Source organism: Pedobacter sp. B4-66 (genome assembly GCF_018492665.1).
In the GTDB taxonomy this organism is placed as follows: domain Bacteria; phylum Bacteroidota; class Bacteroidia; order Sphingobacteriales; family Sphingobacteriaceae; genus Pedobacter.
The window spans coordinates 57,672-115,342 of sequence record NZ_JAFVME010000002.1; the positions used below are offsets into that span (position 1 = coordinate 57,672).

Annotated in this window: 42 protein-coding genes and 2 tRNA genes (2 of these 44 cut by a window edge); 16 read left to right on the forward strand and 28 right to left on the reverse strand. The window is 36.5% G+C overall.

What is annotated here, in order from left to right; genetic code table 11:
- The 8 genes from J1905_RS04110 to J1905_RS04145 all read right to left on the reverse strand — a co-directional run.
- On the reverse strand, positions 1-2,336 hold the 5' portion of the coding sequence (locus tag J1905_RS04110; protein ID WP_214225979.1) for a VCBS repeat-containing protein. It extends 1,015 nt beyond the left edge of the window; 2,336 of the gene's 3,351 nt are visible here — the first part of the coding sequence; the start codon lies at positions 2,334-2,336; its stop codon lies beyond the left edge, outside the window.
- Positions 2,337-2,392: 56 nt separating this feature from the next.
- Positions 2,393-3,727, reverse strand: a complete 1,335-nt coding sequence (locus J1905_RS04115; RefSeq protein ID WP_214225980.1) for a cytochrome c — start codon at positions 3,725-3,727, stop codon at positions 2,393-2,395.
- Positions 3,727-4,311, reverse strand: coding sequence for a redoxin domain-containing protein (locus J1905_RS04120; protein WP_214225981.1), 585 nt, complete (start codon positions 4,309-4,311; stop codon positions 3,727-3,729). The genes J1905_RS04115 and J1905_RS04120 overlap by 1 nt, the downstream gene beginning before the upstream one ends.
- A gap of 57 nt (positions 4,312-4,368) precedes the next feature.
- Positions 4,369-5,970 (reverse strand): SusD/RagB family nutrient-binding outer membrane lipoprotein, encoded by a 1,602-nt coding sequence (locus J1905_RS04125; RefSeq protein WP_214225982.1) that lies wholly within the window; start codon positions 5,968-5,970, stop codon positions 4,369-4,371.
- A gap of 19 nt (positions 5,971-5,989) precedes the next feature.
- Complete coding sequence (locus J1905_RS04130) at positions 5,990-9,346, reverse strand: SusC/RagA family TonB-linked outer membrane protein (protein ID WP_214225983.1); 3,357 nt, start codon at positions 9,344-9,346, stop codon at positions 5,990-5,992.
- Between the two features lie 117 nt (positions 9,347-9,463).
- A complete protein-coding gene (locus tag J1905_RS04135) occupies positions 9,464-10,651 on the reverse strand; it encodes an ROK family protein (RefSeq protein ID WP_214225984.1) in 1,188 nt (395 codons plus the stop codon).
- Positions 10,652-10,875: 224 nt separating this feature from the next.
- A tRNA-Tyr gene (locus tag J1905_RS04140) sits at positions 10,876-10,958 on the reverse strand.
- A 94-nt stretch (positions 10,959-11,052) separates the two neighbouring features.
- Positions 11,053-11,126 (reverse strand) — tRNA-Ala (locus J1905_RS04145).
- A gap of 215 nt (positions 11,127-11,341) precedes the next feature.
- Here J1905_RS04145 and J1905_RS04150 point away from each other — a divergent pair.
- From J1905_RS04150 to J1905_RS04170, 5 genes are read left to right on the forward strand one after another with little or no spacing between them, the layout of a single operon-like run.
- Positions 11,342-12,034, forward strand: a complete 693-nt coding sequence (locus tag J1905_RS04150) for a hypothetical protein (protein WP_214225985.1) — start codon at positions 11,342-11,344, stop codon at positions 12,032-12,034.
- Positions 12,035-12,078: 44 nt separating this feature from the next.
- Positions 12,079-12,786 carry a DUF2490 domain-containing protein gene (locus J1905_RS04155; RefSeq protein ID WP_214225986.1) on the forward strand — a complete coding sequence of 236 codons (708 nt, stop codon included), beginning with the start codon at positions 12,079-12,081 and terminating at the stop codon, positions 12,784-12,786.
- A 45-nt stretch (positions 12,787-12,831) separates the two neighbouring features.
- Positions 12,832-13,572: a head GIN domain-containing protein gene (locus tag J1905_RS04160; protein WP_214225987.1), complete on the forward strand. Its 741-nt coding sequence runs from the start codon at positions 12,832-12,834 to the stop codon at positions 13,570-13,572.
- On the forward strand, positions 13,572-14,669 hold the full coding sequence (locus J1905_RS04165; protein WP_214225988.1) for a serine hydrolase domain-containing protein: 1,098 nt from the start codon (positions 13,572-13,574) through the stop codon (positions 14,667-14,669). The genes J1905_RS04160 and J1905_RS04165 overlap by 1 nt, the downstream gene beginning before the upstream one ends.
- Before the next feature lie 30 nt (positions 14,670-14,699).
- Positions 14,700-17,114, forward strand: a complete 2,415-nt coding sequence (locus tag J1905_RS04170; RefSeq protein WP_214225989.1) for an outer membrane beta-barrel family protein — start codon at positions 14,700-14,702, stop codon at positions 17,112-17,114.
- 8 nt (positions 17,115-17,122) lie between these two features.
- On the opposite strand, the gene J1905_RS04175 is transcribed toward J1905_RS04170, so the two are convergent.
- The gene (locus tag J1905_RS04175; RefSeq protein WP_214225990.1) at positions 17,123-18,238 is read right to left on the reverse strand and encodes a twin-arginine translocation signal domain-containing protein; all 1,116 of its coding nucleotides are present in this window, start codon (positions 18,236-18,238) and stop codon (positions 17,123-17,125) included.
- 266 nt (positions 18,239-18,504) lie between these two features.
- Between J1905_RS04175 and J1905_RS04180 the strand changes: the two genes are divergently transcribed.
- Positions 18,505-19,695 (forward strand): ROK family protein, encoded by a 1,191-nt coding sequence (locus tag J1905_RS04180; RefSeq protein WP_214225991.1) that lies wholly within the window; start codon positions 18,505-18,507, stop codon positions 19,693-19,695.
- A gap of 297 nt (positions 19,696-19,992) precedes the next feature.
- On the opposite strand, the gene J1905_RS04185 is transcribed toward J1905_RS04180, so the two are convergent.
- From J1905_RS04185 to surE, 7 genes are all read right to left on the reverse strand, one after another.
- Positions 19,993-21,408 carry a glycoside hydrolase family 125 protein gene (locus J1905_RS04185; protein WP_214225992.1) on the reverse strand — a complete coding sequence of 472 codons (1,416 nt, stop codon included), beginning with the start codon at positions 21,406-21,408 and terminating at the stop codon, positions 19,993-19,995.
- Between the two features lie 4 nt (positions 21,409-21,412).
- Entirely contained in the window at positions 21,413-23,674 is a 2,262-nt protein-coding gene (locus tag J1905_RS04190) for a GH92 family glycosyl hydrolase (protein WP_214225993.1), read from the reverse strand.
- A gap of 166 nt (positions 23,675-23,840) precedes the next feature.
- Positions 23,841-25,481, reverse strand: coding sequence for a RagB/SusD family nutrient uptake outer membrane protein (locus J1905_RS04195; protein WP_250317993.1), 1,641 nt, complete (start codon positions 25,479-25,481; stop codon positions 23,841-23,843).
- An 11-nt stretch (positions 25,482-25,492) separates the two neighbouring features.
- Positions 25,493-28,534, reverse strand: coding sequence for a SusC/RagA family TonB-linked outer membrane protein (locus tag J1905_RS04200; RefSeq protein WP_250317994.1), 3,042 nt, complete (start codon positions 28,532-28,534; stop codon positions 25,493-25,495).
- 607 nt (positions 28,535-29,141) lie between these two features.
- Positions 29,142-30,254 carry a lipid-A-disaccharide synthase gene (gene lpxB, locus J1905_RS04205; protein ID WP_214225995.1) on the reverse strand — a complete coding sequence of 371 codons (1,113 nt, stop codon included), beginning with the start codon at positions 30,252-30,254 and terminating at the stop codon, positions 29,142-29,144.
- The gene (locus J1905_RS04210; RefSeq protein WP_214225996.1) at positions 30,254-30,520 is read right to left on the reverse strand and encodes a stationary phase survival protein SurE; all 267 of its coding nucleotides are present in this window, start codon (positions 30,518-30,520) and stop codon (positions 30,254-30,256) included. The genes lpxB and J1905_RS04210 overlap by 1 nt, the downstream gene beginning before the upstream one ends.
- Entirely contained in the window at positions 30,513-31,292 is a 780-nt protein-coding gene (gene surE, locus J1905_RS04215) for a 5'/3'-nucleotidase SurE (RefSeq protein WP_173091857.1), read from the reverse strand. The genes J1905_RS04210 and surE overlap by 8 nt, the downstream gene beginning before the upstream one ends.
- 251 nt (positions 31,293-31,543) lie before the next feature.
- Here surE and J1905_RS04220 point away from each other — a divergent pair, with 251 nt between their 5' ends.
- Positions 31,544-34,477 carry a M16 family metallopeptidase gene (locus tag J1905_RS04220; protein ID WP_214225997.1) on the forward strand — a complete coding sequence of 978 codons (2,934 nt, stop codon included), beginning with the start codon at positions 31,544-31,546 and terminating at the stop codon, positions 34,475-34,477.
- A 69-nt stretch (positions 34,478-34,546) separates the two neighbouring features.
- On the opposite strand, the gene J1905_RS04225 is transcribed toward J1905_RS04220, so the two are convergent.
- The gene (locus tag J1905_RS04225) at positions 34,547-34,732 is read right to left on the reverse strand and encodes a CsbD family protein (protein WP_048903769.1); all 186 of its coding nucleotides are present in this window, start codon (positions 34,730-34,732) and stop codon (positions 34,547-34,549) included.
- Between the two features lie 67 nt (positions 34,733-34,799).
- Entirely contained in the window at positions 34,800-36,692 is a 1,893-nt protein-coding gene (gene acs / locus J1905_RS04230; RefSeq protein ID WP_214225998.1) for an acetate--CoA ligase, read from the reverse strand.
- A gap of 374 nt (positions 36,693-37,066) precedes the next feature.
- On the opposite strand from acs, the gene rpmB reads away from it, so the two are divergent.
- The 7 genes from rpmB to J1905_RS04265 all read left to right on the forward strand — a co-directional run bounded on the left by rpmB (position 37,067) and on the right by J1905_RS04265 (position 42,851).
- Positions 37,067-37,300 carry a 50S ribosomal protein L28 gene (rpmB, locus tag J1905_RS04235; RefSeq protein WP_039866682.1) on the forward strand — a complete coding sequence of 78 codons (234 nt, stop codon included), beginning with the start codon at positions 37,067-37,069 and terminating at the stop codon, positions 37,298-37,300.
- A gap of 40 nt (positions 37,301-37,340) precedes the next feature.
- On the forward strand, positions 37,341-37,523 hold the full coding sequence (gene rpmG, locus J1905_RS04240) for a 50S ribosomal protein L33 (protein WP_108207548.1): 183 nt from the start codon (positions 37,341-37,343) through the stop codon (positions 37,521-37,523).
- Between the two features lie 38 nt (positions 37,524-37,561).
- On the forward strand, positions 37,562-37,720 hold the full coding sequence (locus J1905_RS04245; protein WP_108207550.1) for a DUF4295 domain-containing protein: 159 nt from the start codon (positions 37,562-37,564) through the stop codon (positions 37,718-37,720).
- Positions 37,721-37,792: 72 nt separating this feature from the next.
- Positions 37,793-38,755: a signal recognition particle-docking protein FtsY gene (ftsY, locus tag J1905_RS04250; RefSeq protein WP_214225999.1), complete on the forward strand. Its 963-nt coding sequence runs from the start codon at positions 37,793-37,795 to the stop codon at positions 38,753-38,755.
- A 37-nt stretch (positions 38,756-38,792) separates the two neighbouring features.
- Positions 38,793-40,127 carry a 30S ribosomal protein S12 methylthiotransferase RimO gene (rimO, locus tag J1905_RS04255; RefSeq protein ID WP_214226000.1) on the forward strand — a complete coding sequence of 445 codons (1,335 nt, stop codon included), beginning with the start codon at positions 38,793-38,795 and terminating at the stop codon, positions 40,125-40,127.
- Between the two features lie 46 nt (positions 40,128-40,173).
- Positions 40,174-41,760, forward strand: coding sequence for a bacillithiol biosynthesis cysteine-adding enzyme BshC (bshC, locus tag J1905_RS04260; RefSeq protein WP_214226001.1), 1,587 nt, complete (start codon positions 40,174-40,176; stop codon positions 41,758-41,760).
- 8 nt (positions 41,761-41,768) lie between these two features.
- Positions 41,769-42,851 (forward strand): Ldh family oxidoreductase, encoded by a 1,083-nt coding sequence (locus J1905_RS04265; RefSeq protein WP_214226002.1) that lies wholly within the window; start codon positions 41,769-41,771, stop codon positions 42,849-42,851.
- Here J1905_RS04265 and J1905_RS04270 read toward each other — a convergent pair.
- The 9 genes from J1905_RS04270 to J1905_RS04310 all read right to left on the reverse strand — a co-directional run bounded on the left by J1905_RS04270 (position 42,846) and on the right by J1905_RS04310 (position 55,434).
- On the reverse strand, positions 42,846-44,270 hold the full coding sequence (locus J1905_RS04270; RefSeq protein ID WP_214226003.1) for an alpha-L-fucosidase: 1,425 nt from the start codon (positions 44,268-44,270) through the stop codon (positions 42,846-42,848). The two genes, J1905_RS04265 and J1905_RS04270, sit on opposite strands and share 6 nt — an antisense overlap.
- A gap of 62 nt (positions 44,271-44,332) precedes the next feature.
- A complete protein-coding gene (locus tag J1905_RS04275) occupies positions 44,333-45,454 on the reverse strand; it encodes an ROK family protein (protein WP_214226004.1) in 1,122 nt (373 codons plus the stop codon).
- Between the two features lie 128 nt (positions 45,455-45,582).
- A complete protein-coding gene (locus J1905_RS04280; protein WP_214226005.1) occupies positions 45,583-47,283 on the reverse strand; it encodes a SusD/RagB family nutrient-binding outer membrane lipoprotein in 1,701 nt (566 codons plus the stop codon).
- A 28-nt stretch (positions 47,284-47,311) separates the two neighbouring features.
- Complete coding sequence (locus J1905_RS04285; protein WP_214226006.1) at positions 47,312-50,716, reverse strand: SusC/RagA family TonB-linked outer membrane protein; 3,405 nt, start codon at positions 50,714-50,716, stop codon at positions 47,312-47,314.
- A 263-nt stretch (positions 50,717-50,979) separates the two neighbouring features.
- A complete protein-coding gene (lepB, locus tag J1905_RS04290; protein WP_214226007.1) occupies positions 50,980-52,179 on the reverse strand; it encodes a signal peptidase I in 1,200 nt (399 codons plus the stop codon).
- A 9-nt stretch (positions 52,180-52,188) separates the two neighbouring features.
- Positions 52,189-52,929: a 4-hydroxy-tetrahydrodipicolinate reductase gene (gene dapB / locus J1905_RS04295; protein ID WP_214226008.1), complete on the reverse strand. Its 741-nt coding sequence runs from the start codon at positions 52,927-52,929 to the stop codon at positions 52,189-52,191.
- Between the two features lie 113 nt (positions 52,930-53,042).
- Positions 53,043-53,699: a DUF5683 domain-containing protein gene (locus tag J1905_RS04300; protein ID WP_214226009.1), complete on the reverse strand. Its 657-nt coding sequence runs from the start codon at positions 53,697-53,699 to the stop codon at positions 53,043-53,045.
- The gene (locus J1905_RS04305; RefSeq protein WP_173091877.1) at positions 53,699-54,619 is read right to left on the reverse strand and encodes a ParB/RepB/Spo0J family partition protein; all 921 of its coding nucleotides are present in this window, start codon (positions 54,617-54,619) and stop codon (positions 53,699-53,701) included. Before J1905_RS04305 ends, J1905_RS04300 begins: the two co-directional genes overlap by 1 nt.
- 11 nt (positions 54,620-54,630) lie before the next feature.
- The gene (locus tag J1905_RS04310) at positions 54,631-55,434 is read right to left on the reverse strand and encodes a ParA family protein (RefSeq protein ID WP_048906375.1); all 804 of its coding nucleotides are present in this window, start codon (positions 55,432-55,434) and stop codon (positions 54,631-54,633) included.
- Between the two features lie 181 nt (positions 55,435-55,615).
- Here J1905_RS04310 and J1905_RS04315 point away from each other — a divergent pair, with 181 nt between their 5' ends.
- Complete coding sequence (locus J1905_RS04315) at positions 55,616-56,137, forward strand: NADPH-dependent FMN reductase (protein ID WP_214226010.1); 522 nt, start codon at positions 55,616-55,618, stop codon at positions 56,135-56,137.
- Here J1905_RS04315 and J1905_RS04320 read toward each other — a convergent pair.
- Positions 56,124-56,582, reverse strand: a complete 459-nt coding sequence (locus J1905_RS04320) for a hypothetical protein (protein WP_214226011.1) — start codon at positions 56,580-56,582, stop codon at positions 56,124-56,126. The two genes, J1905_RS04315 and J1905_RS04320, sit on opposite strands and share 14 nt — an antisense overlap.
- A gap of 45 nt (positions 56,583-56,627) precedes the next feature.
- On the opposite strand from J1905_RS04320, the gene J1905_RS04325 reads away from it, so the two are divergent.
- A protein-coding gene (locus J1905_RS04325; RefSeq protein ID WP_214226012.1) for an ABC transporter substrate-binding protein crosses the window boundary here: on the forward strand, positions 56,628-57,671 show its 5' portion. The gene runs 588 nt beyond the window's last position; the window shows 1,044 of its 1,632 coding nt (coding positions 1-1,044); its start codon is at positions 56,628-56,630; its stop codon lies beyond the right edge, outside the window.

Here is a 57,671-nt window from a genome sequence, read left to right on the forward strand (position 1 = left end):
AAGTCACCAACGCTAATGGCCTGTTTACTACCCCACATTTTTGGCAATGCATCTTTAGCCTTACTAAAAACGCCCTTTCCATCATTTATATACAGTCGATCCTGATATTCAGGGGCGTTTTCATCGTATTCATTTCCACCACTTACAACCCATAGATCTGGAGCCCCATCTCCATTTGCGTCAAAAAAAACTGCATTTACATCTTCACTGACCTTATCTTCATCCCAAGGCTGACTTGATGAAGGGTTAAAGTTTCCTTCTTTATTACCTAAGAATAACTGACCCGTTTGACCAATTGCTCCTCCAATAAAAACATCTTCTATTCCATCTTTGTTAACATCGGCCTTGGCTAGGGCCGGACCGAATTTTGATAGTTGATAAGGCAAAAGGGTTTCGACTTTAAAATCTATAAAGTCGTTTTCGTTATGTTTAAATTTCAATCCCGATTCTAGCGTATTATCTACAAATAGGGGCTTTGCTTTAGCAATATTCTCTTTTCTGATTACTGCCTCTTTTTGATTAAATGTTAGTATCTGATTCGATTGTACATTTTCAATAAAACTCTCTTTTCCATCTGGCCAAATTACTTTAACATAATTTATTTTAGTGTTTTTACCTACACCAAAACAATTGATTTGACTTATGCTAGATTGATAGCCACGCACCACATATTTCTCCTGATACTGTAGGTTTTCGTTTGTTTTAACGTAAATTTTAGCGCCTATTGCCGCCGTGTTTAACCCCACCCCAATAAGCTCGATTTTTAAATAGTTTGATTTTAGTAATTCTGAATTATTCTTATACACCATTACAGGTGAGTTTATGTTACAAACAATTAAATCCAGATCACCATCATTATCTAAATCGGCATAAGCAGCACCATTAGAAACGGAAGGTGCCGAAACTCCCCACTCTACCGTTTTATTAGTAAAAGTTAAATCATGGTTGTTGGAAAAAATATAATTTGAGATTTTGTTTGAGGGCATTTTTTTCACCAAATCGAAGGTTTGAAAGTTTAAATGTCCCTGTTTAAGTGATTCCTTTTGTGCATTGGCAACAGTATATTTCAGGAAATCCATATCGGTAAAATCCCTTAAATAACCATTAGATATAAATAAATCTTTCCAGCCATCGTTGTCAAAATCAGCAAATAAAGAAGCCCAACTCCAATCTGTATTAGAAATGCCCGCTAACTGACCTATTTCACTAAAACGCAGACTACCATCCTCAGCTACACCTTGATTTAAGTGTAACATATTTCTCATTTGCTGATTATAATATCCACTGTCTATTAGTAAGTGATACTGATCATATTCATCCGGTCCTTTTAGCAGTTTCTGTCTATGGTTATCCTCTGGCAGCATATCAAGAGTGATAATGTCAGGCCGACCATCGTTATTGTAATCGGCAATATCCGAACCCATTGAATATTTTGAAATGTGCTTAATTGATTTCCGGATACTTTCGGAAAAAGTCCCATTCTTATTGTTAATGTAGAGACAATCTTGTTCGGTATAATCACTAGAGGTATAAATATCAGGCCAGCCATCATTATTTAAATCGCTTACCGCTACGCTTAGACCAAAATTTAAAGCATTGTTTATAATCCCAGAGGTTAAGGTAACATCTACAAAATGAGGTTGATTGTTTTTAAAATCATTTCTAAATAAACGATTCCCATATTTCATATTTGGGGTAGATCGTACTTTTTTAGTGTTTAAAAAAGGTTTATAAGTTTGGTTTGAATGATTTAGCAAAAACATATCTAAATCACCATCATTGTCATAATCAAAAAAAACTGCCTGTGTAGATTGAGTCCCTATTGCATCAAGACCATAAACTTCGGCCATATTTTTAAAAGTAGGTATCCCTCCTTTTATTCCCTGATTAATAAACAATTCATTTTTGAGTTTATCATCTGGAAATTTTCCTGAATGACAAACATATATATCAGGCAATCCATCTCCGTTTACATCGGCTATACTAACTCCTGTCCCCCAAGTACCATTCCCTCTCACACCTGCTTTATTTGTAATGTCTTCAAATTTTAAACCATCCTTATTAAGGTATAATTTATGGTCCGCTCCATTTGCCGAAAAAAAAATATCAGGCAAACCATCGCCATTAAAATCGGCTACTCCAACTCCTGATCCATTATACAAATATTCGTAGTTCATAACATGTAATGAATCCGTTTCAATTACTCTATTTACAAAACTGATATTTGTTTCTTTAGCAGGCAGCAAGGTAAACAAAGGCTGTTGCCCATTAGCATTGTTAACAAAAGCAGTTAGCATTGAGAAAAAAAGTGCAAATAGCCATATTCTTATTTTCATGGTACTTTCTATTAAATCAAGCCAAAATTGAATTACGTAGGTAGAGTGGTAAGCCTTTATTTCAATACTATTTTTTCATCATTTTCTTTATAAGGTAAAAACACAAGCAACATGGTCATCATCTCATCGGTAGACTTCATATCATTGGCCGAATAAACATTTCTAGGCGGACTACTGGGATTGTTGGAATTACTCTTTGTATTGTCGTAAGTACCCTCTATTGTTAACACAGAGCCCTTAGGGATTTTCACTAAACTTTTAAATTGATAAATTTCTTGCCATCTAAAATCCCAGGAGGGGATTGAGACAAGCTGTATTGTATCTTTCTGAGGTGTTACTGCATATGATTTGAATATTTTACCCAAGTAATGCATATGTGGCCAAATGTATAATAAAGATTGATCTTGTGGTGTCGTGATTTTTAGTTCGAACTTTCTTACTGAATCAGCGGGAATGAAAAAATAAGGCTCGATAGAATTTTCGCCTACGCCAGCAGAACCTAAGCTAATGACCTCAACTTTTCGCTCTATTGGTGTTTTTTTGAAAAAGAAATTTATTCCAGAAATACATTCTTCATCTTTTGAAACCGGAGCATAATGTATAGTTAATAAAATGACACCCCTTTTAGGCATAACCCATCCAAAATTATTGGGATAAGATTCATAAGATGTTCCTGGAATCCATCCTCCATAATAGGTCATTGTTTTTTTAAAAGGAAAATACTGCGAGTATTTGGTCCTGTCATCCTCTGTTAAGTTTAAATAATCGGCACCCTGGTTAATTTCAATATCATCTGCTACAGGGTGAATGGCAAAATTGGCGTGATGTATTACCTTTTTATTGGATGAAAAAAACTCCATTGCTTCCACGTTGTTTTCAGCACCAATATCAAAAGGAATTTTAAAAACAATAAACCGTTCCTTATTATCACCTATAACTTTAAATGGTTTAATTGTTTGTAAAACAAGATCAGGCTTCCTGGAATACTGGGTACCTTCTATAAATGTTTTAACTGCTGTTTTTGGCATTTCGCTGATATCACCCATCGGCATTTTTGCGTCAACCCATTTGGCTATAGTTAGCTTTTCTTCATTCGTTAATGATCTATCATTCTTAAATAATCTGTAATGGTTATCTGGTTTCCATGGAGGCATATAACCAGATTGTGTTACCTTTTTAATAAAAGAGCCTCTTTTCGCAACGTCTTCATAAGTTAATAAAGAAAATGGAGCAGATTCACCAGGCCTATGGCAGGACTGACACTTATTTTGAATAATGGCTGCAACATCTTTATAGTAAGTTATTTTTTGGGCATTTACACTACTTGTATAAATGAATAGCCCAATTACAATGGTAATAATTCTTGATAGTAGTAAAGATTTTGAGCTCATTATATATCGTTAATTAGACAGCCGACAGGAATAGTTTTTTTAAATGTTTGTTTACCATCTAAGAGGTCTTTTATAGCTTGTTCAAGATATTTCTCGGTAATTACCAAGCGTTTTTGCCCTAGCGCCGAAGACCAATTATCAATTAGTCCGCTGTAAGTTATTGCCCCCATTTTATTGATTAAAAAAACTTCAGGTGTAGTAGTTGCACCTAAATATTTTGACAATCGTTTTTCCTTATCAGTTAATAAATCGAAGTTGATACCATATTCATTTTTAAGTTCATTTATTTCTTTTAATGAATAACTGGTACCTGGGATTATGCCATAAAAATTGATGTCTTTATTAGAGTTTTTAAGTTTTACCAAACCAGGTAAATAATTTTTACATAATGGGCATTCGGGACTTAAAAACACAAAGACTACTGCTTTACTTAAATTGATTCGACTTTCTTTACCAGCTAAATCAATTAATTTAATCGAATTCATTTTTGCAGGAGATATCATTTTTTCCTGAGCTTTTATAAAAACAGGGAAAACAGCTATGGAGAGCAATAAACTTAATCGAATAACAATAAACAATCTCATGGTTTTTGATTCAAAAAAGCCCTTAATAAAATTATTAAGGGCTTTTTAATTTAACAATTATTTTTTATCCCACCAAACACGACCGAAAGCATCATTTGGACCACTGCCAAAATCTGGATTCTTAGCCATTTCTGCTAATGCAGTTTGCTGATTTGCATAATTTAAGTTAGTAGTGCTTAACAAGTCTATACCTGCTCTACGCGCTAAAACAAGTGGTGTTCCATTGGCCTTTAGTTCAGACCATGCCAAAACTGACGTAGTATTAGGGAAACCAGTTCTTTTCCACCAAGCCCAAGCTTCTAATGGTTGTCTGTAAAGATCCAAATAAGCCTGACAAGCAATTTGATCAGTAGCTTTAGCGGCATCAAATTTAACTCCAACTTTATCATAATAAGCATCAATTGCTGGAATAGTTACTGCGTTAAAACCTGTTACATTCGCGTCAACTGCTCTATCACTGTAAAATTGAACAGATGCATACACACCTTTTTTATACCATGTTTCAGCAACATCTGTAGTAACATTACGAGCTGCAAGATCGGCACGAAGGAAGCAATATTCTGCATAAGTTAGTACAGGGAAAAATCCTTTACCTTTACCAGCGCCCTGACCATCATTTTCATTATAATTAGGCGTAAACAACCTGTGTTGCAATTGCGATAAATTATCTAATGAAGCATATAATGGTGCATTAGCTGGTAATTTTGCTTCGTCAGGACTGGTAAAACTTCCCACATAATTCCCTGCTGCATTTGGACGATAATATATAGCTAATCTAGGATCGCCTTTTGCAACAAAAAAATCTAAAACAGGTTTACCTGCTGCAAAATTTCCAGGGTTGAAGTTTCCACCTCCATCTGCATAGGATGGCCCAACCTTAAGCATCCACGAATCGTTAACGGTTGACATTTGCACTGGATCTGCTACTACTTCAGTTGCAATTGTTTTCATTTTAGCCGGGTCAACTTTCATTAAGCGAATAGCTATTTTCAAACGCAAAGCATTTGCTGCTTTAGCCCATTGTGTTACATCACCATTGAAATATGGATCATTTCCACCAAGACTAATTTGACCTCCAGGAGTGGTTTTCAGCGTAGCTACAGCTGCCTTCAGCTCTTCATCCACTTTTGCAAATACTTGCTGTTGGGTGTCATAAGCTGGGGTTACAGTACCGCCATACCTTGCTTGAAAAGCTTGGGTATATGGTATACTTCCATTGATATCACTCACATAAAATGCATAATAAGATAAGAGTATTTGCGAAATTGCTTTCATATGCACCCTTGCATTTTTATCTGCATCAGGCATTGATTCTATGTTTTTTATCCCATCAACTAAAGCTGGGCCTAATCTGCCATAAAATATTTTACCGTAACGTGTATTAAATTGTGAACCAACATTATTAAAATTTAATCCATTCCCTGTGCTTAGTGTGCTGTACTGCATCCAAAGATTTGCAGCACGGTACACGTCAGCAAAGTACTCGAAATCATCTTGAGACCCTACTGCAGCTCTAAGAAATTGATCTTCGGGCTTAACTTCGTATAGGGTATTAGGGTTTAAATTTGCCTTTACAAAGCTTTCCTTTTTACAACCGCTCATCGCAAGCAAGGTTGAACCCATCAGGAAAAAATATTTTGCTTTATTTATAATTTTCATATCTGTATTATTTAAATAATTAAAACGACGCCCTGATATTAAAACCTAAGCTTCTTACCAAAGGGAAACCACCATACTCAGCAAAAGCACCTGCCCTATTGCTAAAAATACTTTCAGGATTTACACCATCCTTAGCTGTTTTATATAGATAAGCTATATTTCTACCGGTTAAATTCAGGCTTAAAGTATTTATTTTTAATTTAGTTAAATATTTACTTGGTACTGTGTAGCCTACCGTTACTTCGCGAAGTGCTACCCAAGAATTTTCAAATACAGAATATTCTCTAATACCACTAGACCATTGACTTAAATTTTCATAATAAGCATAAGCTGGTATTGGTTTTAACAAACCTTGTTTAACCGCATCAGCATAGGTCATCCCACCTAAATCTACTCCATTAGCTTTTAATCCATCGTTTAATACGCCGTCCGGAATGATACCATCGTGTTGTACTACACCATTTGCATCGGTATAGCTTACCCCTCCTGAACCTTCATCTCTACCAAAAAGTGAATTTGCAAATGAACCATTGGCTGATCCATATTGATGGGTTCCTGAAGCTATCAAACCGCCAATTTTGGCATCAATTTGAAAACCTAAAGAAAAGTTTTTATAGGATAGCTCTTGTCTTGTACTGGCAAGATAATTTTCCATCATGGTTCCTAAATTTTTCTTAGTACCATCATAATCCTGCAATCTAACAAAAGTATAATAACCACCGGTAGTTCCGTAACCTGTGTTACCTAATACTTTTTTGCCATTACTCGGGCTGGCAATTGGATTACCGCTTGCGTCTTTCTTTTGATAATATGAAAAAGCAGAACCTGTAATCAATGATCCATATTGTTCACCTGCTCTGGCAACAGAAGTAATATCGTTACCAAAAGCTAAATCTAAGTCATAATTATCAACTCCAGGAGCCAATTTTATTATTTTGTTTCTGTTACGCGTAAAGGTAACCGATGCATTCCAATTAAAATCCTTTGATTCGATAGGCTTACCAGTTATCAACACCTCAACCCCTTGATTTTGGATGTCTCCGGCATTTAAAGCTTGTGAACTAACTCCTGATTCCTGTGGTAAAGAGAAGCTTAAGATTTGATTATAAGAGTTTTTCTTGTAGTAAGCAACATCAAAATTTAAACGATTTTTGAAGAATCCTAAATTTGTACCAATTTCGAGTTCCTTGGTTAGCTCATTTTTTAAATCGTTATTTTTAAGAATATTATCACTAAATCCATAAACGGATTGATTACCGCCGCCAGCATTATTAAAAGTACCATCTAATAGTCTAAAGTAGCCATCACGATTAGTCTGCTGTGGTTTTGCTGATAATCCTGTATAAGAGTATGACGCTCTTAACTTACCAAAAGATAATATTGAATTATTTTGGAATGCCGGTAACTCGGTAAATATCCAAGACAAACCTACACTTGGGTAAAAGTATGTATAATTACCGTGACCATCTCTGTATGTAAGCGACGATGACCAGTCATTTCTTCCACTAACATTTAAAGTTAACATGTTTTTCCAGGTAATATCTCCATATGCATAAACTGCGTCGGTACGTTCTCCTTCATTCGGATTAGCAGTTGTTGATGCTGGGTTAAGGGAATTTGGAATGGAATAAACATCAGGAATTTTAAGTCCGCCATTGGTAACTGACCTGTTATAAAATGCAGAGTTATTAAGGTTTTTTTGATAAGTTTCCCCTCCTATTGAAGCATTCAATTCAAAATCGCTGGAAAGTTGTTTGGTTGCATTTAACAATCCTTGAACACGATAGGATTTATTGGTATTTTGCGATATTTCGTAATCGCCACCTGCAAAGGCAATACCAGATCCTCTATTTTTCCTTTCGTAAGCAATATTGTAAAAATTAGTATTTGTTCTTACCAAAGCCGAAAGCCAAGGAAGAATTTTAATATTTACATCAATATTTGCCAATAAATTATTTTCCCTTTGCATCCTATTATCATTGTCAAGTGCAAAAGCAAATGATCCTATCCCGTAAGGATCGTAACGATTTCGATCACTTGAGCCAAGCGCTCCCCCGGTTACAGGATTGATATTGTTATTTAAATAGGTATTTAAATCAACGTTTCTAGGCTTATAGTATGTCATTGCAAACAAGGGGTTATTGGAACTTCCTTGTCTTGCCGGATTGAATGAATTCGACATCGTGTAGTTTACACTTGCATCAACAGAAATTGATTTTGAAATTTCTCTAGTTACCCTAAGTGCAAATACATCTCTTTTTAACTTATTTCCAGGTGAAACACTCGAATTATTTAAATTGGTATAGGCTAAACGATAGGTTGTGTTTTCAGTAGCACCTTCAACTGATAAGTTTGTATTTATAAACTTTCCAGTATTAAAATAATCTAATGGATTATTGGCAACCCATGGCCTCATTACTCCATCTAAATCCTTTACCATTCTACCGTCTAACTTAGGACCGAAAGAATAACCACCTACATAATAGCCTGCCGACTGATCGACAACATCTACACCATTAGCATCTTTAGCAAATACTGGAGAAATTCCACCTCCATATTGATTCTGAAGGTCAACAAATTTATAGGCTTTATCAAAAGAACTAGTTTGGGATACGGTTACACCTACACCTTTGCTAGTTTTACCCTTTTTTGAAGTAATTAACAAAACTCCACCTGCGGCTCTAGAACCATACAATGATGATGCAGCAGCTCCTTTTAATACAGTAATACTCTCTATATCATCAGAGTTAATGTTCTTCATAATATTTCCGAAATCTGCAGCATCACCCCATGAGTCTGCCCCGGAAGTACCTTGATCCAGTAATATCCCGTCATAAACAATTAAAGGCTGTGTATTTGTACTTAGCGAAGAATTACCCCTTATTCTAATTCTAGAAGAAGAAGTAGGTCCACTAGCACCTTGATTAATCATAACACCGGCTACTTTACCTTGCAAAGCATTTACCACATTAGCGTTATTTGCTTCTGCTAATTCGGCACCACTTACAGCTGTTGCTGAATAACTTAGTCTTTTCACTTCTTTTTTAACACCAAAACCAGTAACAATAACCTCAGAAAGTGATTCGGTATCATCAACCATCACAATAGTTTGATTGGATGTCGCGGCAACTTCCCGGCTAACTAAACCGATAGATTTAAAGATCAATTTAGCGCCATCTTTTACCGATAGCACAAATTTACCTTCTGCGTTGGTTGAAGTTCCATTTTGAGTTCCCTTTTCGAGAACACTTACCCCAGGAATGGGATTACCAGCCGAGTCTTTTACTGTGCCAGTAATATTCTTTTGTGCAAAAGCTGTTATTGTTAAAAAGCATAACAACAACAGACTAAAGCACTTTAAGTACATTTTTTTCATAATTTTAATTTGTTTAGTTTAACATTAGTTTAGGATAATTAGGGACAGTTAATGAATCTTCTTTTATTTCTGCATATACAATTGGTTTTGGTTAAACATTTATATTAATTAGATTTTTTAATTGAATAAACTATTTTCAACCATTAAACTGGCAGCTGCTAATAACTCAGCCTCATCATTTAAGGTAGAGAAGATTATTTCGGTTTGCTCAGCTATTCGAGGGATACAAAATTCATTAAGTGCTTGTTGTATAGGAGGAAGCAGCATTTTTCCTGCTTTGGCGCCTCTCCCACTTAACACAATTCGTTCAGGATTTAAAATATGAATTAGAGTGGCCAAACCTTTACCAATCTGAAATGCGGCATCAGCTAAAATAGAAATGGCAAGAGGGTCTTGTTTTATAACTGCATTTAAGAAATGATCAGCATGGCTTTTACTTTTATCTTCAAAAAGAGTTTTTAAGCTAGTTTCTTCACCATTTTTTACTGCTAACTCCGCTTTCTGAACCATTATCAAAAGAGATGTTTCAACTTCAAGACATCCTCGCTTGCCGCAGGAACACAAAGTATTAGAATTTGACAAGGGTATATGGCTAAATTCTCCGGCGTAACCGCTGCTGCCACGGTATAGTTTACCATTAACAATCATCCCCAAGCCTGTACCCCAACCAATATTAACCACAAGCACATCTTTCAAATTTCTTGCTTCTCCAAAATTTAATTCGGCAAGGGCTATCAAACTTGAATCGTTATCTATATAAACCGGTAAACCTATTTTCTTAGAAAGGTAATCTTGCAGGCTTATATCCTTTTCAACTTGCAAAAAAGAATAATTCATTCCTTTTTCTGCATTAATAAAACCAGGCATTCCAATTCCGATACCTAAAAAATATTCTTTATCAATTGTTGATTTCTTTATACACTCTTCAATAAATGCGATCAAAGTATCTGCGCTTTTACTCATGGTCATATCCAAATCGATCACCTGAGTTGGCAAAACCTGGTGGTTCGACAAATCATATATTGTTAACTGAGTAGTTAATTGATCCATGGCTACAGCTATTATGTACCGCTTATAATTGGGGTTTAATAAAAAAATTAAAGGACGCCGTCCCCCCGTAGATGGCGCTAATCCCTGCTCGATAATTAAACCCTCCCCCATCAAAGCATTTACAGCTGATGTTATTAAAGGCAGGCTTTTTTTAGTGCGTTTACTTAAATCAATGAGCGACGATTTCTTTTTATAATAAAGCTGCTTGATGATGTCAGCTCGTAATTGCTGGGCTTTCTTAATAGTTGCTGACATTTTTTAGTTTAGTTTCCATAAAACTATAAATAAAATAAAAGAAATGCAAACTTTTTAAAAAAATTAATTACATAGCCTATTTTAAATAAATAATTAACCAAAATCCATGATTACATCACTTAACTAGGAAACTTACAGTCAAAAAAAAGAAAGAAAGGAAAAAATAAAAGCAACTAAAAATAGAAAAGCCTTCCAGTTTTCACTGAAAGGCTTTTCTATTTGAGTGGGGGGAGAAGGATTCGAACCTTCGAAGTCTTGCGACAACAGAGTTACAGTCTGTCCCATTTGGCCACTCTGGTATCCCCCCAACTTATCTTTTCATTCTCAGCTGAGGATGTTTTTCAGCCAAGTTGAGCTGGTTAAAAAAGAAAGCTTCAGGTCTTTCTGAAGCTTTCAGTGGGTGGAGAATAGCGGAGTCGAACCGCTGACCTCTTGCCTGCCAGGCAAGCGCTCTAGCCAGCTGAGCTAATCCCCCTTGGCTAACGGTAATATAAAATTACCCGAGTGGGGCAAAAGTAATTAAATTTAGAAACCCTGCAAATTAAATATGTAAATAGATATCAGAAGGCTCTTAACGAGTCAACACAAGCATTGTAGGCACTCCATAGTTTTAAATAGTGAATAATTGATTATTAGGAACATCCAATCAGAAAAACAGTATATTGTAATTACAAAACCAATATTTTAAGTATGAAACATCTTTTCGCTCTTTCCATAGTTCTATGTTTATTTATTAATGTTCGGGCACAACAACCTACGTCTACCCTATCCGGGACATGGGAAATCAAAAATTTCATTTATGGCAACAATCCGAACAATAATGAGCAAAATACAAAGTTTAAAAAATACAAATCCTTTACCCCCACACATTTCACAGTAATTGAGGTTGACCCCAAAACCAACATCACAACAACAAGCATTTTTGGCACTTACACAATTGTAAGTGGCGTGTACACTGAGAAAATATTAAATGTGAACAGGGAATCTTCAGTCATGATTGGTCAGACTTTTTCATTTACAATCGCTTTTGAGGGCGATGACAAAATGATACAGACAGGGGCATTCAACGGAATGAAAACATCTGAATTGTGGGTAAGAGTAAAGGCCACTGATGGCAGTATTGAGCAAACTCAGAAAAAAACTCCACTATTTGTTATTAATACCCCAGGCATAAAAATACCGCTTAAAATCGACAGTGCTATGGGCAGTCCGTTTAAGACAATTTTGCAGGACCAGATTTCTTCAATCGAAGTTATTAAAAACGAAACTGCCATACAATTATACGGTGAGAAGGCCAAGGACGGTGTAGTTATAATTACAATAAAGGAGCAGGATCTAGATAAGGTTCTTAAAAAACTAAAAGAAGACCACATTATAGAATAAAATTGTTCTTACTTTAGCAACACACACAAACAGAACAATAATTTATGCGTCTTTCAATATTCCTGGTAACGGCATTATGTTTCTTTTGCACTTCAGGCTTTGCCCAAACTATAAAACAAAATAGCGCATGGCTATTCTTAATGAATACCACCAAAATAAACGATAAATGGGGTGCCCACCTTGATGTCCAATTAAGATCGATTAACTATATGGATAAGCTAAGGAATTTTATGTTCAGACCCGGAGTAACCTATTACATAAATAATAAAAATGAAGTAACATTAGGATACTTATTAAACGAAACGTTTACCGAAAGAACTGAAAGTGGTGATAATACATTAACTGAGCATAGAATATGGCAGCAATACATTTATAAACATAAAATAAGTACCATACTTACCAGTCATCGGTTTAGAACAGAACAGCGCTTTATAGAAAGACGTGGTACAGATGAGTTATTTTCACAACGCTTCAGATATTTCTTAAGGTTTATTGTTCCACTAAAAAAAGGACAGCAGGACTTTCAAAAGGGCGCATTTGTTGCCTTACAAAATGAGGTATTCTTGAACCTTCAAAACAAAGAAGAACTTAACGGTCATGTATTTGATCAAAATCGTGCCTATGGTGCAGCTGGATATAGATTCAGTAAAAAATTAGATTTAGAAGCTGGATATTTAAACCAAACTTCCAAAGGGCTCAATAATTCTACAATGAATCATGCTATTCAGCTTGCTGTTTACACAAGGTTTTAGATATTAATTCGTTATTAAGAAAAATAAAAATTATTAAAGATAAAGATGAAGAAGACATTTCTGTTTACCGCCTTACTATGTACAGTTGGGTTCAATGCAATTTCTAAAAATACTGTTTCAACCATACCTCATATTGCTAAAATTATTAACCCTTCTTCTGATGACAGAGATGTAAAAAACTTTACCGGCGTTGTTGCAGGTGGGCCAATTCATGTAATCATTAAAATGGGCAATACCGAAAGCTTAAAATTTGAAGGTGATGCAGAAGCTATTTCTACTTTAGTAAGTGAAGTTAAAGGTAATGTCCTTGTAATCCGCCCGAAAACAAGCTGGACAAGCTGGGCAAAAAAATATGAAGGCAAAACCATTACTGCCTACGTAACAGCAAAAGACATCACCAGTTTAACCATGAGTGGAAATGGCAGCATAACTGTAACAGGCGCATTAACCAGTGGTGAATTTACAACTACCCTAAGTGGCTCAGGAAGCATAAAAGCGAGTATTAATGCCGATAAGCTAACCGGTGTTATTAGTGGTTCAGGCGATCTAAACATAACTGGTAAAACAGATGTTGTCCAAATTACCATCAGCGGATCAGGACATCTAAATGGGAAAGAATTAGTTACCAACAGATTGTCGACAAGAATTAGTGGTTCAGGCACCGTTAGCATCAAAACAGATGGCACAATTAAAGCATTCATCAGTGGGTCGGGCAATGTTTATTACAAAGGAAATCCAACTATCGAAAAAACTGTGATAGGCTCTGGAGGAGTAAGCGAACTATAATGAAACAGGCTTTATTCCTTTTAACTTTTCTGCTTGTTTTTTCTTCTGCCAAAAGTCAGGATTTGGCTCATTTTGCAGATAGCATTAGAGTTAAAAGCGAAATACCGGAGCTCAGTTACGCTGCACTTACCGCCGATAGTGTGTTGATAAAAACCACTTTAGGCTTTAGGAGATCAGATCTTCAAAATGCAGAAACAAAAGCTAATGCCAATGACTACTTTCACCTAGGTTCAAATACAAAAGCAATAACCGGCTTTATTGCCGGTTACTTGGTTGAAAACAAAAAAATTAGCTGGACAACAAAGTTTTTTACTCTATTTCCCGAGTGGAAAAAAGATGCCAACCCTGCCTTTTATGAAATTACACTGCTCGACTTATTGTCGCACCGGGCATATATTAAGCCGTACACCAGTGGTGTAGAGTTTCAATCATTACCTAAATTTAACGGCACCAAGGCTGAGCAACGTAAGTTGTTTGTAAAATACCTGATCGACAATGATGCATTGGAAAAGAACAATGAAAGCTACAACTATTCAAACGCAGGATACAGTATTGCGACTGCTATGCTCGAAAAAGCAAGTGGAAAAACCTGGGAGCAATTATTAGATGAGGTTCTTTCAAAAAAACTTCATCTCAATTATAAATTAGGATGGCCCAACCGAACTGATGTGAACCAGCCATGGGGCCATTGGATTGAGAATGGAAAATTAACACCTCTCCCCTCTACCACTGATTACAATTTAAATCTTATTGAGCCCGCTGGAGATATCAGCATGCCAATAGCCGATTACATTAAATTTGTTCAGATGAACTTAGCCGGTTTAAGAGGTAAAAGCAATCTTATAAAACCAGAAACCTATAATTTCCTCCATTATGGATTAAAGGACTATGCTATAGGTTGGCTTAATGTAAATAAACCGGACAACCACTCATCTGAACATGCAGGTTCTGCAGGCACTTTTTATTGCTATACATTAATTAACAAGGATAAGAATGTTGCCTACATCATTATGGCTAACTCTGCAACTGAGGATGCCTTGAAAGGAATATTTAAGCTCCTTGAAAAACTGATAAAAACCGTTGAAACAAAAATATAACTATATAACCTAACCCTTAACCGCTCTAACTTGAAACTTTTTGCTACTGCCATTTTCCTCTTAGTTATTAATACAACCCTTTCGGCTCAAATCAAATTAATAGGAACCGTAAATGACGTCGCCCAACTTCCACTACCACAATCCGGGGTAACCATTATAAATTTAAATACCAACCAAAAGCAATCTTTAACTACAGATAACACTGGATCTTTTACTTTCAGTAACCTAACTAGCGGCAATTATTTAGTAAGTGCATCTTTTACCGGTTACAGTAAAAACGAAGTAAACATTAAAATATCAAGAGACACTACATTAAAGATTGTTTTAAAACAGACTAACACTTCATTGAATGAGGTTAATGTTGTTGCTAACAAATCGACTTTGGAAAACAATGCTGAAAAGCTAACCTATAACCTTTCGAATAGTATTACTGCAACAGGAGCTGATGGACTTACAGCTGTAAGTCAAATACCTGGTGTGAAGGTTAATAATGATGAGATATCGAGCGCAGGAAAAGGCCTGCTTAAAGTAATGGTTAATGGTCAATTGATTCAATTGACCGGATTAGATTTAATGAGGTATTTAAAGTCTATGTCGGCAAACCAGATTTCTAAAATTGAACTTATAAAAAATCCTTCAGCCAGTTTTGATGCTGATGGAAATGCCGGCATCATAAATATTGTAACCAAGCAAAGTAAAAAGCAAGGCTACTCAGGCAATATACAAGCGAGTGGCAAACATTGGATTCACGACCAAAGAACCATTTATGGAATCAGCAATTTTTATGCACTTAATGGCAGTGCAAACCTAAACTATAACTCAGAAAAAGTATCTGTTTATGGGAACTTAAACCTTGATCAGGACCATCACCTTGAAGGATTTCAAACCGACCTTTATTATCCAAAGCAAACGTGGATGCAAACTGACACAGGAGTTTATTATTATCGCAACATTAACCTAATTGCCGGAGCAGATTTTATTGTAAGTAAAAAAGCATCATTAGGCTTTTCTTATCAGGGAGGCAGAAATGTTTATGATGGATATGATCGTGTAAATAACCCAATTTATAATAATTCAACGGGAGGTTTAGATTCAACACTAAAGACCTATGCTACTTATCATCCAATTGCACGAAGCAATTCGATTAACATGCATACCGTTATCAACTTCGATACTACAGGAAAAAAGCTCTTACTTAATGCCGATTATTACAATTACTACCGCACAGATGTATCTGATTTTGATAGCAAAAGCTTTTTACCAAATTCAGCTGTCCCAGTTGGAAATACGCGTTATTACGACACCAATAAACAAAACATAAATGTTTATACTTTTAAAGCTGATGCCGAAATACCTACTACTATAGGAACATGGGCATTTGGTGGTAAGCTAAGTTTTATTGACAATTACAGTAATGCATTTTACTATAAAAAAATCAGCGATGAACTTGTTTACGATACCAATTTGAGCAATGAATTTGATTACAAAGAGAACACTCAGGCATTGTATACAAATTTTAATGGTGAAAAGGGAAAATGGAAATATCAAGCTGGTTTAAGAGCAGAAATCACACAAACCAAAGGGTATTCTTACACTGCTAAACAAACAACCGAAGTAAACTACATTAAGCTTTTTCCTTCACTATTGGTTTCTTACCAGTCGGACGCAGACAATAGCCTTTCCTTTTCTTTTGGCCGACGCATCAACAGGCCTTCTTTCTGGAACCTGAATCCTTTTAAATCGTTGTACACGGCATATACTTACGGTCAGGGCAATCCTTATCTGCAACCTGAGTACAATAGTAATTTCGAGTTGACTCATGCTTATAAAAGTGTACTCACCTCTTCTGTTTTCTTAAATATTACCAACAATGGGTTTAATTATGTTACAATAGCCAGACCTGATACCAACCTCGTTTATACCACACCTATAAATTTCCTAAAAACGTATAGATATGGTGTATCTGAAAGTTTCTCCTTAACTACATTTAGCTGGCTACAAAACAACAATCAGTTTACATTTTACCGTACAAACTCCTACTCAAACAATAGCAGTTTTGTAGATATTAAAGGATTTGGCGCATACCTGGCTACCAACAATACAATTTACTTTAATGCAGACAAAACCTTTGCAGCAGCCGCTAATTTCTGGTATCAATTCCCAGAAATTAATCACATTGGAAGGTCTGATGCCTACTATAAATTAGACTTAGGGCTAACTGCTTTAGCTTTTAAAAAGGATCTGAACATTACTTTAAATGTAAATGATGTGTTTAGAAGCAGCGCTATGGCAACAACAACTATTGTAAATGGCATTAAACAAAAATTCACCAACTTTCAGATCAATAGATTTGCACAGTTGAGCCTTAGCTATCGTTTTGGCAATAAAGAGTCGAAAAGCAAAGGCCGTCAGACAGGGAATGAGGATGAAAGGAAAAGAAATTAGGTTACCCGCTATTTAAGTGGGATAACCATATTCCAAGATCTTTCTAATTGATAAGGTCTGCTTCCTGCTCCTGTAGCCGCAAATAAATGTGTTGGTTTTCCATCTTCAAACAGCAGGAACGGTCTTTCGAAATTACCTTGTTTGGTTGTTGTACCGTCCTCCCATTTAACAGTTCTAGAATAGGCTTTTACAGGGCTGGCAAGATCCCATTTTATCCCATCTTTAGATAAAGCATGGATACCTCCACCCTCTTCGCCACAAATATGGCCAAAACGATCTTTCATGATTAGCTCAAAATGATCCTTGGCCCACCATACAAATGGATCTTCTACATCATTTTCCATTTGTCCGGCAGTATGAAATTCAAAGAGAGGTTTGTCTGATAAGCGCTCATAGGGACCTCGAAATGATTTAGCTCCTGCAGCTCCAAGCAACAAAGGTGGATCATAATTCTTAGGAGAAGATTTGTACATTAAATAAACTTTCCCTCCCGGCAGTACCACTGGTGACGGATTAGAAGTTATAGATGCATCCCAATGTCCTGGTCTTGGTTCGATGATGGGCTTTTCGCTTCTGGTCCATGGCCCGTAAACTGATTTAGACCATGCCATCCCTACACGTTTATTCATCCACGACCTCTTGGCTACCCCATTATCCCATACATCATCCCCCGGTTTCGGAGCGGGATCAGAATAATGAGTACCAAAATAATATAGTACAAAGTACTTCCCATTTTTCACTATACGCGCATTATGTGTTGCGCAGCCATCAAAAAACTGCTTGCCTCTTGCAGGTAAAACAACTTCTGCAAATTGATAAGGCCCAGCTGGGGTTTTAGATACGGCTCTAACAATTTGCGAATTGGTTACCCAATTACCAAAACCATATTCTTTACTCCACCTTGATGCAAACATATGATAAAGACCATCCTCTCCCTTTACCACCGAGGGATCCCATACCCAATAATCATCCATAGCAAAACCACCATTTAAGGGGGCTGGCAACATTCTGTTGGGGAAAGAGAGCTCGGTATTTTCCTGACCAAGTAAATTATCGCTAAGTAATAGGCCTGCAGTTAACCCAGCAGCTCCTTTAAGAAAGGTTCGTCTTGAAAAATGGTTCATTTTGTTGATATCGTATTGCGTTCAGGCGTCTAATTTTTAGGTAATGCTATAAATATACTAACAATAATCCTATGAGATAATAATTTTAAGTAAATTAGACACGCAAAGTGCTTGAACGATTGAGCAGTTCCAAAAGGCGCAATGCTTGTTCTCTTTTGAACAAAAACAACCCAATTATAAATTAAACGACTATCCGTAGTCTTTATGTATATTAATATTTAAACTGGCTTACTCTAGGCCTTACCAGCCTATGGAAAACACTCACAATGACTGCAACAATTAGAAAGTATCAACTCTTAAGAAAAGAGGTGATAAAACAGCTGTACTACAGCAAAATGCTCACTTTAACTGAATTGAGCGCTCTTAGTCATAAAAGCTTACCATTAATCACCAGTGCGGTTAATGATTTGGTAAACGATGGTTATGTTCTTGAGCATGGTCTTGCTCCATCAAGTGGAGGACGCAGGCCTTTAACCTTTTCTTTAAACCCTCAAAAACAGATGTACATCGTTGCTGTCGCGATGGATCAGTTGGTAACCCGAATGGTTATTTACGATTTATTAAACAGGCCACAGAACATAACATATACACTCTCTCTCAATTTGACTGAAGATACCGACGCTTTAGCCAAATTAATTGAATTTATTAAATCAAATGTAACCAAGTCAGGAATTGCTGCCCAACAGATTCTTGGTGTGGGAATTGGGATGCCCGGCTTTGTAAATACAGAACAGGGAGTTAACCATTCTTTCCTTAAATCACCTAGTGATAAAGGTTTAAAAGACTATCTAAAAAAATCAATTGGCCTACCTGTATTTATAGAAAACGACTCCAGTCTGGTTGCTTTTGCCGAATTGAAATTTGGAATCGGTAAAGGCTATAATGATATTATGGTTGTAAATATAGGCTGGGGTACTGGCTTAGGTATGATTATTAATGGTAGTTTATTTAAAGGCCACAATGGCTATGCTGGTGAATTTAGCCACATCCCTTTATCCCAAAGCAACAAACTGTGTTCCTGCGGAAAAAGAGGTTGCCTGGAAGTAGATACCTCTTTATTGGTTTTAGTTGAAAAGGCACGTGTTCAAATGGCTGAAGGCATCAGCTCAAGCCTCGAAAATTTATTTAAAGACGAATCAAAGCTACCTGGAGATCATTTCCTTGATGCTGCAAAAGCGGGAGATCCTTTAGCGATTTCTATACTTTCTGATGCATCATTTGTAATGGGGAAAGGCCTTGCCACATTGATCCATATTATGAATCCGGAACTTATAGTTTTAAGTGGAAGAGGAGCCATTGCAGGTAAATTTTTAATGGCTCCGATACAACACGCAATCAATGAATTTTGCATTCCAAGATTGGCTGAACACACTGAAATAAAAGTTTCAGGTCTTGCCTCAGAATCAGAGCTTCTGGGCGCAGCTACACTAGTTGTAGAAAACTGCGATTTTGCTTAATCAATTATTTTATCTAAATTTAATTATTGACAGCTATAGAGCCCAATTGAGGTTGCAATTAAATCGGAATTAGATCTGATTTTCAACCTAAAATATATTCGTCTCTGGCACCACATTTAAAGGGACCTCGTTCGTACCTCGTTCGACCACAGTCGAACAAAGCCCGAATGAGATACGTTCCAATACCGACTCATCTTTCGAACCAAAAAAAATTCATAAAAAAAAGTGGTAATGAAAATTTCACTACCACTTTTTGTATTTTTTCTAAGATTATGTTCTCAGGATCCTGACTATACTCTACACCAAAAGGTGTGGCTTTTCTTTGTAAATTTTCCAAAGTAACTCTCCAAAAATTGTGTTCGACCAAGCGAACCATGATCTTGTAAAGTCTTTAGCATTGTCTTTATTGAAAGATTCATGCATAAAACCTGTTCCGCCATGACAGCTTTGCAATGTTTGTAAACACTGCTTAATTTCTGCATCGTTGTTACTGGTTAAACCTCTCATTACAACACTGATTGGCCAAATTTTATCTAAGCCTGTGTGTGGACTACCTATTCCTTTTCCGGCCTTACCTTCAAAATAGAAAGGATTTTCTAATGATAGGATCAGTTTTCGAGTATTGATGTATACCGGATCATTTGGTTTTACCGCACCTAAATAAGGTAGGGCAAGCAAGCTTGGTACGTTAGCATCATCCATAATATTGAAACTACCGTAACCATTTACCTCAAACGCATACACTTTGCCGAACTGAGGATGTGTTACGATCGCATATTTCTGTAATGCATTCTCTACCTCAGTAGCCAAAGCACGACATTCCTTTGCCAAAGCAGCATCTTTATTTACAGCCTCTAATATTTCAGCTGCTTGTCTTAAACTGATAACAGCGAAGAAGTTTGATGGAACAAGGAAGTTATAAATCGTTGCATCATCACTTGGACGGAAAGAAGAACAGATTAACCCAACCGGTTTTACTGGATATCCATATCCGCTTAAAGGCACACCATCAGTTGCCCAAGATGTTTTACGTTGAAAATGATATGGTCCCTGACCATTCTTTCTTTGTTGCTCTTTAAAGGTCTTAACAATTAAAGCAATTGCATCTCTCCAGTAAGTATCAAATGGAACTGTGTCTTTTGTTAACTTCCAATATTGATAACTTAAACGGATTGGGTAACATAACGAATCAATTTCCCATTTACGCTCATGAATACCAGGTTTCATGTCTGTAATATCTGTCATCCACTCACCTTCCTTTGTTTCATCGCCATAAAAGGCATTAGCATAAGGATCTTTATGAATACATTTCATCTGATGATTAATTACACCTGCAATCATATCATGCAGTTTTTTATCATCCTTTACCAACGATAAATATGGGGTTACCTGTGCAGTACTATCACGCAACCACATTGCGTCAATATCACCTGTGATTACATAAGTATCAGGTTTACCATTTTGTTCTGTATAAGTTACTGTAGTATCTAAAGTATTAGGAAAACAGTTTTCGAACAACCATCCTAATTCTTTGTTTTTTACATTCTTTTTAAATTCAGCAATTGCACTTTCTACAGCTTTACTTTGAAAGTGTCTTTTTGATTCAGGTACCCTAACAACAGGGAAATCAGGTGCCGCAGCAAATGATACTTTGTCTACCATAAGTCCGGCTGCCAATAACCCGGTGTTTTGTAAAAAGATTCTTCGTTTCATTGTTTTATTTTGATAAAGAAAAAGGCTTATCATCAACAGAAAGGCCTCTTTGCAGATTTGGTTTATTACTCATTTCAAATTTCAATATACCTCCATTGGTGATATCGCTATGCGTGATAAAATTTTTGGTATATGTTTTCCCGTTTAACGTTGCTGTACTAATGTAAACGTTTTCTTTGTTATTGTTAGTCGCATCTATGATAAATTTCTTGCCATTTTCGAGACTGATTGTCATCTTTTTGAACATCGGACTACCAATAACGTATTGATCTGTACCCGGACAAACGCTATAAAAACCCATAGCACTTAATACATACCATGAAGAAGTTTGTCCCTGATCTTCATCACCCGGATATCCATCTTCAGTAGAATTGTATAGCTTATGCATTACATTACGGGCATGGAACTGTGACTTCCATGGTTGTCCGGCATAATTATACAGATAAATCATGTGCTGAATTGGTTGGTTACCATGCGCGTATTGACCAAGATTAGCCATAACCATCTCTGTCATTTCGTGGATTAAGCCCCCATAGGTTCCAACTTTAACGGTATTAGGTTCAGAAAATACGGAGTCTAGTTTAGCAGTAAAGTTCTGCTCCCCTTTCATCAAGTTTATTAACCCTTTAATGTCTTGAAATACCGACCATTGATAATGCCATGCATTACCTTCTGTAAACGGACCTCCCCATTCAATAGGGTCAAAATTTGGCACCCATTTACCATCCTTTTGTTTACCACGCATGAAACGGGTACCTGGATCGTAAACATTCTTATAGTTATACATTTGTCTGCTAAATACATCTGCATAGAAATCGTTGCCAGTCATTTTTGCTAGATTATAGCCACAAAAATCATCGTACGCATATTCTAGTGTTTTTGCTGTTGCCTCTCTGTATTCAGGATATGGAACATAACCTAATTCATAATATTCTTTCCACCCGTGGCGACCGTTAGCCGGACCCCAAGGACCTTTGTTGGTTGCCTCATGAAGATATGCCTTTAAAGCTTGCTCTGGATTAAATGTTCTTATTCCTTTAGCCCAGGCATCTGCCAATAAAGAAATGGCGTGATTACCGATCATACTACCAGCTTCGCCAGGGAATGACCAAGATGGAAGCCATCCACATTGCTCCTGTGCATCTAGCATTGCCTGCATATAACGGCCATGCATTGTGGGCTGCATAATTGTATTTAAAGGGAATTGTGCACGAAAAGTATCCCAGAAACCGGTATCTGTAAACATATACCCTTGGTGTACTTTGCCATCATAAGGACTAAAATAATATGGTTTACCATCCTTATCGTACTCAAAAAACTGTCTTGAGAACAAACTTGCTCTAAAATAGCAAGAATAGAATGTTGCTTTATCTTCTTCTGAACCTCCTTCTACAAGGATTTTACCTAAATGGTCATTCCATACTTTAGCTGCTGCTGCTTTTGTTTGTTCTAAGGTTTTAAATTTCCCCAGCTCTGTTTTTAAAGTTAGGCTAGCCTGCTCTTCGCTGATGTAAGATGACGCAGTTTTTGCTTGTACTGTTTCACCTTGTTTAAACTCGATATAAGCTCCCTTTCCTTTTCCTTGCGCAGTTAGTGTACCCTCTTCAACTGTATTATTTGTATTATCCCAGGTACCATACTTTACAAATGGTTTATCAAATATGATTTCGAAATAACTCTTAAGATCTTCTCTGATGCGACCGTTATGAACATACCCTGTAATCTTTCTTTCTTTCGGATAAATCTTTACTTCACTTAAGCCTGTGTATCCATCCAAAACAAGGTAACTTTTGCCGTTCTTAGGAAAGGTAAAACGCAAATGTGCTCCTCTATCTGTCGGGGCCATCTCAGTTACGATATTATTATCAAGTTTTACTTTGTAATAATTTGGCTTGGCTACTTCATTTTTATGATCAAAACCAGCTTGTCTGTCATTTTCATTTACAGTAAGTTTTCCGGTAACCGGCATTAAAGAAAACACACAGTAGTCATTTGACCATGAACTGCATTGATGTGCTTGTTGAAAACCACGAATGGTTTTCTTAAAATATTGGTACTTCCATCCGTCTCCATTATTTCCTGTTTGAGGAGTCCAGGTGTGCATACCGAAAGGCAAAGCTGTTGTGGGATATGTATTACCCCTAGTAAGTTCATGTTTAGAATTAGTACCCTGAAGGGTATTTACGTATTGCACCAGATCTGGTTGTTGTGCCAATGCTACATTGGCGAGCAATACAAATGCGATTAAAATAGATTTTAGTTTCATGTGTGTAGTTCACCCTTATTACCTATATAAGGGGGTTGATATTTGGTTTAAAACGATTTAGTATCCCAATAATAGGAAAATAAAATTACTTTTAAAAACAGAACGGGTGATTGTTGCTAACAATCACCCGTTCTTAATACATAGGATAATCCTACGGAATTATTATTTAATTATAACCTGGGTTTTGTGATAGATTAGGATTCAAATCACGCTGTTGTTGAGGAATCGGATATAATTCACGTGTTGAACTACTTGCCGTGTGATCCCACCATGCCCCAGTGGTAAACTTACCAAAACGGATTAAATCATTTCTTCTGAAACCTTCGAAAATAAACTCACGTCCACGTTCTGCCAACAACTCATCCATTGTAAGCGTAGCAGTTGTATAAGCATTAGCTGACCATGTAGTAGCAGTAAATGCACGTTTTTTACTATCGTTGACTAGCTGCACGGCTTCTGCTGTTGCTGCCCCACCATTTTTACGCATAATCGCTTCTGCCTTCGCAAAATAGATCCATGTTAAACGATAGATATTCCAATCAGTATTATTATAGTTAGGATCAACTTCAGGTTTTCCACCTGGACCTGCAAATTGGTTACCTAGTTTATATTTATTGAAGCGAACACCGCTGTTCTCTTCACCTTCACTCATGTTTGAAACTTTAGAACCAGTTTTGTTTTTTTGAATGTTGTCCACAAACTCTAATTGTTGTCCAGCATATTCCTCAGAGGCAAGTACTGGTGTTCCATCAGTAAACTTTACCATCTTCCCAATAAGCAACCAATTTGATTTACGTAAGTCAGCATCTTTATATGTGCTGTATACTCCTGGTATTACGACTACGCCATCATTCCCATTACGTCCACCACCATAGATTTCTTGTTGTTTAAAATGATAAAATTCACCTGTCCATGATGGTTGAAACCCAGCAGGCTTATACTGATATGCAATAGAAAAAATCGCCTCTTTTGAAAGATCATTAGTTGTACTAAATTGATCTGCTATATTAGGATCTAAAGCCATTGTTCCATTCTGTGCACCACCTGCACCACCAATTAATTTATCAGCAGCAGCAATACAATCATCCCAACGCGGGGTTCCGGTCCAAGCTTCAGCATTCAAGTACAATTCAACTAGCATTGCATAAGCACCCGCCTGGCTCATACGGCCGACCATATCTCTTGACAATTTAGGAGCCTTTTCTATATTCTCTTTAATTTCCTTTTCAACAAATTCAAACACCTCTTTTCTAGATTTTGTTGCCGGTTGAGCTGGGATACCAACCTGAGTAACAACAGGAATATTTCCAAAGAGATCCATTAGTTTAAGATAATGAAAAGCCCTAAGCAACTTAAGCTCAGCAAGGTATGAATCTTTTTCAATCTGACTAATGCCCATTTTTGAAATATCACGTTTTTCGATATTCTCTATTGGATCATTACATAACCCCATACCCCAATACATTAACACCCAAGCTCTATTCAATCCATTCTCATCGGCTGTCCATGAATGATAGTGAAATCTTTTCCATTTACCACCATCCTCACCGTGTCTGCCTTTAGTAGGCCATGCTAATTGATCCCCAGAAAGCTCTGCAGCCCTCCACCAGCTATCTTGCCCAGAAGGAGTCACCCATGCATTTGCATGAGTATAAGGTCTTAAAACGGCAGATAAAACTTCGGTTTTATTATTGTAAAAATCGTCTGTTAAAAGCTGATCGTATGCATTTTCATCCAACTTGGTGCATGCACTTGTTACACTTAGCAAGCCAGCAAGTGCTATATATATTATTGATTTATTTTTCATATTACAAAACATTAAAATCCAAAATTAAATCCTACAAGGAATGATCTTGTACTAGGGTATCTATCACGACTGTCAATACCGGGTCCTGTACCGGTATCCTCAACAAAGTCAGGATCATTTCCTGAATAACCAGTGATAGTTAATAAGTTCTGACCAGTTAAATACATACGCATATTGCGGATCAATTTGGTCTTGAATTTAAAATTGTAAGCCAGAGTTACCTCATCAAGTTTTACATTGGTACCGTTCTCTAAATAGTAATCCGAATACATATATGTATCATTTATTTGGCTATGCTTAGTAAAGGCACTTTTTAACAGGTTACCACTCCATGTCTTATTTGCATAGGAAAGGGCTGTTGTATTTAAGATGTCATAATCAAATTTCCCTCTTATGAAAATTCGTAAATCGAAATTCTTATAAGAAAAGTTATTTGTCCATGACGCATAATACTTAGGTATTCCATTTCCAATTGGAGCTAAATCAGTCTTATTTCTATCCTTAGAAATATTGATTTGATCGTTTCTTACTTTTTCGCCATTTCTGTTATAGAATAACCATTTACCATCATCAGTAAAACCAGCAAAGCGCTTACCCCAGAATTCACCTAATCTACTTCCTTGATATGTAACGATCGCATCACCTAAGTCACCCGCTCCGCCAATTCCGCCGAATGTTTTATATTCAACTTTATACAAATCATTTGAATAAGATTCAAGAACATTTTTAAGTGTACTAGCAGTTACGTCCATATCCCATCTAAAATCAGTATTCTTAATCGCTGAATAATTCAAGGCAAGTTCAATACCTCTAGAAGAAATTGTCCCAACATTTGTAAATATCCTATCTTGGATATATGGAGGTTGAGGAGAAGTGTACTCATCTAGTAAATCTTTCGTTGTACGATCAAACAAATCTATACTACCTCTTAATCTGCTGTTTAATACTGTAAAATCTACCCCGATATTTGTTTCTCTTTTAGTTTCCCATTTAAGGTTCGGATTAGGGTTACGATCTGGCCCATAAGTTTCATAATAAGTCCCCGTTCCATCTGGGAAAAGATATTTCCCTCCGCCACCAAGGGTTACCCTTGATGCATTGTTAGGGATACCACTATTTCCTGTAACTCCATAGCCTACTCTCAGTTTCAGATAGTTCACGAATGAAATATTTTTCATAAAATTCTCTTCAGACATATTCCAACCTGCTGAAATTGATGGAAAACTAGCCCATTTATTATTCTTTCCAAATTTAGAAGACCCTTCTCTTCTCAAAATAACTTGCAATAGATATTTGTTATCCAAAGCATAATTTACCCTTCCAAAAAAAGCGATTAAAGTATTATCATTTTTGAAACTACTCATTTCAGCCAGACCTTCACCCAATGCAGCCCCCTTACCGAGGTTATCCTCATGAAAACTATCGTTAATAAAGCCGCGATTTCCAAGACTCGCTCCCTCTTCGATATGATAACGATAGCTATAACCTGCTAATGCTGTTAAACTGTGTTTACCTGAAAACGTTTTAGTATAATTCAATGTTGGTTCAACAGCAAAATCCTGAGACAGAAAATCGCCTTTATAACCATATCCACCACCTGGGAAATCTGTATTTTCCATTGAATCTTCACTAGCCTTTAAGCGATATTGCCCATCTAAACGACTATCTCTCGTGATTGATCCAAAGATTGAAGCTTTTAAACCATCAATAATATCTAAATCAGCTTTAGCATCCGCAGAGCTTGTCTGTTGTTTTCTATAGTTCGTTTCCTGTGCTAAGCGAGCAAGTTGATTGGTACTGGTTAAGTCAAAACGATAAGTACCATCTGGATTATAATTTGGAATCGTTGGATTCTTAGTTGCTTCACTTTCCCAACCACCACCACCTAAAAGGTTGGCTTTGTTGACATTTGTAGCTAAGTTTATTTGCAAATTTAAACGATCATTCAGCCCTTTTTGATTTACATTTAATCTTAAAGTATACTCTTCTCTGCCATTTGCTTTACTAATCCCCTCTAGATCACGGTAATTTATACTTGCTCTATAGCTTGTTTTATCCGTTCCACCTGTTAAAGCAAGATTGTGATTTTGTGACAAGTTCTGGCGGTTAACTAATTGATCAAAAAAATTAGTAGATCCACCTAAATCTGCAGATTTAATTTCACCTGAGGCAATTCTCTGACGAAACTCATCTGCAGTTAAGAAATCAGCTTTATTTTGAACATACTCTTTTCTAAAATATGTAGAATAATTAAATTCTGGCGGACCTGGTTTGCCTTTTTTTGTAGTAATTATGATTACCCCTGCATTTGCACTTGTACCATAAATAGCTGCTCCAGAACCATCCTTTAAAATGTCTATCGAAGCAATATCATCCTGTTGTAACAAGTCAGGATTACCGCCCGGAATTCCATCAATTACAAACAAAGGACCTGTAGCTCCTTTAACCGTAACAGCGCCACGCAGTTGAACCGACACACCACTATTTGGATTAGAGCCACCAGTTCTTGTTAAATTTAACCCTGCTACTTTACCTTGGATAAGATCTAATGGATTTCTTGAACCACTTTGTCTAAATTCTTCTGCCCCAATGTGAGCCACAGATGAAGTTACTTCCTTAGTCTTCAAAGTGCCATAACCTACTCCTACCACAACAACATCATCAAGGTTTACCCCTGAATCAAGTACCATTTTAATAGTCAATGGCGTAGTACCATTTCCTGCTGGTTTACTTTGAGTAGTATAACCTAAATATGAGAATGAAATTAATTCTGTAGCGCTTTCAGCTTCGATGCTGAACTTACCATTAGAATCTGTTACTGTAGATTTGTTTGATGCAGTTTTAACACCTACACCAGGAATAGGCTGAGAGTTCTCATCTAGAACTACCCCAGTAATTACCATTTTACGAGCAACGGCTTGCTTATCTGCAAAAGATAAACTAGCCCGACTTAAATTATTCGTTTCCAGATAGCCTTCTGTAGCAGAGTAGCTTCGGAAACTCATGGAACAGAGTAGACATACCCCCGTGCCAATTAGTAGCTTAATGTTCATTGGTTTTTGAATTAAATTATATTTAGTGTTTATTAATAGTTTTAAAAATTTCAAATCCTGTTACGAATGCGCATAAAAAATCCATACTTATCTCAAAACATAAAAACCAAATGACAAAAAAGTCAATGGTCATGCTTCAGAAAAAGCTTGAGAAAGAGAGAAAATTAGATTTATTGAGAGAGGGGTAGATTATACCCTGAAGCGATTATTGATTAAAAGAAAATACTTATTTAACGAAATCACTTGATTGTTTTTTGAGAGAGCAGCGGCTAAAAATAATTGTTGAGTTTTCATGAATATTTGGTATACGTAGTTTTCAGTTAGTAGTTTTCAGTAAAACGTTTTATCAACGCCAATATTAAAGAAAATTGTTTAAACCCACCTGCTTTTTTTATTTTTTTTGAGAACAATTCTGTTACATTTCAAACTCAAGAAAAGTTAAATCTACAGCTAAGTACACTTAAAATAAAGCAATTACTAGAGGAATTTGAGACAAAAAAAGATGCTTTTAGGAAGCTATAAATAATGGGATTTGACCCGGATTTTACAGAGATCTGACAGAGGGATGAAGAAAAATTATCCTTCATCCCTATTTTAGGCCCTTAGTTTAATGGTGATTTCCCTTAAGGTAAGAAGTTATAAGCTTAGCAGTACGCTCGGATGCTCCTGCGGTTCCCATTTTTGAAGACAGTTCTTTATAATCGGTCAGCATTTTTTGTCGCCCCTCTCCTGCTACAACAAGATCAAGTTCATTCGCAATATTTTGAGTATTGCAATCTTGCTGGATCAATTCTGTTACCACTTTCCTATCCATAATTAAGTTCACTAAAGAAATGAACCTTATTTTAACCAGCATTCTGGCAATAGCTACAGAAATTGTTCCTCCTCGATAAACTACAACTTGAGGCACATGAAACAGCGCAGTTTCAAGTGTTGCCGTACCAGATGCTACAATAGCGGCGGTGGCAACATTCAGCAAATCATATGTTCTTTCAAAAACTAAGGTTACATTTTCTGAAGAGATGAATTGTCTGTAATAACTTTCATCAAAAGTGGGGGCCGCAGCAACGACAAACTGATAGTCTGGAAAACGACTTGTAACACTGAGCATATCAGGCAGTAAACGTTCTATTTCTTGTTTCCTACTTCCAGGCAACAAAGCGATAATTTTATCATTCAAACCGTAAGTATTTTTGAAAGAAGAATCGGGATTGAACTGAGCAATTGCATCTAACAGAGGGTTACCAACATAGTCAACATCCATGCCCCAGTCTTTATAAAAATCAACTTCAAAAGGTAAAATACAGAACAGCTTATCAACAATTCTTTTAATTTTTAAAACCCTCTTTTGATTCCAGGCCCAAACCTTTGGAGATATATAATAACACACACGAATTCCATTCTCTTTTGCAAATTCTGCAATCTTCAAATTGAAACCAGGAAAATCTATAAGAATCAATGCATCAGGATTGTACTCCAGCACATCTGCTTTACAGGCCTTCATATTCTTAAGGATGGTTCTGAGGTTTAATAACACCTCGGTAAAACCCATAAATGCCATTTCAGCATAATGCTTTTTAAGCACACCTCCCTCAGCTTTCATTTTATCGCCTCCATAAAATCTGAACTCAGCATCAGGATCCTGAACCTTTAACGCCTTCATTAAGTTGGCGCCATGTAAATCTCCGGATGCCTCTCCGGCTACTAAATAGTATCTCATTATTTGGAAACTTTATAAAAAAAGAAGACAAATGCCCAGAGAAAGGTAGCACTAATGATACCCCTCCCTACATTTTCCTTATCCTGCTTAAAAAAATAATGCATTAGAATAGCATTAACTGCAATACAACCGATTAGCAACAAATCTGCTTTAGCTAAAAAAGCAATTTTATGCATCAGGTACCATACTCCGACTATCAATACTCCGGGTACCGAAACCCCGATACCCAAACCTATTAGCACAGAATTCTTAACATTTTTAAACATCAAATGTCCAGGTGTTTAAAACAGGAATAGCATGATGAGCTGTTAAATCAAACTGAACAGGAACTACTGAAACGAAGCCGTTTTCCAATGCCCAAACATCAGTATCTTCACCTTTGTCATTGTTTTGAAAAACACCTGTTAACCAGTAATATGGACGTTCGTATGGATCTTTTCTTTCATCAAATTCCTCAGCCCATTTCGCATTGGCTTGTCTGCAAACCTTAATACCCTTCAAGCCATCGCCCTTTGGAAAATTAACATTAAGCAAAGTCGCTTGTGGCAAACCATGCTCCAGTACTTGCAAGGAAATAGCTTTAATAAACTTTTTACAATGACTAAAATCAGCTTCTTGTGAGAAATCATCAAGTGAAAAACCAATTGAAGGAATTCCCTCTATTGCTCCTTCTACTGCGGCAGACATAGTCCCTGAATAGATAACGTTAATTGAATTATTTAATCCATGATTAACACCAGAAACACACAAATCAGGTTTTTGACCCTTAAATATCTTATTCACAGCAAGCTTTACACAATCAACAGGTGTACCAGAGCATTTATACATCTCCACACCCGGATACAAATCAACCCGATCAAAACGTAATGGTTTACCAATTGTAATAGCATGTCCCATTCCGGATTGAGGCCCATCAGGCGCTACCACAACTACATTTCCGATTTCCTGAACAACTTCAATTAGATTTTTAATTCCTGGAGCCGTTATACCGTCGTCATTTACGACTAAAATGTTTGGTCTGGATTGTTGCTTTTTCATTGTAAGATATATCTGTTTTTATTATGAGAATCAAAGCCTGTCGGGATGTCAAAATCACCTATTTAAGCAAAACTGATATGCCTACAGTCATTGTTGATGTAAAAGTACAAGAATTCGGTCTAAAGTTCAGGACTTAATGTACAATCCACATATATTTGATGTATAACTTAAAAGTTATAGGGCAGTTTTGAGGTTTTTCAGATAGAGCATAAGACTACCTTATAACGCATAAAAAAATCAAATTTAAACATATGAAGAACAAACTATTAGCGTTGTCCCTTTTCCTTTTAATCGGATCTGGGGTTTTAGCTCAATCTGGCTATCAATGGAAAACCACCGCCACTGATGGCTACACCTACAAATACGTAACAAACGACCCAACCAAATCTCGCTTTTACACCTTAAAGAATGGATTAACAGTTATTTTATCTCAAAATACAAAAGAACCAACCATTGAGTTCAGATTGTCTGTAAGAGCCGGAAGTAATACAGATCCCCGTACAGCTACTGGTTTAGCGCATTACCTGGAGCACCTTCTTTTTAAAGGCACCGATAAATTCGGCACGATGGATTATGCAAAAGAAAAGCCTTTTTTGGATAAAATTGATGGTCTTTATGAGCAATACAACAAAACTAAAGACCCTCTTAAACGAAAAGAAATTTATGCAGAAATAGACAAAACATCAGGACTTGCGTCTAATTATTCTATTGCAAATGAATACGACAAGATGATGAAAGCAATAGGTGGTCAATCAACCAATGCCCATACATGGTATGAGGAAACCGTTTACAATGAGGATTTCCCGGCAAATGCAACTGATAAATTTTTAGCCCTACAAGCTGAAAGATTTCGCAACCCTGTATTCCGCATCTTCCACACAGAATTAGAGGCTGTTTATGAGGAGAAAAACCGCGGACTAGATAATGATGCATGGAAGATGAACGAGAAAATGTCTGCGCTTTTATTTCCTACTCACAATTATGGCCAGCAAACTACAATTGGCACCATAGAACATCTTAAAAACCCATCTTTAGTCGAGATTAGAAAGTACTACAACAAATACTATGTACCTAACAACATGGCAATAGCCATGTCTGGAGATTTTGATCCGGATGAAATGATTAAAAAGGTAGACAAATCATTTGCCTTTATGCAACCAAAGCCTGTCGCGCTTTATAATCCTGCTCCGGAAAAGCCTTTAACTAAAATCCAAAAGGTCGACATATATGGCCCCAGTGCAGAAAGCATAGAGATTTCATACAGAGGCTATGCAGAAAACACAAAACAAAGTATGCTATTGGATTTGATCTCTAGTATTTTATCAAATGGAAAGGCAGGTTTATTTGACATCAACTTAAATAAGCAGCAAAAAGTTCTCCGTTCAAATGCCGGCTATCAGCAAATGAAAGATTACGGAGTTTTCAGCATGACCGCACAACCTAAACAAGGACAAACCTTAGAGGAAGTTCAAAAACTTTTGATAGAGCAAATTGAGATCTTAAAAAAGGGCGATTTTGATGAACGCCTTATTAAAGCAACTGTTGCCAATAGTAAATTAGGTTTGCTACAAGCATTTGACAACAATAGTTTCCGCGTTGAGTCGGTAACTAATGAGTTCATTTTAAACCGTGGAACTAAATGGGATAAATCCTTAAGCAATCCTGATGAGATGGCTAAAATTACTAAAAGTCAAATCACTCAATTTGCTAAGCAGTTTTTTATTAATAACTATGTTATTGCATTTAAGCACAAAGGTGAAGACAAAAATATAGCTAAAGTTGAAAAACCAACCATCACTCCTGTAAATACAAATGCGTCTGAAACATCTGCTTTCACAAAGAATTTACTTGCAGCGCCAACAAATCCGATAGAGCCTAAATTTCTGGATTACAAAAAAGACCTGAATTTTGGAAAAGCTGGCATAGCTGATGTGATTACCGTTCAGAATAAAGAAAACAGTATTTTCCGTTTGTCTTACCGTTTTGATATGGGCACACTAAACAATATGCTGCAACCATATGCTTCACAATATTTAACATTTTTAGCTACAGATAAATATACTGCTGAAGAGATAAGTAAAGAATTTTACAACATTGCCTGTAACTACAGCATTAATGTTGGCAATGAAGTTACTACCATTAATATTAGTGGCTTGCAGGAGAATTTTGATAAAGCAGTAAGTCTGGTTGAGCATATTTTAGCCAACTGTAAACCTAATGAGCAAGCGCTAGTAGAACTTAAAAGCCGCATTCTTAAATCAAGAGAGAACAATAAACTGAATAAGAGTACGATTCTTGGTGGTTTGATGAATTACGCTCAATATGGTTCAGCTAATCCATTTAATACTACTTTGAGCAATGAGGAAGTAAAAAACATTACTTCAGGTCAATTGATAGACGTCCTACACAACATCGATAACTTTAAGCACACCATTACCTATTATGGGCCACAAACACTAGAGGCATTTACAGAAAGTATTGGTAAACTTCATAAACTACCTTCGGCATTTAGCCCGGAAACTCCTGCTAAAAAATTCACCTATACCAACAACGCAACAAATCAGGTCTATTTTGCCGATTATGATATGGTTCAATCTGAGATTCGTTGGGTAAGAAATGGTGGCCTTTTTAATCCAGGTCTAACATCCAAAATAAATTTATTCAATAGCTATTTTGGTGGTGGTATGGGGTCTATAGTTTTCCAAACGATCCGTGAATCTAAGGCTTTGGCTTACTCAACATTTGCAGTTTATTCATCACCTGATAGAAAAGATAAAGAATATGCAATGGTAGCTTATGTTGGCAGTCAGGCAGATAAAATGAATGATGCCGTAGCTGGAATGAACGAGTTACTAAATGACTTGCCACAAGCAGACAAATCATTTGAGGCATCTAAATACAATGCGTTAAATGCGATTGAAACGAGCCGTGTTACCAAAGATGATATTATACAAAGCTACTTTGCAGATCAGAAACTTGGAATTGATCATGATTCAAGAATTGATGAGTACAACGGTCTAAAACCTTTAACATTTGCCGACATCAAAGAATTTCACTCAAATAATGTTGCCAATAAACCTTACAACTATTGTATTGTTGCCTCTGAGAAAAAAGTAAAATTAGAGGATATGCAGAAGTTTGGGACGGTTACCAAACTAACATTAGAACAGATATTCGGATACTAAGGCTAAAAAATGCCTATAATTTAAAAGCGCCTGACCAATAACTGATCAGGCGCTTTTAAATTTATGTTTTTAAAGGGATTTTATCCAGGTAACCAGTTCATCTCTGGTTTTGCCTGTTTTCTGCTGTAACTTACCTAGCAACTCATCATCTTTACCTTCTTCGTGTTTCAAGTCATCCTCGGTTAAGTCAGCATATGCTTGTTTCACTTTCCCCTTAATTTCATTCCATTTTCCTTTTAATTCTAACTTATCCATGATAGTTTTATTTTATGTTTTACAATAAATAGATACTATACGAACAGGATTAAGGAATAATTGTTTGTTACTTTTTTGCTTTTTCAATAATCTCATCGACTACTGCAGGATCTAGAAGTGTTGTAATATCTCCTAAATTAGCAGTATCTCCTTCAGCAATTTTCCTTAAAATACGGCGCATAATTTTGCCGGATCTTGTTTTAGGCAATCCTGATACGAAAAGTATTTTATCTGGTTTAGCTATCGCTCCAATAACACGGGTAACAGTTTGAAGAATATCCTTACGTGTTAAATCCTCGTCTGAGTGTACATTGGGATTGATCACAAAAGCATATATACCCTGGCCTTTTACTTCATGAGGGAAACCTACGACAGCGCTTTCTACAACACCGGCATGCATGTTAATTGCATTCTCAACTTCAGCTGTCCCAATTCTATGTCCAGATACATTGATTACATCATCTACCCTACCCGTAATTCTGTAATAACCATCCTCGTCTCTTAAGCAACCATCGCCTGTAAAGTACATATTCTCGTAAGTAGAGAAATAAGTTTGCTTACAACGCTCATGATCTCCATAAGTTGTGCGCAACATGCCAGGCCAAGGGAACTTAATACAAAGATTACCACTTACACCATTACCTTCAATCTCATTACCTTGCTCATCAACTAAAACCGGCTGTATTCCCGGTAGAGGAAGTGTTGCAAAACTTGGTTTAGTTGGTGTTACAAAAGCTATTGGAGAAATCATGATGCCACCTGTTTCGGTTTGCCACCAGGTATCAACAATTGGGCAATTGCTTTTGCCTATATTTTCATCAAACCAATGCCATGCTTCTTCATTTATAGGCTCTCCTACTGAACCTAAAACTCTTAATGAACTTAAGTCGACCCCTTCAAGAGGTTGTAGTCCAAAACTCATTAGAGAACGGATTGCAGTTGGCGCGGTATATAAAATGTTTACTTTATGTTTTTCTACTACCTGCCACATTCTCGAAGCATCAGGATATGTAGGAATGCCCTCAAATATTACGGTTGTTGCTCCTTGCGAAAGCGGACCGTAAACAATATAAGAGTGCCCAGTAATCCAACCAATATCTGCAGTACAGAAGAACACTTCATCAGGCTGATAATTAAACACATTAGAAAACGTGTACCCGGCATAAACCATGTAGCCACCAACAGTATGCACTACACCTTTTGGCTTACCTGTAGAGCCTGAAGTATATAATATAAACAACAAATCTTCGGCATCCATTTCTTCGGCCGGGCAATTTGTATCTACCAGTTTTATCTCATCTTCCCACCAAATATCACGTCCCTTTAACATAGAAACAGGAGTTCTGGTATGGGTTAAAACAATAACTTTTGCAACCGAAGGGCAGCCAATAAGTGCATCGTCTATTACTTCTTTTAACTGAATTTGTTTGTTACCTCTAAATGCACCATCGGCAGTAATTACTACTCTACATTGCGCATCATTAATACGATCTGCAATAGATTTTGCAGAGAATCCACCAAATACAACAGAATGAACAGCACCAATACGTGCACAAGCAAGTACGGCAACGGCCAATTCAGGAACCATTGGCATATAAATACAAACTCGATCTCCTTTTTGCACCCCATTCTTTTTTAGAACGTTAGCAAATCGGCAAACCTGTTCGTGTAATATTTTATAACTTAAAGTGATACTATCTTTGGTGGGGTCATTAGGTTCCCAGATGATAGCAGGTTTATCCCCATTTTCAGCCAGATGGCGGTCGAGACAATTTTCAGTAATGTTCAGTTTGGCACCTTCGAACCACTTGATATTAGGTTCAGAGAAATTCCAGGAAAGTACTTTATCCCATTTCTTTTTCCAAAGAAAATTATCGGCTATACCTGCCCAGAATTGCTCAGGTTGATCTACGCTTAACTGATAAGTCCTTTGATATTCTTCAAATGAATTAATTTGCATATTTGGTTTATTTCAACAACTAAAATCCAAACTTAGATAAAATTGTCCTTTATAAAAACAATTTTATTTATCTATATTATAGTGGTAAAAAAGAGTGTCTCTGAAAGATACCTGGCTTTAGCTTTCTACACAGCTTCTCCACCCCTTCTGCACACCTGATACGCAAAAAGGTGCTTTTTTCCACAGAAGCTGCGCAGAACGTAAGCAAGAGTACGTTAAAAGTAATAACGAGGTCTTTATAATTACCATGGCTACTGCTAACAAATAATAAATTAAATTATTTTCGACTCTTACTTGATGATTACAAATATTTTACTGATATTTGCACACTCTTAAAAAATAAAGAAGAACAATTAATAAATATATTTAAAGGCATGTCTAGAGTTTGTGATTTAACCGGAAAAATGGCAATGACAGGTTTTAATGTTTCTCACTCAAACGTTAAAACCAAGCGTAAGTTTTATCCCAACTTACAACTTCAGAAATTTTATATTCCTGATGAGGATCGTTGGATAACACTGAAAGTATCTACTTCAGCTATCAAAACCATCAATAAAATTGGTATTACAGAAGCGATTAACCGCTTCATGAAAAAAGGATATTTGTAGAAACATTGGTTGATGTGAAATCAACCTTAATATTAATAAAATGGCAAAAAAAGGTAACAGAGTACAAGTTATTCTAGAGTGTACAGAACATAGAACCAGTGGCATGCCTGGTGCTTCTAGATATATCACTACTAAAAACCGTAAAAACACTACTGAGAGATTAGAGTTGAAAAAATTCAATCCAGTGTTGAGAAAAGTAACTGTACACAAAGAAATTAAGTAATACATTTAGTATTTAACTAAATACAATCTATTTAGATCATGGCAAAAAAGGTAGTTGCTACCCTGAAAACGGGTAAAGGAAAAGAATATTCGAAAGTTATTACAATGACTAAGTCGCCAAAATCTGGTGCTTATTCTTTCAAAGAAGTTATTGTTCACAACGATCACGTTCAAGATGCTATTGCATCTAAAAAATAATTTTAATATTTTATAATATTAAAGCCGTCCCTTTATACTGGGAGGGCTTTTTTTGTTTTTCTATACATTCTTATGGGTTTATTTGATTTTTTTAAGAAAAAAGAGACCGCGCCTGAAGCGCAGGAAGCTCTCGACAAGGGATTAGAGAAAACTAAAGAGGGTTTTTTAAGTAAAATCACTAAAGCGGTAGCAGGTAAATCTACCGTCGATGATGATGTGCTCGATAATCTGGAAGAAGTTTTAGTAACCTCTGATGTTGGTGTAACTACCACATTAAAGATTATTGACCGCATACAGAACCGTGTAGCAAAGGACAAATACTTATCTACCTCCGAGCTAAACAATCTTCTGCGTGATGAGATTCAGTTGTTACTTGCAGAAAATAACAGTAATGATTTCAGAAGCTTTGAATATGGCAATCATAAGCCATATGTAATTATGGTAGTTGGTGTAAATGGTGTGGGTAAAACTACAACCATAGGTAAACTGGCTCATAAACTTAAAGCAGAAAACCTTAAAGTTGTTTTAGGTGCAGCCGATACTTTTAGAGCCGCAGCGGTTGAGCAAATTAAACTTTGGGGTGAACGTGTTGGTGTACGTGTTGTAGCTCAGGCAATGGGTTCCGACCCTGCCTCCGTAGCTTTCGACACTTTGCAATCAGCAGTTGCCAATGGCGAAGATGTAGTAATTATAGATACTGCCGGACGTTTGCACAACAAGGTTGGCTTAATGAACGAGCTGGGTAAGATTAAAAATGTGATGCAAAAAGTAATACCTGGTGCACCACACGAAATATTATTGGTGCTTGATGGATCAACTGGACAGAACGCTTTTGAACAGTGCAAGCAGTTCACTGAAGCAACTGATGTAAATGCCCTTGCTATTACGAAACTAGATGGAACTGCTAAAGGTGGTGTTGTTATCGGCATCTCTGATCAGTTTAAAATACCTGTAAAATACATAGGCGTTGGCGAAAGCATGAACGACCTGCAATTATTTGATAAAAAGGCTTTCGTTGATAGCTTGTTCAAATAGTGAAAGAAATAAAAAATAATATACTGACTTACAAAACATGAATACAAAAACTTCCACAAAAATAATCCCTGTAAAAAAACCAAAGATCAACGTAATCACACTGGGCTGCTCCAAAAACACTTACGACTCTGAAGTTTTGATGGGTCAGTTGCGCGGAAACAGTTTAGATGTTGTTCATGAATCGAATAAGATTGGCAAAGACGATATTGTAGTAATCAATACCTGTGGTTTTATCGACAATGCAAAACAGGAATCAATTGATACCATATTACAATACAGCCAGCTTAAAGATGAAGGTAAGGTAGGAAAAGTAATTGTAACAGGGTGCTTATCGGAACGTTACAAACCTGAATTAGAATCAGAAATCACTAATGTTGATGCCTTCTTTGGCACCAATGATTTAAATAATTTACTGCACTCTTTGGGTGCAAATTACAAGCATGAGCTAATTGGTGAGCGCTTGTTAACTACTCCTTCTCACTACGCTTATTTCAAAATTGCAGAAGGCTGTAACAGACCTTGCTCGTTTTGTGCTATACCTTTGATGCGTGGCAAACACGTATCTCGCGACATGGAAGAATTAGTAAATGAGGCTAAAATATTAGCAGCTAACGGCACTAAAGAGCTGATCTTAATTGCTCAGGATCTTACTTATTACGGTCTGGATATTTATGGAAAACGTAATCTTGATGAGTTATTGCGCAGATTATCTGACGTAAAAGGAATCGAGTGGATCAGACTTCAATACGCCTACCCTTCTGGTTTCCCAATGGAAATTCTTGATGCCATGAACGAGCGCGAAAATATCTGCAAGTATCTAGATATGCCTTTACAGCACATCACAGATAACATGTTGAAATCTATGCGCCGTGGTATTACAAAACAAAAAACCATCGACATTGTAAATGAGATTAGAGCTAAAGTACCTGGTATCGCTATGCGTACAACTTTAATTTGCGGATACCCTGGAGAAACTGAACAGGATTTTGAAGAAATGCTTAGCTGGGTTGAGGAAACTCGTTTCGACAGATTAGGATGTTTCACCTATTCTCATGAAGAAAAAACCCATGCACATAATTTGGCGGATGATGTACCCGATGAAGTAAAACAGGAACGTGTTGATGCTATTATGGAATTACAACAAGGTATTTCTTTCGATATTAATCAAGATAAAGTAGGTAAAACCTATAAAGTTTTGGTAGATAGAAAAGAGGGTGATTTCTTTATCGGTCGTACTGAATTTGATTCTCCGGAAGTTGATAACGAAGTTTTAATTGATGCTGCAACTGGTTATGCGGCTAATGGATCCTTTGTAAATGTTAAGATTGATCGTGCTGAAGATTTCGATCTATATGGACAGATTGTAAAATAAAGGCTTCATATTTAGATTTATAGTTTATTAGCTTAAATTCGTAACAATGCAAGCTAAATACATCTCTTATCAGGAAACTAATGCGTTCTCTTCCACTGTACTAGATTACGTTGGAAAAAATGAGAAACTAAGCTCTTTTTATAAGTATAAACCGGATTTTTCTGGTTTTGCCAAAGCTATTGCTGAACGAAATTTTAGTGCTGACAGAGCAATTCTGGTCAGCACTTTACAAAAACAGTACACCTCAATTAACCTTTCGCCTCTAGTAAAAGCCAACATTGAGCTATTAGCTGACAAAAAAACTTTTACCATTACCACTGGCCATCAACTAAACATATTTACCGGCCCCCTATATTTTATCTATAAAATAGTTACAGCAATTAACCTTGCTAATGATTTAAAACAGCAATTTTCTGAATACAATTTTGTCCCTGTTTATTGGATGGCAACAGAGGATCATGATTTTGAAGAAATCAATCACACAAAGGTTGAGGATAAAATGCTTACCTGGAATAAAAAAGCTAGCGGAGCAACTGGAAGATTAGACACCGCAGATATTGCTGAAGTACTTACCGCTTACAAAGGGTATCTTGGTATAAGTGAAAATGGCATCAAGTTTTCAAAAATAGTTGATCATGCTTATTCAAAAAACGAAAAATTAAGTGATGCTACCCGCGAACTGGTAGACGCACTTTTCAGTAAATATGGCTTAGTTTGCGTGGATGCAGATGATCACAATCTTAAAAGCCAATTTGCCGAGATTATCTATAAAGATATAACTGAGGAAAACAGCTTTAAGTACATTAGTAAAACTAATGCTGACCTGGAATCTCTTGGCTACAAAACTCAGGTTAATCCTAGAGAAATCAATTTCTTCTACATGATTGATGGCTTAAGAGAGCGGATTGTTGAAGAAAACAGTCAATATAAGGTGATGAATTCGTCTATAGAATTCACCAAAGAAGAACTTCAAAAAGAAATAAATACTTATCCAGAAAGATTTAGCCCCAACGTAGTAATGAGGCCAGTTTATCAGGAGGTAATACTTCCAAATCTGGCTTATATTGGCGGTGGTGCTGAAGTTACTTACTGGCTACAGTTAAAAGCAAACTTTGATCACTATAAGGTAGATTTCCCTGTTCTACTATTGCGCAATTCTGCTATGGTTATTGACAAAAGAAGTGAGACCAGAATGGAAATCTTAGGAATCAGTCATAGAAATTTATTTAGCGAAACTGAAACTTTAAAAAACGAATGGGTTAAATCTCACGTTAATTTTGAATTCTCTCTTGATAATGAAGAACGATCTGTAGCAGCTATTTTCGATCAAATAAAGCTTAATGCTTACAAAATAGATAAAAGCCTCTCTCAATCCGCAGATGCGGCCAAAACCAGGGCTTTAAAACTAATCTCTACCTTGGAGAAAAAAATGTTAAGAGCTGAAAAGCGAAAACATGTCACTTCATTCGCTCAAATAGAGAATCTTAAAGAAAAATTATTCCCTACAGGGGTTTTACAGGAAAGGGTGCTTAATATTGCTCCAATGGTGGTGCTTTATGGAGATGATTTTATTGATTCATTAGTTTCCACCTTTAAACCTTTAGACCACCAATTTACAGTTCTTTTTGCTTAATAAATCCAATGACCTTTTACACTTTTACAGAAAACAAATTACGCAAGTTTACAGAGAATGTATTTCTAAAAATGGGATGTCCAGTAGTGGATGCCCAATTGGCGGCTGATGTACTATTAAAATCTGATTTAAGGGGTATTGATTCTCATGGAGTAGCCCGTTTGAGTGGCTATGTACGCTTATGGGAAAAGCAGCGGATAAATGCAACTCCTAAAATAAAAGTTGTTCATGAAACAGCGACAACTGCCACTGTTGATGGCGATGGCGGTTTAGGTTTGGTGGTTGCTCCTTTTGCTATGAAAATTGCAATTGAAAAGGCACATATTTATGGTAGTGGATGGGTTGCAGTTAAAAACTCCAATCACTTTGGTATTGCAGGTTATCATTCATTAATGGCAGTTGAACAGGAAATGATTGGTATTAGCATGACTAATGCGAGCCCCCTTGTGGCACCTACTTATTCTAATGAACGTTTATTGGGCACTAACCCTATGTGTTATGCTTTTCCGGCAGGCAAATACCCTCCTGTTATAGTTGATATGGCAACTGCCGCAGCTGCAAATGGAAAACTGGAGATTGCCCAAAGATCAAATCAGCCTATTCCAGAGGGATGGGTACAAGATTCTTCAGGTAATACCTCTATAAATCCTCATCAATTAAAAGAAGGTGGTTCTTTGTTACCATTAGGTAGTGATAAAGATCATGGAAGCCATAAAGGTTATGGTCTCAGTGCTACCGTAGATATTTTATCAGCAGTGTTATCAGGTGCAAATTATGGTCCTTGGGTACCACCATTTGTTGCTTTTCTGGAACCTCCTACTGATCCTGTTGGTGAGGGCATAGGACATTTTCTTGGTGCTATGAGAGTTGATGGCTTTAGGCCTGCTCAAGATTTTAAGGATCATCTTGACAATTGGATTGAGCGTTTTAAAAGTGCTAAAACTGTTGATCCTGATAAAAAAGTAATTATTCCCGGAGAACCGGAATTTGCTTATGAACAAGATCGTCGAATTAATGGTATACCGTTAATTGATGTGGTTGTTAATGACTTAAACGAACTTGCCAGGAAACTTGAAATAGAGGGGCTATAAAGCCCCTTTAAATGAAAATGCCAATGCAGGTAGATCTTTCTGGATATTTTTAGGCAGCCATACTTTTACAGTTGTTCCCTTATTTTCCCATCTAACTTTCTGTCCGGTTTGTATTAATGTGATTGCGGTTCCTTTAGCAGGTATATTTCCGTTCCAAACAACATATTCAGGTGTTTTATCTTTAAGACAAATTAATGCATACTTGGTTTTCCCGTCCTTACTTTGAGTAAACCAGTTATCTCCATCATGGTAGTTTTTAGTAATTCTGGTATTGTAAATTGCTTTTCCATTTACATTTAACCATTTACCAATATCTTCAAGTCTGACTATCGCATCTTGAGGAATGGTTCCGTCAGCTTTAGGTCCAACTCCCAGTAATAAACTACCTCCTTTTGCTACAACTTCAATTAGCGTATGTATAACCTTTGTAGCAGATTTATATTGATCATTTGGAACAAAACCCCATGCACCGCCTAAAGTCATGCAGCTTTCCCATGGGTTCGCTAATTGTTTTTGCGGTACACTTTGTTCAGGTGTCTGATAATTTTCATAGGGTCCATGAACTGTTCTATCTACCATTAATAAACCTGGTTGTGCTTTACGAGCCATACTGGCAATTGCAGGCATATCAATATCTTGGCTCCATTCAGGAATTTTCATTCCCCATGCAAGTACTTCTTCATTAACTGTTTCTAATGGTCTAACCCATCCTCCATCTAACCAGAGAATATCTACTGAGCCATAATTATGCATCAATTCACTGATCTGATTAAATGTTTGCTTTTTAAACATGCTCCATCTCCACGGATTTTTCCTGATGTCGTAGTTATTATTTCTATCTGGAGTTGCATATTTAGGCCACCAATAATACTCAGAATGCCAATCGGGTTTAGAAAAGTAAGCCCCAATCATAAAACCTTGTTTACGGAACGCATTAAATACATATTTTGCAACATCAGCTTTCGGATTGTCTTTAAATGGCCCTGCCGAGATTTTAAAATCTGATTCTTTAGTATCAAACATATTAAACCCATCGTGGTGTTTGGTTGTAAATACCAGGTATTTCATGCCAGCATCTTTACCTACTTTTGCCCATTGCTCCGGATTAAATTTGACCGGGTTAAATTCTTTACTTAAACCCCAGTACCATCTCTTATAATCTTCATAATTACTTGTACTATCTCTTGAGATCCAATCTTCAGAACATATACCCCAGGACTCTATCATACCTGGAACAGCATACAAGCCCCAATGAATAATCATCCCGAACTTTTGATCCTGCCATTTATCTAATTTCTGACTAACTAAAGGATCTTTGGGCCATTCATAAACTGTTGACTGTTGATGCACCCCATTATCCTGGGCTTTTAGTACATTAAAAAGAGTAACTAAACTTAATATTATAATGCTTTTCTTCATGATGCCTTAAATGTAAAAAAATCCCAGCCGACTACCAACCCCGGTTGTTACTTCACAGGAATTTAAATAAATTCACAATTTTCTATAACTAATGTTGCCGCGCCAAGAATTTCAGAAATATGTGCCATTTCTGAAATTACAATAGTAGTATGTTCTGCTAGTCTTGGGATACAAAATTCATTTATAGCTTGTTGTACCGGAGCCATCAATATCTTACCACCCATAGCCCCTCTTCCACCAAGAATAATAAGCTCCGGATTCATGATATGGATAAGGGTTGACAATCCCTTCCCGATTAAAAATGCTGCATCCGAAAGTATTGAAACTGCTAACGGATCACCATTTCTGGCAGCCGCTAGAAGATGATCACCTGCCAATTGTTTGGTATCAGCGAATAGCTTCTCCATTCTTGACGTTGCCCCCATTACCATCTCCATTTTTGCACGCTCCACAAGCACAAGTAGAGAAGTTTCCACTTCCAGACACCCTCTTTTCCCACATGAACACAGTCTATTAGTTTTAGATAGCGGAATATGACTAAACTCTCCCGCATATCCACTATGTCCTCTAAAAAGCTTTCCATTAATTATCATTCCTAAACCAACACCCCACCCAAAATTAACCACCATAACATCCTTATGCCCTTTACCAACACCAAACTTCAATTCGGCCTGAGCTATTAGACTGGAATCATTATCAAGGAAAACAGGTAGATCAAGCGCCTTACTTAAAGAATCAGAAAGCGTCCCTCCATCATTTAAATTAAAAAAGCTATAATTAACACCCTTTTTCGAATTAATAAAGCCCGGCATACCAATACCTACACCTAAAAGATCCTCTTTTGATATACCTGAACCAGAGATGCCATTTTTAATGAAGCTAACTAACTTATCAAAGGCATCTTCCTCTTCCGGAAGTTTAAGGGGTAGTACCTGTATAGGGCCTTGCTCCTTATTTAGCAAATCATAAATTACCATTTGAGTAACTAACTGATCCATTGCCACAGCAACTACAAAACGTTGCTTGCCAGGATTTAGCAGAAATGTAGAGGCTCGACGCCCCCCAGTTGAGGGGGCCAGGCCAGATTCACAAACATAACCTTCATCAATCAAATCATTTACTATAGTCGTAACTATAGGCACGCTTTTATTACTTAATGCACTTAATTCTGTAAGTGTCAACATTTTGTTATAATACAAATGCTTTATTACTTCTTTGTTAAGCTGTTGATGTTTTTTTTTAGTAGTGGCCACAGTTTAATAATTGTTTATAAAAATTCTACCCAACGTAAAACCTCCTTGCAACTATTGAATTAGTTACCTTCACCAAAATTCGGGTTTGTTTTATCAAACCATAATCGTTGACTACTTAATACACCCAATTCTTTATTTCCTGGGGTAAATCCTTGTTCTTGTTGAGCCTTGAGCCAGTTTTCGTTATTAGTGCCAACTGGCGGCTCATCTAAAGCATACCTTCTAGGAATAGGTTCATTCCAAGCATTTCTTTTGTAATAGGCGGAATTATTTTTAGGATAACCTGTTCTTCTGCAAAAAGTAAAGGCCTCGTTAGCTAACCTGTAGAAGTTCAAATATTCCTGAATATAAATCCGTTCAAGATTATTAACCCCGTTAAATTTAACCCCAGGCTGATCAAGGTATGCAGCTATTTCCGTTTCGCCAGTGCCATCAAAACCAGTAGTTGAAACAGCATTGACAGCTATTTTATTCATAGTTTTTATAGAAGACGTCACCCCTTTTTTGTACCAGTCTTCAGCACTACCTTTCGTATCAAAACCGACACCGTATCCCTTTTGGATAAACTCAGCGATATAAAAACAAGTTTCCGCGTAAGTCACCATATAATCCAGCATTTTACCGGTTGTGTTACCACCATAACGTGGGGCAAAAAACTTCTTGTTAATTGTGCTCATCAACTTAAAAGTTACATTAGTCGCAACAGGAAAAGGATTCTTATAATATTGAGCTACTGTTGGGTCTGTAGTCCAATCTGCAGGTCCTCCCTGATACATAATTAATGGGTCATTGATATTGATAAAGGATGGCAAAGTTTTATTATTAGCATTCAAAACATCTTTAAATGACCCTACCAACTCATTAGGACTAAAATAAATTTTCAAGCGTGGATCATTAGTTGATTTAAGAAAATTTACGATAGAAGAGGTACCATACCTTGGACTTCTATAATCTATATCATTACCAATTGGATTATGCTCAGGCTTATCGTAAACAAGTTGTGCCAGGTCATCGTTATCTATTGGTCCGATAGCATCAGTCATCACTTCTTTAAAAATCCTCTTGCTTGTTTCTACATCTTGCTTTTCATAACGTACTGCAATTCGAAGCTTTAATGTATTGGCCAATTTCGCCCAATTTGTCCACTCGTTCTTATAGAAAAAATCTGCGGCACCAAAGTTCACCTGATCTGTGGCATTGGCTTTTAAAGCTACTAAAGCCGCATCAAGTTCTTTAAGCCATGTATCATACAATGTTTTTTGGCTATCATAAGCAGGTTTGAAGTTAAAATCGCTTCTTCCTTTTACTGCCTCCAGGTAAGGCATCGACCCGTTCATATCGGTAACTTTTAGACCATGTAATACCTGAACTACATAGGTAGCTGCATTAATATTTTTATACCTCTCCTTATCTGCTCTTATGGCCACCTCATTTCTAATGGCAAAAAGGTTTGGCAAAATATTATTATAATATGCAAGATATCGACTATTTATATTTGTAGACAGTTCATAAGGATCTGTAGTTAAATGCTGGGTAAAACGAAGCAATTGCTCCAGATTTTCCCAAATCCACTCTGTGCCCTGATAGCTTTCCAGGCTTTCTAGTGAATAAGTAAACAAAGCATTTATATCAGGATTGCTTACTACACTTGGATTTGTATTCGTTTCCGCAAAATCTTTTTTACAAGATATATTGCATAAAATAAAACCGGAAAGTAAAACTATGGCCAGTTTTTTTGTGATATGATTGATGTGGTTCATAACCCTATTTTTTATGGTAAATGATAAATTAAAACCCTGCTTTTAGTGTTAAGCCAATATAGCGTACCATAGGCGGCACAAACCCATTTTCTCTGTTTTCAGAGGTTTTAGTTGTAGCGGCCGAAGCAGGATTTATATTATTTGGCAACGAATTATACAGGTAGAAAAGATCTCTTCCGATTAGACTGACGCCCAAATTACTCAGTTTTAATTTGGCCGCAACACTTTGCGGAAACTGATAATTTAATGCCAATTGTCTTAATGAAACCCAAGAGTTTTTAACTACCCAATAATCACCCACAGCAGTAGAAAAAGAACCTAAGCGATAATTGTATTGAGGCAAGTGTGTAGGTTCAACAAAGCCTTTTTCATAGGCTTCCTGATAAGTCATCCCTCCTACATTTACAACTGTTCCATTTGCTTGTGTTACAGTTTGTCCATTATCAAAAACTCCATCAGGAATAATTCCATCGTCATAAGTTTTTCCATCATATTTACTAGTCCATTCAATACCTCCATGATCCTTGTCTCTACCTTTAAGTGAGCTTTCAAAAATCCCCGTATGGGTACCATAGCGCTCTGAGGTTACAATCATATCTCCACCTATTTTGGCGTCAATCATTACATTCAAAGAGAATCCTTTGTAACGGAAGGTATTATCTATACTCCCGCGGAATTTTGCATTTATATCTCCAACATCTTGCCACTCATTACTTCTTTGAGGGAATCCTGCACGAGCATCCGAGCGCCATGCCAGAACGGTTTTGCCGTTATTAGGACTTGCAACCGGATTACCATTTGCATCGGTAGCCTGAAAACTTTTAGAATGAATTTTTGTACGAATAAGGCCATATGCACCTCCCACTTTTGCAAATGGTATCTGGTCATTATTAGCATCTCCTTCATTTTGCAAAGCATAATAATCTATGTCCCCATAAAGTTCAATAATCTTATTACGATTACGAGAATAGTTAATAGCTGTATTCCACTCAAAATCATTAGTTTTAACAGGAGTACCAGTTAAGCTAAGTTCTATACCTGAGTTTTGAATATTACCTGCATTAACCAATATAGTATTTACACCTGTTTCGGGTGCTGCAGGTATATAAATAGCTTGACGCTTATTATTATCAACATAGTAAGTTGCATCTAATCCCAATCTATTCTTAAAAAATTTAAGTTCTGCACCTATCTCCTTACCTACCTTACGCAATGGCTGTATATTTTTATCAACTGCAAAACTCCGTCCAGTTGGATCAACCAAATAAGTAAGCATAGGATTATTATTATTGCCTGCTGTAGAAAATCCGGTTAACCTATATCCTGGATTTATTACAAAAGCATCAACATCGCCTCCTAAAACCGTAATATTTGTTCTTAACTTACCAAAGCTAACCCATTGTGGAAGTTTAAGTGTTTCTGAGAATATCCAGGATAAACTTACAGCCGGATAACTGAAAAAAGGATTTCCCTCTCCATTGGTATACACCAAAGAAGATGACCAATCACCACGATAAGTTGCCTGTAGATACAATTGGTTTTTATATGAAAAATCAGCACTGGCATAAATAGAATTAAATGTTTTTCTATCTCCTGCACCACCCCTTGAAATTTGCGGCTTTTTAGAATTTTCTATAAAGTAATTTGCAGGAAAAACTAAACCACCATCAGTTTGTGAATCACTTATTGTTTGTTTATAACCCTGAATTTCTCCACCAATAAAACCATTAAAGCTAAAGTCTTTGTTAATCTCCTTATTAAACAGTGCCATCATTTTTAAGAAATAACTTTGTTTATTTTTCTGTATCAATTGATACCTGCCTCCGCTCAAATTATCAGAACCGGTAAAAAGATAACCTTGTCCTAATTCTTCACTTTCATTTTTCGTATTCAGATTGATCACATTACCTTCAGCTTGTAAGCTAACCCAATCTTTAAGTTTTGCATTAATCGTTAAACGACCTCTAAACATTTGCTCATCCTGAGAATAGTTATTCTCGAATAGCCTAAACCAATAATCAGCTCCGGGTACAAAATTGGTCTCATTAGGGTCGTAAACTTTCGGCACCCCACCCAGGCTACTGATATATTTAGACTGCTGCATCCAATATTTAGTATCGTAATTTCTTGGAAAAATCCAGATGTAATTATTAAGGCCTAAATTGGGGGGATTCTCTCCACGCAGTGCAGAATAATCTGCGCCTGCATCAATATTAATTGCATCACTAATTTTATATGTTGAACGAAGTGAAAAAGCGTTCTTATTCAATTTATTTCTTAAATTAAATCCTTCCGATTGATTTCTTGAGTAGGAAACCCTAAAAGTCGCCTTATCATTTCCACCATCAATAGCAACATTTGTAAGGTAACCCTTACCTGTCTGAAAAGCATCTAAATAGTTATTTGGCACAGCCTTATAAGTTGTCATTGTGCCGTCGTAATTTAAAACCTGCTGATTATTAAAACGCGGACCCCAGTTTTCCAACTCACGATTTTTCTGAGGATCTATATATGGTTGTCCATTCGCATTTACAGGAAAAACCTTAGTATCCCAATTTTGATCAGCTTTATATCCCGGATCTCTTGTATCCGTAAAGAACGCACCTACAGATCCGCCTCCAAATTCATTTTGAAAATCCGGCCCTCTGTATGGTTGCTGAAAATTAAAGCTTTGGGATACAGATACGCCCAAACCTTTATTAAGCTTTCCCTTTTTTGTAGTGATGAGTACAACGCCATTTATAGCCCTAAGTCCATATAATGCTGCTGCTGATGAGCCTTTTAATATTGAAACACTTTCAAAGTCATCCATATTAAGGTTTTTAATATCATTACCAAAATCTCTTGCGCTTGAAGATGATTCATTATCAATAATAACCCCATCGATAACAAAAATAGGTTGATTATTAGTTCCAAATGTAGAATTTCCTCTAATCAAGATCTTTGCATTACCTGCCAAACCGCCTGCACTTTGGTCGATATTAACTCCCGGCGCCTTTCCTTGCAATGCATTTATAGGATTAATTTCATTTGTACTGGCTAAATCGGATCCCTTAATCTCAGTAATTGCAAACCCCAATTGACGCTTTTCCTTTTTTATACCTAATGCCGTAACAACTACCTCTCCCAAGGATTGAGCATCCTCACTAAGTGATACATTTATTTGAGATGATGATCCTACAGTTACTTCCTTAGTTAGTAAACCGACAGACGTAAAGACTAAAACACTTCCTTCTTTAACATTAATGGAAAAAGTACCGTTACTATCTGTTGAAGTACCATTTTTAGCACCCTTTTCCGTGACACTTACTCCAGGCAGTGGTTGTCCAGATTGATCGGTTACCTTTCCGGCAACTCTTTTTTGAGCAAATGTGGGAATTGCTAAGCTGCAAAACAGCACAATGCATAAGCATTTTAGATACAATACATTCATGTGGTTTAGTTTAGGACTAGTTAATACCTATTATAAAAACTAATTTGGTTACTTAAACTTAAAATAAATTTTCCAAAAAATAAAGAACTTTCTTATTTTTTTTAAAAAGTATCAAAGAGTTATTGCTTAAAAATATATACCCATATTTACCTTGAATACAAAGATTCTGCTTCTAATAACGCCTTTGGTTTAGCCGCATAAAACAAAGAGGCCTGTATCATTATCATGATACAGGCCTCTTTGTTTGTATTAAGTTTCTAAAACTAGTTTATTCCTCTTAACAATCTATTCCATCTAATTTTACTAAAGAAAGATCCATTTGTATTATAGCTCATCCAAATAAATAAAGCTTTACCAACAATATGGTCTTCAGGAACAAATCCCCAATAACGGGAATCTAATGAGTTATGTCTATTATCTCCCATCATCCAATAGTAGTCCATTTTAAAGGTATAGCTTGTTGCGGGCTTACCATTAATTAACCAACCGTTACCTGATTTTTCCAATTTATTACCCTCGTAAATTCTAATGCTTCTTTCATAAAGAGGCATAGTAGCACTGTCAAGTTGAACCGTCCAACCTTTTTTAGGGATAACAAATGGACCAAAGTTATCGGCATTCCAATTTCTTTTAGGATCGAAAGGGAAAACATCTTTCTCCTGGTATCCTTCTGGTTGTGTTATTTCTTTAACAGATTGCACAAAATCAAGCTTAGCAACACTAGCCATCATTGGCTCAGTTCCAGTAAAAGTGTATACATTTGGAGATGACTGACTAACCTCCTCTGATATATTAAAACCAAGGTCTTCAAAAACAGAGAAATTTATATCAGAGGTCTTAAATGTAACAGAATAAGTCATTTGCCCTGTACCCTTAAGCTTCTCTGGTTTACCATTTACAGATACAAGACCATCTTTCATACTAATGGTATCACCACCAATACCTATACACCTTTTAATATAGTTTTCTCTTTTATCTACCGGCCTGGTAACAATAGTATAATGTTTATTAACAGCATCCCATCCTTCAGACCTCACCATTCTATAATAATCAATGTCCTGAGCCTCTAGTGCTACTGTATCGCCCTGAGGATAGTTAAACACGACTACATCATTTCTTTTAATTTCTGATAAACCTGGCAATCTATGATACTTCCACTGTACCCCATCCCAATAAGCCTTAGTACCTGTTAAAGGCATTGTATGATGAGCAAAAGGAAATGCTACTGGTGTCATTGGAACACGAGGTCCATAATTTACCTTGCTAACAAACAAGAAATCACCAATCAGCAATGACCTTTCCATAGAACCTGTAGGAATTGTGTATGCTTCTATAAAGAATACTCTAATAACTGTTGCTGCAATTACTGCGAACAAAATAGCATCAACCCATTCACGGCTTCTGGACTTTTTCTTTTTGGGCTTGGCATCCTTATTTTCCTTTTGCCAGAATTTCCAATTCATATTTCTTTCTTATTTAAAATTAAATATATCTGCTATATTATAAAAACCTTGTTTTTTCTCTAACCATTCAGCAGCCACTACTGCACCTAGAGCAAAACCGGAACGATTGTGAGCAGTATGCTTAAACTCAATTTCATCAACTTCCGAACTATATACAACGGTATGTGTTCCAGGTATATTTTCTATTCTATGGGATTCAATCAGCAATTGCTCTTTCTTTAACACATCATCAAACTCCGTTCCCACTAGTTCATTCACCCATTCGTTCTTTCTATCCAGATTCTCAATAATATCTTCTGCGATAGTCATAGCTGTGCCGCTTGGCGAATCTAACTTTTGAGTATGATGAATCTCTTCAACCTGAACTTCATACGCTGGAAAGCCATTCATCAACTTTGCAAGCACTTTATTCATATGAAAGAAAATATTAACCCCAATGCTAAAGTTTGATCCATAAAGAAGTGAATTGTTACGAGTAAGACACTCATTCTTTACTTCCTGTAACTGTCCGTACCAACCAGTAGTACCTACAACAACAGGAACATTGGCATCAAAACAAGCATAAATATTATTTATTGCTGCATCTGGAGCACTAAAATCTATAGCTACATCAGCCTTTTTTAAATTAGAGGTTGTTAAGTCTTCGAGGTTATCAATATTTATCTTTAAGACTACTTCATGTCCTCTTTCTAATGCAAAACGTTCAATAATCTGACCCATTTTACCATAACCTAGTAATGCTATTTTCATTGACTGTATTCTTTTGTTTCTCTTGATTCAAGCTTAAAAATAAGCCGATTCATTTAATATTTCTTATTTTTTGCTAAAGGTATTAAAAGCCAGCATATCCCAAATAAAATATGCTAGAATCTAACAGTAAGTTTTATTCCTGGAGTTACATTATTATAACCATACATATGCTCTGTACTAATTAGTCCTGGAGACAACTTCATACCAATATCATCGACGTTAAAGTATTTTAAGCGTGCATCGATATATGCTTCAACCACATTAAGAAGATATAGGCCTACGTAAGAGAAAATGATTACTTCCTTATTTCTTCTGAAAAGGTCTTTGGCAGTAATCAAGCCCTGCTCATCCATATTCTTGTATGGAAAATCTTCACTTGGTTCTCCGTTGTTCTTAGGATCTCTACGATAAAGGATTTCATCGTAGAAAAGCGTGTAATTTTTACTATTATCAATAAATGAAATGGTAAGAAGTGTAAAACCGGTATAAAGACCGGCAACTTTTGCAAGTCTGTAAACGGTAACTCCATTTCTAATTTGTCCAAGACCAGGAAGCATTAACGAACTAAGAGCTGCCCTTCTTCCTGCAATTTTACCTGGATTTACATAGGCAGGCTTTTTAAGTGTATCCACCTTTTGAGGTCTGATCGGCTCAATCACTGGTTTTGTTTTATTAATCAGTGTATCCTTTTTTACAACAGGATTTTCTTGAGCACTAACCGTCACTGCAATAAAAAGAAACAAGACCGATAGCAGCAGATTTTTGTACATTACCAATCTAATAATTCCAAAATACGACTCAAGTCATCTTCAGACATGAACGGGATTTCAATAGCGCCTTTCCCATTTTCACCTACCTTTAATTTAACTTTGGTGGCAAATCTTGAGGCTAAATCCTTCTGTAGTTTTTGATATTCAAACGGAACACCAATAGGTTGTCTATTTGTTTTCGGTTTTACCTGAACACTATTTATACTTCTTACCAACTCTTCAACCTTACGTACAGATAATTCCTTATCTATAATTTCATCGTGAATAAAAAGCTGTTTTTCTACCTGCTCAACATTTATCAAAGCACGGGCATGTCCCATTGAAATCTTTTGATCTCTTATGGAAACTTGTATCGCCGGAGGTAATTTCAACAAGCGCAAATAATTGGTTACCGTAGAACGGTTTTTACCAACTCTTTCACCTAGCTGCTCTTGTTTTAGATTACATTCATCTATCATTTGCTGAAAACTCAATGCAATCTCGATGGCATTAAGATTTTCACGCTGAATATTCTCGATAAGTGCCATCTCCAGCATTTGCTGGTCGTTGGCACTACGTACATATGCAGGGATTTCGGTTAGCCCTGCTAATTTAGAAGCTCTTAATCTTCTCTCCCCAGAGATTAACTGATACTTCCCACCAGGTTGTTTCCTTACTGTAATTGGCTGTATTAGTCCTTGTACCCTGATGGATTCAGAAAGTTCATTTAAAGCAACCTGATCAAATTCAGTACGAGGTTGATACGGGTTAGTCTCAATATCACTAATATTGATATGTCCGATATTGTTGTTATTACCGCCCTCTTGCTTTGTTTCGCTTACCGGATTAACTCCGTTCTTTGGCGGGTTTACAGCATCTGAGTCATCCAAAAGCGCACTTAACCCTTTACCTAAACCTGTTTTTCGCTGAAAAGATGTCATTAAAAATATTTTTAAATAATTGCTGTAGTTGTATTCTGTACTTCTTTAACCATTCCGTTTTTATGAACAATCTCACGAGCAAGGTTCAAATAGTTAATTGCTCCTTTACAAGTTGCATCGTGCATAATTACCGATATACCGTAACTTGGCGCCTCACTTAAGCGGGTGTTACGCTGAATGATCGTATCAAAAACCAACTCCTGGAAATGGGTTTTAACCTCTTCCACAACCTGATTAGAAAGTCTTAAACGCACATCGTACATGGTAAGTAGAATCCCTTCTATCTCTAATTCAGGATTTAAACGGTTTTGAACAATTTTAATTGTGTTCAACAGTTTACCTAAACCTTCAAGAGCAAAATACTCACATTGTACCGGGATAATTACTGAATCTGCAGCTGTTAGTGCATTAATGGTAATTAGACCTAAAGATGGAGAGCAATCTACAATGATAAAGTCATACTGATCTTTAACTTTCTCCAGAACAGCCTTCATCTTATACTCCCTGTTATTCAGGTTGATCATCTCAATCTCAGCACCAACTAAATCGATGTGTGCCGGGAGCAGATCCAGATTAGGCGTTTCAGTTTTCTGAATCGCGTCTACCGCATCAATATCATTAATGATACACTCGTAAATGCTATTTTTGATGCTTCTTGGATCAAAACCAATACCTGAAGTAGAATTGGCTTGAGGATCAGCATCAACTAATAATGTTCTATATTCCAGTACGGCTAAACTTGCGGCTAAGTTAATTGATGAAGTAGTTTTACCTACGCCACCTTTCTGATTTGCCAATGCAATAATTTTACTCATCTATCTTATTAATAATTACAATTATTCTCTAACGGCTTGTATTTACTCGACGTAAATCTATAAAAAATGCTATTTTTGTGTTTATTTAGGCATATTTTAACGAATAGCTAAGATACAAACTAAATGGCAAAATTAGTATTAATGCCTTAAGTGTTTTACACATCTTATTAACAATTTATACATGGTAACCATCATATCCGGAACCAACAGACCTCAAAGTAATACGCTAAAAGTAGCCCAATATTATCAGAAAACACTGGCATTAAAAGGCTTAGATTCTACCGTCTTTAACCTTGAAGATTTACCTGATAACCTTATTGCCTCCGACCTATATGGAAAACGGAGTACTGAGTTCCAAGCTATCCAGGAAATGGTTACAAAAACCACAAAGTTTCTTTTTATAATACCAGAATATAATGGCAGTTTCCCCGGTGTACTAAAAGTGTTTATTGATGCCTGCAACTTCCCAGAAAGTTTCTACGATAAAAAAGCAGCGCTTGTAGGTGTATCTTCAGGAAAATATGGAAACATTCGCGGTATTGACCATTTTGGTGGCGTATGCAGTTACCTGCATCTAAATGTTTTACCACTAAGGTTACACATTGCTACTATAAAAGCTGAATTAAATGAACAGGGTGATTTCTTTAAAGAAGATACACTTAAATTTACCGACCAACAGATGAATAAATTTATTGCGTTTTAAAGCTTATCCAGGTTTTACCTTCATTCCCAAAAACAAAGTATCCCGGATATAACATTTCTGCAATATCTTCCAGCGCATTAACGGCAACGTCAGCTTCATCTGCAACCGCAGCTTCATCGTCCCATAAATAAACACGGTTATACTCAACCGATGGCCAATCTTTGCTCAACAAGGTAGGCACAACCCCCATTAATTGTAACATACTGGTGCTTTTCTCATAATAAACAACAACTCTGGCAGTGTTAATATCATCTTGCAAAACCCCACCAGCTTCATTAATAAGCCCCTCAAGATCTTTGCTCAGCTTATTCTCCGTATCCAGAAAAGCCACTGCAACTTTATCCATGAATTTAATTTTATGCTGAATTATATCTACCCGATCCTGAAGACTTTCACGTAACTGTTCATCCTCTACCCTACTAATAACCGCATTTAAAAAAGACATATTGATTTATTTATTACTTTGTGCAAAATTAGTATTCCTAAACTGATGCATCGTATTATAATCAATATTTTTTGCGGATTGCTTTTGCTTACTGCCTTTTCATGTAGCGGTCCTTCTTCAAATAAGGACAAAAAAGTATTTAACATGAATCTGGATCAGAATTTAACTTCTCTTGATCCGGCCTTTGCTCGTAATCAGAATGCACTGTGGATGATTAACCAGGTTTTCAACGGATTAGTGCAGGTAGATAGCAACCTTAACATTCTTCCATGCATCGCTAAAACCTGGCAAATTTCTTCTGATGGATTGACTTACACCTTTAACCTCCGTAATGATGTGTACTTTCATAACGACCCCATTTTCCCCAAGGGAATAGGTAGAAAAACTGTAGCATCCGATTTTGTTTATAGCTTTTATCGCCTTATAGACCCAAAAGTTGCCTCATCAGGGGGCTGGATATTTAGCGACAAGGTAAAAGACATCAACAATTTTATTGCAATAAATGACACTACTTTTCAAGTTAAACTCATAAAGCCATTCCCTGCTTTTATGAAACTGCTTACCACTCAATATTGCTCTGTAGTACCAAAGGAGATTGTTGATCATTACGGGAAGGACTTCCGCAGTCACCCTATTGGAACAGGTCCATTTAAATTTAAATACTGGAAAGAAGACGAAATTCTGGTTCTCCTTAAAAATGAAAATTACTGGGAGAAAATAAATAGCACCAAACTCCCTTATCTCGATGCCGTGAAAGTTACATTTATTACTGACAAGCAAAGTGCCTTCATGAACTTCCTAAAAAAAGATCTTGATTTTTTTGATAAAGTTGATGGAAGTTACCGGGATGATATATTAACAAAAAGCGGCAAAATGACCGCAAAATATAAAGGCAAATTTAACTTAAGAAAGGGGCCATACCTTTGCACCGAATACGTAGGAATACTTGTTGACACTAACATAGCCATTACCAAAAACTCTCCCTTAAAATACCAAAAAGTACGACAAGCAATAAATTATGCGATTGACAAGCCCAAACTAATTAAATACCTACGCAACAGTATTGGCATCCCTGCAACTGCCGGATTC

Bases quoted from the DNA above. Each gene is read 5' to 3' on its own strand.
- J1905_RS04225 (WP_048903769.1), bottom strand. From the start codon at position 34,732: ATGGATAAGTTAGAATTAAAAGGAAAATGGAATGAAATTAAGGGGAAA.
- J1905_RS04180 (WP_214225991.1), top strand. From the start codon at position 18,505: ATGACTGCAACAATTAGAAAGTATCAACTCTTAAGAAAAGAGGTGATA.
- J1905_RS04160 (WP_214225987.1), top strand. From the start codon at position 12,832: ATGAAGAAGACATTTCTGTTTACCGCCTTACTATGTACAGTTGGGTTC.
- rimO (WP_214226000.1), top strand. From the start codon at position 38,793: ATGAATACAAAAACTTCCACAAAAATAATCCCTGTAAAAAAACCAAAG.
- J1905_RS04115 (WP_214225980.1), bottom strand. From the start codon at position 3,727: ATGAGCTCAAAATCTTTACTACTATCAAGAATTATTACCATTGTAATT.
- J1905_RS04300 (WP_214226009.1), bottom strand. From the start codon at position 53,699: ATGTACAAAAATCTGCTGCTATCGGTCTTGTTTCTTTTTATTGCAGTG.
- J1905_RS04245 (WP_108207550.1), top strand. From the start codon at position 37,562: ATGGCAAAAAAGGTAGTTGCTACCCTGAAAACGGGTAAAGGAAAAGAA.
- J1905_RS04220 (WP_214225997.1), top strand. From the start codon at position 31,544: ATGAAGAACAAACTATTAGCGTTGTCCCTTTTCCTTTTAATCGGATCT.
- J1905_RS04190 (WP_214225993.1), bottom strand. From the start codon at position 23,674: ATGAAACTAAAATCTATTTTAATCGCATTTGTATTGCTCGCCAATGTA.
- J1905_RS04310 (WP_048906375.1), bottom strand. From the start codon at position 55,434: ATGAGTAAAATTATTGCATTGGCAAATCAGAAAGGTGGCGTAGGTAAA.
- J1905_RS04315 (WP_214226010.1), top strand. From the start codon at position 55,616: ATGGTAACCATCATATCCGGAACCAACAGACCTCAAAGTAATACGCTA.
- J1905_RS04125 (WP_214225982.1), bottom strand. From the start codon at position 5,970: ATGAAAATTATAAATAAAGCAAAATATTTTTTCCTGATGGGTTCAACC.
- J1905_RS04195 (WP_250317993.1), bottom strand. From the start codon at position 25,481: ATGAAAAATAAATCAATAATATATATAGCACTTGCTGGCTTGCTAAGT.
- J1905_RS04155 (WP_214225986.1), top strand. From the start codon at position 12,079: ATGCGTCTTTCAATATTCCTGGTAACGGCATTATGTTTCTTTTGCACT.
- J1905_RS04210 (WP_214225996.1), bottom strand. From the start codon at position 30,520: ATGTTTAAAAATGTTAAGAATTCTGTGCTAATAGGTTTGGGTATCGGG.
- dapB (WP_214226008.1), bottom strand. From the start codon at position 52,929: ATGAAAATAGCATTACTAGGTTATGGTAAAATGGGTCAGATTATTGAA.
- J1905_RS04265 (WP_214226002.1), top strand. From the start codon at position 41,769: ATGACCTTTTACACTTTTACAGAAAACAAATTACGCAAGTTTACAGAG.
- ftsY (WP_214225999.1), top strand. From the start codon at position 37,793: ATGGGTTTATTTGATTTTTTTAAGAAAAAAGAGACCGCGCCTGAAGCG.
- J1905_RS04275 (WP_214226004.1), bottom strand. From the start codon at position 45,454: ATGTTGACACTTACAGAATTAAGTGCATTAAGTAATAAAAGCGTGCCT.
- J1905_RS04270 (WP_214226003.1), bottom strand. From the start codon at position 44,270: ATGAAGAAAAGCATTATAATATTAAGTTTAGTTACTCTTTTTAATGTA.
- J1905_RS04200 (WP_250317994.1), bottom strand. From the start codon at position 28,534: ATGAACATTAAGCTACTAATTGGCACGGGGGTATGTCTACTCTGTTCC.
- J1905_RS04280 (WP_214226005.1), bottom strand. From the start codon at position 47,283: ATGAACCACATCAATCATATCACAAAAAAACTGGCCATAGTTTTACTT.
- acs (WP_214225998.1), bottom strand. From the start codon at position 36,692: ATGCAAATTAATTCATTTGAAGAATATCAAAGGACTTATCAGTTAAGC.
- J1905_RS04150 (WP_214225985.1), top strand. From the start codon at position 11,342: ATGAAACATCTTTTCGCTCTTTCCATAGTTCTATGTTTATTTATTAAT.
- lepB (WP_214226007.1), bottom strand. From the start codon at position 52,179: ATGAATTGGAAATTCTGGCAAAAGGAAAATAAGGATGCCAAGCCCAAA.
- J1905_RS04320 (WP_214226011.1), bottom strand. From the start codon at position 56,582: ATGTCTTTTTTAAATGCGGTTATTAGTAGGGTAGAGGATGAACAGTTA.
- lpxB (WP_214225995.1), bottom strand. From the start codon at position 30,254: ATGAGATACTATTTAGTAGCCGGAGAGGCATCCGGAGATTTACATGGC.
- J1905_RS04305 (WP_173091877.1), bottom strand. From the start codon at position 54,619: ATGACATCTTTTCAGCGAAAAACAGGTTTAGGTAAAGGGTTAAGTGCG.
- J1905_RS04285 (WP_214226006.1), bottom strand. From the start codon at position 50,716: ATGAATGTATTGTATCTAAAATGCTTATGCATTGTGCTGTTTTGCAGC.
- J1905_RS04185 (WP_214225992.1), bottom strand. From the start codon at position 21,408: ATGAAACGAAGAATCTTTTTACAAAACACCGGGTTATTGGCAGCCGGA.
- J1905_RS04130 (WP_214225983.1), bottom strand. From the start codon at position 9,346: ATGAAAAAAATGTACTTAAAGTGCTTTAGTCTGTTGTTGTTATGCTTT.
- J1905_RS04165 (WP_214225988.1), top strand. From the start codon at position 13,572: ATGAAACAGGCTTTATTCCTTTTAACTTTTCTGCTTGTTTTTTCTTCT.
- bshC (WP_214226001.1), top strand. From the start codon at position 40,174: ATGCAAGCTAAATACATCTCTTATCAGGAAACTAATGCGTTCTCTTCC.
- J1905_RS04175 (WP_214225990.1), bottom strand. From the start codon at position 18,238: ATGAACCATTTTTCAAGACGAACCTTTCTTAAAGGAGCTGCTGGGTTA.
- J1905_RS04120 (WP_214225981.1), bottom strand. From the start codon at position 4,311: ATGAGATTGTTTATTGTTATTCGATTAAGTTTATTGCTCTCCATAGCT.
- rpmB (WP_039866682.1), top strand. From the start codon at position 37,067: ATGTCTAGAGTTTGTGATTTAACCGGAAAAATGGCAATGACAGGTTTT.
- surE (WP_173091857.1), bottom strand. From the start codon at position 31,292: ATGAAAAAGCAACAATCCAGACCAAACATTTTAGTCGTAAATGACGAC.
- J1905_RS04135 (WP_214225984.1), bottom strand. From the start codon at position 10,651: ATGTCAGCAACTATTAAGAAAGCCCAGCAATTACGAGCTGACATCATC.
- rpmG (WP_108207548.1), top strand. From the start codon at position 37,341: ATGGCAAAAAAAGGTAACAGAGTACAAGTTATTCTAGAGTGTACAGAA.